This is a genomic window from Scytonema sp. HK-05 (assembly GCF_963872035.1).
Lineage (GTDB): Bacteria > Cyanobacteriota > Cyanobacteriia > Cyanobacteriales > Nostocaceae > Kalymmatonema.
Genome location: NZ_CAWMYC010000090.1, coordinates 1 through 57,671, shown reverse-complemented (window position 1 = coordinate 57,671; position 57,671 = coordinate 1). Strand labels below are relative to the sequence as shown.

Below are 57,671 nucleotides of genomic sequence, written 5' to 3'. Positions count from 1 at the left end.
GTGACTGATGGACAAGAAACGACTTGGAAAGATTATTTTACACGCTTAGCTGATATAGCTGGTTTACCCGCTCCCTTTTCTCTACCAAAAGATGAGCTCAAATTGTTTCTCCAGCTGCGCTATCAAGGACAAAAACTTTTTCGCAAACAAGCTGATATTCTGCCGGAAGTCGTAGATTTTATGACTCGCCCCTATGCTTATTCAATCACCAAAGCACAAAAGCTGTTAAGTTATCAACCGACAGTTGATTTGGAAGAAGGTATGCGACGCACCCAAGAATGGGTGAAAAAAACAGACATCCAAAAATTTATGCAATAGAGTTGTCGCTTCATACCCTGCTTTTAATCCTAGAACATCGATTCACTTATCACAAACCTAACCCCCAGCCCCCTTCCCTATAAAGGAAGGGGGAGCCAAATTCCCCTACCCTCGTAGGGGAGCCACTTGCGTGCGCGGGTTCCCCGCGTTGAGCAAAGTGGCGTGACGGGTTAGGGGGAGAGGTTCTTCCAAGATTACTGAATTGGTGTTCTAAACCCCAAACAACAAAAAGTTACCTGCGTTAAATTCTCAAACAACTCTCACATTTCACGGAATCTCTGCACCATCTTTTATTATGAGCAATCATCAGCCAAGATTAAGCATTGGACTGCCTGTATATAATGGCGAGAAATTTATCAAAGAAGCCATAGATTCACTTTTGGCTCAAACCTTTGAAGATTTCGAGTTAATTATCTCAGATAATGCCTCAACAGACAAGACTGAGGAAATTTGTAGAGCATACGCTGCTAAAGACCAACGCATCCGTTACTACCGTAATCAAAAGAATATCGGTTGCGCCCCTAACTTTAATCGTGTCTTTAAATTGTCTTCGGGCGAATACTTTAAGTGGGTAGCTCATGACGATCTGCACGCTCCCGATTTTCTCACGAAGTGCATTGAGGTACTCGACCAAGACCCTAGCATTATCTTGTGCCACTCTAAAGTATATTTCATAGACGAACACGGTAAATTCTTACAGAACTACGATATCCAACTCAAAACCGATTCACTAAAACCACACGAGCGGTTTCATGAGCTTCTGACTACGCACCTCTGCTATCAATGTTACGGGGTAATCCGCGCAAGCGCCCTTAGGATGACGCCGCCTATGGGTAGTTATGGTGCTGCAGACGCAATTTTCTTGTTAAGACTTGGTCTGCTTGGTCGGTTTTATGAAATCCCCGAATACCTGTTCTTTGCTAGAAGCCATTCACAACAATCATTGAGTATGTTCTTTCCAGATTATCTGTCATGTACTCAGAAGAATACTCAAAAATCAATGCGTACGCTACCTGATTTTCATGCATACGCAGTGTGGTTTGATTCGGCAAATCAGGGAAAACTTTTGTTTCCACATTGGAGAATTTTCTGGGAGTATTTTATTTCAGTGTGGCAGGTGAAGCTGACTTTGTATGAGCGGATATCTTGTTATATAAGTTTTTTGAAGCAGTTCAAAGGAACAGAGTTTTTGTTGCTCAAAGATTTGCTGTTCACTCCTCAAATGAATCGCTTATGGCAAGACTTGCAAAAATCATCTATCCAAAAACAGACTATCAACTCTTTAAATGAATCGGTTGCCGAAATAAAACCTGGATTCTAAAGCTTTTTATCAATTTCCCAACAAAGCGCAAAATTTACCTCTTAGTAACTGCCATATTATGCTGAATCTATCTAAATTCAGTTTCTATTTGCTCGCTACTTTAGCAAGCTTCAGCTTAGCTAGAACCGTAAATGCAGAACCTAGTGCAACACTCACTGTCGTAGTAGATGGGCTACGTCATAAAAACGGTGAAGTTTGCCTGAGAATTTACTCCAGTGAAAAAGGATTTCCTAATAGTAATACCAGTGAAGTACAAAGTGGTTGCACTCAGATAACAGGAAGTTCTGTAAAAAAGCAGTTCTTAGGTTTGAAACCGGGAACTTATGCTGTCGCCGTAGTTGACGACCAAAACGGAGACCACAAACTAAACAAAGACTTTTTAGGTATTCCACAAGAAGGTTTTGGTATTTCCAAAAATCCAACTGTATCAATAACAACGGGTACACCAAAGTTTCGTGACGCCAGTTTTGTGGTGAGGAAAAATACAACCATCAAAATTGTGATGAAATATTCGCTCGACCCTTAAAACAGCAAACAGTTATCAGTGAACAGTTATCAGCTATCTGTATCTAATACTGTTAACTGTTTACTCAACCTTTTGCATAAGTCAATAATTGTCTGTTTTCATCTGCGTTTATCTGCGGTTTCATACCCACGAACGCACGAATTTTTGCAAGAAGTCTACTGACAAGCTCTTCACTTAATAAAAGACTACACTCAATTATGAAAGAGTTGGCGATATTCCTGTCTAAGTCTTTGCTGACCTGGTTGGGTATTCAGGTGTGTTTAGCAGTTGTTTTTTTGTTGTACCTGCGCTTATCCCAGAAAAACTCATTACCAGACGACCAGTTGCCCAAAACTGCGGTAATTCTGTGTTTACGCGGCGCTGATCCGTTTTTGACTAACTGCTTGCGATCGCTCTTGAACCAAAACTACCCATGCTATGATTTAAAGCTGATCGTTGATAGTCAGGAAGATCCGGCTTGGAAAATTGCCACTGATACGATCCACGAGCAAAGAGCAACCAACGTCCAAATCAGCCCTTTGAGGATAGCACGCCAAAATTGTAGTCTTAAATGCAGTTCCCTACTGCAAGCTGTCTCGGAGTTGGATGATTCCTACAAAGTCGTTGCCCTAGTTGATGCCGATACAGTAGTCCATCGCAATTGGCTGCGTGAATTAGTCAGCCCTCTGGCACATCCCAAAGTCGGGGCGACAACGGGGAACCGTTGGTATCTCCCCACAGGTAGATATTGGGGGTCTTTGGTGCGGTATGTAGGCAACGTCTCTACAGTAGTGCAGATGTACCTGTTCCGGATTCCTTGGGGTGGGACTTTGGCGGTGAAAACAGAACTACTTCGCCAAACAGGACTGCTAGATAAGTGGGGGCAAGCCTTCAACGAAGATACCATGATCCGCAAGGTCTTGCAAAAACATGGGATGCAGGTTAAGTTTGTGCCTTCTCTAATAATGCTTAATCGGGAAGAGTGCGAATTACCTAGCTTAAAATACTCGCTGATGCGCCAACTGCTTTGTTCTCGACTTTATCACCCTTTGTGGTTGGCTGTAATTAGTGATGCGATTTCCAGCATACTACAGCCGACTCTCGTCATACTGTTGTTTCTGGCGGCATTGTTGACCGGAGAATGGAATGTTGCGGCTTTGTTGTTTGGCTGCTTTAGCATTTATACGCTGGGATTACTCTTTATGATGCTGGCATTAGAGCAAGGGGTACAGCAAATCATTCGCAAACATGGCGAACCGATGACAAAATTGTCAGCAGGAACAGTCGTGAAAATGCTAATAGCAATTCCCTTGACACAGTGGGTTTATGGGATAGCGATGGTATTATCCCTAGGGATGCGAAGAGTCAACTGGCGCGGCGTCAGCTATCGAATCAAAGGTCCTTGGGGCATTCGTTTAGTCGAATACCGCCCTTATGAATTATTAGATCAACCTGATGATAGTAAGGTTTCTATATAGTTGGTAGTTAGTAATACGTAATTCACACGAAACCTCACCCCTTCCCCTCTCCGAACTTCAGAGAGGGGTGGCGCAGCCGGGGTGAGGTACAAATGCCTTATATCCCCTCCCTACTGCGTTGAGGAAGGGGTATTACGGCGCTTCTGATAAACAAGAGTGCAAAAGTAATATTATGAAAAAAACCACAGATGTAGGCGTAAGCCGTGCCGTAGGCTACACCGATAAACACTGATGATTTATCTGTGTCCCATGAGTGTCCATCTGTGGTTCCAAATATCTTTAAACCCGGATGAGTGCAAGAAGTGTAATGATTAACCGGATTTCAGATGACATCCCAGTCTTTCCAGCAGATGCTCTCCCACACGCAGAGCATTTGCCATAATCGTTAGTGATGGATTCAAAGCAGTACTGGAGGGGAAAAAGCTACCATCAACAACATAAAGATTATTAACATCGTGTGTGCGACAATTGAGGTCAAGCACAGAAGTTTTGGGGTCTTCACCAAAACGGCAAGTCCCACACTGATGTGGAACTTCTCTCAAGGACATTTTGAGGTTAGCAAATAGTGAAAATGCCCCATCTCGCTGACGATTCTCAATTGATTTCAAAACTTGATTCCAGCGTTTGATGAAGCGATTCAATGCTTCTTGATTGTTATTTGTATAGTCGAGAAAGATTTTCTCACCCTCAACACGCACGCGATTATTGGGGTCTGGCAAGTCTTCAGTTATGAGCAACCAACTAACAGAATGATTTGCCACCGCTTCCGAGAATTTACTAGGCATAAAAGGTGGTCCGTTAGCCGCAATTTTATCTTTGTTAAGATTGCCTAGTAATTGTACACTTCCCATTGGGTAAGGAAAATCTTTCTCTCCCCAATAAAAATCATTGATAGCAAGTGTCTTTTGAAAAATTGTCGGATTTTGTTTTGCAGTCAAAGCCATAACCACTGCAAATTTATGCGCCATGTAATTGCGCCCTACAAGATGAGAACTATTGGCTAATCCATTTGGGTGTTGGTCATTGGCTGATTTGAGTAACAAGACTGCTGAGTTGACTGCACCACAAGCGACAACAACAATATCCCCAGAAAATATATGACGCTTACCTGCAATTTCTGCTTCAACTCCAGTCACTTCACGACCAGATGCACTGGTATGCAAACGCAGCACTTTTGCATTGGTCATTAAAGTTAAATTAGGATAGACAAGTGCTGGACGTACACCGTTAATGTCAGCGTCAGCTTTGGCATTAAGAAAACACGGGAAGCTGTCGCAAGTATCACAACGAATACAAGCACTCAAAAAACGATTGACTTCATTTAGCTTGATAGCAAGCGGTTGATAAAATGGATGGCAGCCTTTATCCTTTAGAGCATAGTGGATTTCTTGAATGTAGGGTTCGTGGCTAACTGGTGGAAAGGGATAGTCTTCACTGGTTGGGGGTTCAGTAGGGTCTAAACCACGCTTTCCATGTACTTCGTACAGTTTTTCAGCCTTGGCGTAGTAGGGGGCAAAATCCCGATATTTCAAATGCCATTCAGGAGAAATGCCACCTTTATGAATGATTTTTTCAAAGTCCTGCTCGCGAAATCTGAATAAAGCACCGCCATAAAATTTGGTGTTCCCGCCAACATAATAGTGTGTGAGTGGACGCAATGGTTTGTCGTCTTTTTTGTACCAAACCTCAGAATTTAGGTAGCGTTCTTTTTTATGAACTTGCTTGGAATCCCAATTGGCTTTTTCTTTGGGTAAGAAACTTCCTCGTTCTAGGACTAAAATTTTCTTCCCAGTGGGTGCAAGAAAATTAGCTAAAGTTCCACCACCGGCACCCGTGCCAATTATGATGACATCGTAATGAGCCTCAGCCATGCTTGCTTTGTTTTTTTGTGAGTAGAGAAATGAGATAACTTAGTTTTGTGCAGAATTTTCGTCACGCATTTGATTTTCTGCACAAGTTCGATTCAGTTTGGTCAAACCAATCCAGCGATAAACTGCATCTCCAAACTTGGGAAAAAGTTGGATTTCAGAAAACAGCAGCTTTGTTAAAATTCCATCGAGTATGACTTCTCCCTGGTTTTTCTTGATCGCATTGATGACGGCGATCGCCACATCAGTTGGTCTGTGAACACGCGCTAAACTTGGTGCTGGTAAGCCAAATCTGAGAAACATTCCTGCTAAGGTATATCCCGGACAGACGACAGAAACTCCTACATTGCTATTAGCTAATTCCTGCCGCATCGCATCTGTCCACATAATCATACCGGCTTTACTCGCTGAGTAAATGCTGTTGTAAGGCGCTCCCTTTTTACCAGAACCAGATGAAATATTCACGATGTGACCACTATTGCGGTTTACCATGCTTGATAGTATCAAACGGGATAATTCCATTGGTGCCAGTAAATTGGTCGTCAATATCGATTGAATATCCTCTAAAGTGTAATTTTGAAAAGGTCGATATTTTTCTATTGCAGCATTGTTAATCAAGATATCAATTGGACCTGCAAGTTCATGAATTCGCTGCACTAAAACTGGTAAATCTTCCAATTTGCTGATGTCAAATGGAATACTTATGCCTCTCCCACCAGCAACTTCAACTTCAGCACATATTTGCTCTAAACTTTCCTTGGAACGAGAAACTCCGACTACAGTTGCCTGTTCTCTTGCCAAAGCACGCGCAATAAATACTCCAATACCACCAGATGCACCAGTCAAGACCACTGTCTTACCTGCTATCGTTTCCATAATCAGCCACCTGTATCTTACTTATTATCTAAAAAATGACTCTACTTTTAGGTCAAAAAAAATTTTTGGTAAAAAGCAATTTTTTACCAAACTGTAGTTCACCTGTTGTTAATGAAAAATATAAAAAATAAAGACTCTCTGGTATGAACTTATTGAAACGTGACACAAAGTCTTTGATACTATAAATACTCACTTTTTTATCAATAACTTAATTAATAATTTAGCTTAATTAATAAATAGTTTTGTACATTTCAAACTTTTTTGACACTTTTGCCAATTTATTTTATCTATATTAACAAATATGAATAAATAATTTTGAACCATCCTGAAATTTGATAATTTGGTTGCAGATGAGTCAGTTACCATTTACCGTAAAATATAAAATAGCAATAAATAAACTCAGGTAAAATTCCATTAAAATCAGTAACCTGGATAACAAAAAATGTGATTTTGTAGTTATTCAAAGGGTTGGAAAGCATATATCCAGAGTCATTGATGAGGCTGCTGCTTTCAGACAATATCAGTCAGGTTAGTAAGGATAGAAAACATATCCTGCTTAATTAAGAATCTCTTGCAATGCGTAAATCCTAAATTCAACTGTATCAGTGTTAACAGGTGTGCTTTTGTTTAAGGACACCAATTTTTAGCTCAGGAAAATAGACAAGACTGCACATAAATTATGAACAAGCAACCTCTTCGCATTGCAATTTTTACAAGCTTGTATGCTCCATTCTTAACAGGGGTCTCCGTAGCAGTACACCAACGGGTTCGCTGGTTGTTACAGCAAGGGCATGAAGTTTTTCTCATTCACCCTGAAATCAACGACCAGTACCCCAAACGTGTTAGCAATCGACCCATGCCAGGGCTGGATGAGTTAAAGGCTTTTCCCAATTTTTCCGACTATGCATTCCCAACACAGCCACTGATATTTTATAAGTCTCTTCCTCAACCATTACACTATCGGCATTGGAGCGATACTAAGTTACTGGAGAAGTTTCAGCCCGACATTATAGTGGTTGAAGAAGCAGCGCAAATGAGAGGATTTTACTCGCTTTATTTGCAAGGTTACGGTCGCCCGATTGGAATGGAATACGCAAAGCGAACACGCACTCCAATCATATCTCTGTTCCATACTGATATCGTTGCCTATATCCAATATTACTTAGGAAATCAGTTTTTCAACTTTATTCGTCCCATCATTCCCTTTTTGATTAAGCAGTTCAGTGAAGTTTATGATGTCAATTTGTTTCCTTCCCGAGAACAGCTTGTTAAGTACAAACAGATGAAATCCCAACGCAGCGAATATCTGCCCTTTCAAGGGATTGATTGTCAAAAATTTAATCCTGCAAACATCTCCTACAACCCTATTCCCGATGACCACAGACCGACCCTCCTTTTTGTCGGACGCATTACCGCAGAAAAGAATGTCTTCCAACTCCTAGATGTATATTCAGCAATCGCTGCCAAAATTCCTGACGTCCATTTGGTGATCATTGGCAGTGGTCCCCAAGATGATGAACTCCGTAGGCGTGCTGAAGAGTTTAAATCCGGTGTGACTGTGTGGGGTGAGTCTCACGGAACAGAACTTTTAGGCTGGTACGCTCGTGCAGATGTTTTTGTGAACGCCTCGGTTACCGAAAACTTCTGTACAACCAATACGGAAGCCCTAGCATCTGGAACCCCTGTTGTAGCAGCTTGTGCTGGGGGAAACCCAGAGCAGGTTTTGCCTGGTATCAGTGGCTTTTTAGCTGAACCCAACAACCCAACTGATCTTGCTCACAAAGTGATTTCAATTCTGGAAAATCCTGACCTTAAAGAAGAAATGTCTCTACAGGCTCGCCTCTCGATACTTGAATTTGATTGGTCAGTATGTATGGAAAAAGTTGAAGATAAACTTTACGAGGTTGTTCGAGCATCCAAAAATGTGACGTTCTCTCCCGTTAACCCTGCGGGTATAACGGGAGCTTCTATTTCAGAATAGAGATAGCTGTATGGCTTCTCCCCAGCCTGAAAAAGCTTCGCGCTTCACGGGCTGGGTATCCCCTAAGCCTCCACGCGCAGACAAGATGAGTCCCACCTCGTTTAAGGCTCGGTCTAATACATTGCGAGCGGCATTCTCGTCTCTGTCCATCTGCAACCCGCACTTGTGGCACTCAGGCAACTCCAGAATAAGGATTTGCTCTCGCTCAGTTTTATATTGGTCGGCATTCCCCACCCGTTAACCCTACGGGTATAACGGGCGATCCCTGCCGACATTTAGTTGGAAGCCATACCTGTTTGAGCAATGGGAGTAGGGGTGAGGGTGCTAGTCTGTACTTTTACTCCCACTCTTGCAATTCCTCAGTTGTATTGCGGAGTACAGAATTGAGCTGTTCGCGACGGGTTTCAAAGTTGGCAGCAATGGAGATCAATACAATACCAACAAGCAAGCCAACAACCCATTTGAAAAATGGATAACGCAAGCTGAAAATCACCAGTTGATAGAAACTCGTGATAAAAAAGGTGGCTACACCAACATAGAGAAAAGCCCGCACTCGCAAAGCTAATCCTGCAAAAATGGCGATAAGACTGAAAATTCCCGGTACAAATGCTGTGTCTTGATGAAACACAATAGCCCATCCACAAATCAAACCGCTGCCTAGTAACCGTAACCAGTGGCGACTTGCTTTCATTTCTGGTAGTCTCAACCCAGGGTCAAATTGGGCAACATACAGCAGCGATAAGCCAATTGGTGTGACATACCACAAAGCATCAGTTAGATGTAAACCTGAAAACCAACGAAATAGCGCCCAATCAATCAGCACCACGCTGACATAGGTAAAACGGAATTTCTCTGAAAAGGCGACAAAGGCATAGAACGCAGCTGTAATCAGCAAGCCGACTGGATAAATTTCCGCTCGACTTTCCCACAAATATATTAATGGCAAAATATATGCAGCATTTTGCCAAGGTCTTTTAGACCAGCCCCAACGTTCCCAAGGTAGGATATAGAGAAAGTAGGCAACTACGGAGGCAATAGGCGCTCTCCAAGGAAGTAATGGTCCAGCAAACAAGCGTCCTACTGCTGTATGAATCCAGTAAATTCTCAGCCCAGCTATTTCTAACAAACCAAGGTAAACCCAGGTTTCTGCTTTTGTGATCCCCCCAACCCTTCTTATTAAGGGGGGACTAAGGGGGGATCGTCCTTGAAAAATGGCATAGCGAATCAAAAACACCCCTACTCCCAAACCGACAAGGCGGTTCATAGCAATCGGGGTGAAGGTGGCACAAAGTAATAGACAGCTACTGACAGCCCAGTGAACATGAGCAACAACTTTCAGTTCTTCACTTGTTAAGCGTAAGTAGTCTACTAGCCAAGGCGAGAGAATGCGATATGCATACATTATGCCAGTGCCAAGAACAGACAGAGCAATTAAGCCATCGCCGAATGCTCCTCCTGATACTTGCAATTGGTATAATAAAAGCTCATATGCCGAAATTGATACTCCGACAAGTCCCAGGTAAACTAGGGGTTTGAATTCTTGACGACGTCGCCCGACTCCAATAGCAATTAAAGCTACGGCAAGGGTTGATAAGCCTGTCCAGTTGGCAAAGCTGTGCGATCGCAGCACGGCACCAAAGACACCATACACGAGGGGCAGAATGTGCCAGCGGTTGGGAAGTTGTTGAAGTCGGTGTTTTCTTCGCCACCACTCCCCTAAAAGCTGAGTTATCAACCCTAAAGCGATGTTGGCAATTGCAATCTTGATGATAGAACGTTCGCTAAAACCCAGGACTTCGGCAACCAATAATTCCAAACACCATCCAATACCATAAAACCCCCAATTGGTAGGTTGCTGCCAACTGCGATAAACAATTGCCCCTAGAGTTATTGCCGAGGAAATTAAGTAGAAAAATCCAGGTTGAGCAAGCCCTTGGTAAACAAGCAGCGAGTGAAGACTCAGCAGCAACAACTCAACACTGCATAGTGCGATCGCCCACTTATCGCTTGCTTCTGCATAAATCGCTACTAACTCGTTCTCTCTCCTGCTGAACAAACTACGAACTAGCCATAAGCTCACAGTGCAGGCTGCTCCCGCTACAAACCCCCCCTCTACTGACAATCGCGCTAAACCAGGCACACCTTCCCATAACAGGGCAGCGATGAAACTCAGCCCAAAACCTACAGTAATTGTCGCAGATATCTTGTGTCGCAAATACTGCGTATTGAGCAACATCAAAGCGCTAGCGACAGCCAAACTTATTAATCTACCTCCAGATAGAGGTAAAGTCAGTGACTGAGCAAGTCCTAAGGGGGCGACACTCAACCAACCATTGACAGTGGGACGTGCTACTGCGCTAGCTGGATTTTTCCACCCCAGAATGGCAAGGCACGTGAGAGTCATGGGAGTGATTAACCAAATTAAACCCCAATGCTCACTACCATTACCAGAACCAAACCAGGCTAATTCAGCATTCTTCCATAATAGAGCGTAGCTAAGTACCGCCAGTCCCAAACCCATGTGCCATGCACTGCGTTGCCAAACTCCGTTGCCTAAACAACTAAACAACCACTCTGCAACCGCCACGGCTAACACAATGCTTGCCCAGACTTGTGTATTAAGATTGGGAAGGAAGCGGTCAATGATTGAGCAAAGCGTTAGCACTCCTGTAATCTGAGTCATGTACACCAGAATAAGTCTGGTGGGAAGCCGTCGCTGGCTAACACGACCTAAAGTCATTGTGGACAAGAGTAAATTCAAGGAACGTAACGTGGGATTTATCAAACTCAGCGCAGTGAGCGAAATTCCAAACACCACCGTTAATGTTTCCCCAAAATTAGCTAAATGCACCTTGTCAGCGCGGTAAAGCTTATCTCTCAACACCAGCATGAAAACGACGTAGGGAAATAACGCCACACTCAATAACGCCCACGGTGTATTTTGAGAATAAGTCAGTTGAGTTCCAGTGGCGATCGCCCATTGCTGCAATTGAGAAGGCACTAACAGCCAACCCAGCCAAATTGTCTCCAACCCTATGACGAAAATTGCCGCCACATCCATTGGTGTACCACGCAACTGCAAGCGACGCCCCAAAAACCACAAACCCAAACCACTAACAGCTGTTGCTTGCCAAGGAAAGGGTGCGCCAACCGACACCAGCCAACCAAGGAACAATAAGATACCGCCAAGGAGTTCCCAAGGAAGAGTTGCGGGAGTGGGGGGAGATGAGGGAGACGCGGAGGTAGATTTGGGTTCATGTATATCATTTGACCTCACCCCCCCGTTGACGACTCCCCTCTCCGCTTGCGGAGAGGGGCTGGGGGTGAGGTTCAGCGCCAACCAAGCCACCAGCCAACCGCAAATGCCCATAGCCAAGCCTAATTCTTGAACATCTACCCGGACAATAAACATTGCTCGTACCAGCAGCACCAATAAAGCATAAATAATTACAACCGAAGGCAGACTGATACCCAACTCAGTTTGCCTCTCCTCAACTGGTGCAATTTGCCTTTGTTGGTTACGAGTGTGATAAATAGTAGCAATGGTTGTTCCTACCGTTGCCAGATAAACAGCAATCAAGGGAAATCCTGGGATTTGCCAGCCCCAGTGTAAATACGACAGCCCTAAAATATTGAGTAGAGGCAATCTCCTAGCATGCTTATTGATAGCAAACAGCCGATTGTCGCAGAGTAAAGCAGTAATAGCTGTGAGGGCAATAGAAGCTATTGCAACCACTATCCAGCCCAAAGGATTTTGCCAGAGACTGAAGCTGTCCATTGCCCAAAAGTTCACTGGCACTAACAACAGTGTGACAATGAGCAATGCCCGAGTTGTTAAGCTTAAATTAGACTGTCTGCCAGCCCAAAAACTTATAACCCAGAAACTTAGGGTATAAGCAAGCAAAACCCCATATTGTCCAGAAGGCGGAAACTTTTCCCACTGACTAGCAGCAAGTACCCCAGAGGACACCACTACTAAGAACATTCCTAAAAACAGCAGCCAGCGGACGCTTAATTCTTCCCCCAGCGACTGTAACATCCTAGCTAGGACATTGGGTTTCTTGGCTGCTGGCGTTGCATTACCTTGATCTAGAGACGTTGCATCCGAGAGTTCTACATTGGTGAACGTCTGTTGTGGTTCAGGTATAGCCTGTGGTTGTAACTCCACACGACAAACTAGAAACTCTTGACAGATATGCCTCACTTGGGCATCTGATATTAAACCCAAGCGCAACCATATATCAAGCCCATGCAATAACTCAGGATGGGTAGATGGAAGCCTGACTTCAATTTTGACTGGAGGATCAAAGTTCAATGACATAAGCCCCACGCACAGAGCGCGATAGTTAAATAATCCTCCTGATAAAAATTAGTTTTGCATCATTTGTGACACTTGCTCGGCTGACTGCTGTTAATTTTTATGATTAGTCAATGGGCAATAATCAGGAAGTAGATTTCATGTACTCAACTTTAAGCTGTGTGTCAGTGGGAAACACAGATCCAAGTTTCACATCAACTTGCCCGCCCCGAATCTTCACATCCATTTGCTTACCGTTCCACTTCCAATCCACCTGAGTGTTTGCCATTGGCAATCCCTGAACGCTCATAGGCTGACTGAGCCATGCAGATGGAATGCCCGCACCGATTACCACTGTTGGTTGACTTGCTTGGGTGTCGGTATAAGCTAACATATCTAGCTGAAGCAACAACATCTCAGCAGCAGTCCAGTAGTGGGGCGTGAGATGAGGTGGTTTTACCCAGCCGCGAACACGTTCCCAAAGGTGAAAAGTGTTTTCCTCGCCCTTGCCCTCCCACCATGTGTATAGCCCTGGCGATGCTTGATGCTGCCAAAACCATTGCAATGTTGTCCACACGCGATCGCCTCGGTTGAGAAACAGCCATTGATGTGCCTCAGCAATATCAAAATAGGTCCACAGGGGAGTGGAGCGAAACCCACCTTGGGCATCATGGAGCTTAGTCCACCGTGCTTCTAGCCCTTGAAGAAGCGCATCTTTATGAGAAGCAGCTACCCACGTAGGCCAAAGGCTACTAATGTAAGTCGGTTCGTTTTCCGACTCCGGTGGTTTGAATGCCTTTTCCCAAGCTCGCTGTAACTTTGCCGCTGCATCCCGCCAACGCTTAGCATCAGCAGGTTGTTGGACTCGGTCTGCCAGTGATGCTGCATCAAGTAGCCCCCGGTAGCTCACGGCATTGACAAATAGTAGGGGGCGGTGGTGATCCATGCGACCAACAATCAGACCGTCCCGAACTGGCTCTGCAACTAGGGTAATGTTGGGGTCTTTCTTATATTGCGGCAGAATTGGACCGTTCACGGGGTGGTGAATAGGTTCGGTTGTTGCCATCATCTTTAGTATGAATTCGGCTTTGCGGTGGATATGGGGCCAAAGCCATTTGTCGTATTCCGTCTGATTTAATGGTAGTCTTCAAATTTCCTTGTGCATCATTGATCCAAAACGAAACGCCTCAGCTGCCTACAGCAGGGCTAAAGCTGCCGCCAGGTTCGTGGTAAGCCTTGTCAATCTCAGGACTGCCCGGTGCGGCAAGCACGACGTGTCCCGTGCCACGCGGCCACTGGTCTGTCGGTCGTAGTTGCATCTGACGTAGAACTTGGTGACGACCCGGAGCGTGGTTCTCAACAACCTTTATGACTTTATCAAACTGCAAGCCATTGTTTACGCCCGCACTTAGCGCTAGTGCGCCAGCCAACACTAATGCTAAGGGACGCGCACGAGTCAGCGTACTGAATGCCGCCAACACGATTAACAATGGTACGAAATGTAATGCGTAAAGAAATGTCTCACTGCCGTACACCAAATGTAGCGCCAGCTGTCCAAGGAGTGTGAGTCCCAGAACGATGCGGAGTTTGAGATGCTGTTTAATAGAGAAAAACCCCCATAAGCCCAAGCCTAACAAGGCAGTCCATAACACAACTGCAACAGTACCCCATAGGCTTGCAGAACCTGGGGGTGAGCTTTGGGTAAATATGAGTGGCCAATGGGACGGACTATGTTTATCAACTATATTGATGGTTGGCATAACCATCGTGTGAGAGACAAAAGACTTGATGATTTGCAGCGGACCACCGGAAGTTGCCATGTTTATGTATTTTTCTTCCTCGCGATCGCCCAGAAAAAATACAGCGCTGGGAAAGATACGCTTTTGTACAGCCCATAGCACAACCACGAGACAGAATGCATTGGCTGTAATCTGCAAGGCTCGCTTCCAGGGATGATTGGCAATTGTTGCCAGGATTCCAGCCATCCAATTGGTTGTAGTGACGCTTAATGTCAGCGCGCTGACAACCATGTACCATAACGATGACGGCTTTCGATACTGGGCTATGGCCACCAAGCATAACGCAAGCAGCAGGGAGAGCGAGCCGAAGGAGTAGGTTTCTGGTATGACAAACCAAAACATTGCCGCCGCGCTAGTTGCAGCAAGTATGCTGAATAGGGTTGCATCAAATCGCCGACACCCAAGAAGTCTCAAGAGAACGAAAACTGCGCTTATCCAAAGGGAGGATACGGCAGCAATGACTATCCTGACTGCCGTAATTTCTTCAAGTCCTGCCCGGGACAGTAGATACACAGGTGGAAAGGCTATCAGCGAAAACAGTGGATGTACCTTCGTGCGATAATGGTCACTCCACCGAGAAATCATGTTGAAAAAGACCCGTGTAATATCTGCGTCAAACCACACGTCCATTCCTTCCCAAGTGGTGATTAGGGCGGGGTTGATCAGCTGTGCGCCTTGATAACATACTAAGCCTGCCACAGACGCGAGGACAACCACAAGCAGAATATCAAGCCTGTGTTGACGATTTTGACAAGAAATGGCAGAAATTTTTTTGGTGAGGTTATTTCTAAATTTAGAGAATTTCTCAAACTTATACAAGTGCATAGCAAAAGCAGCAAAATTAATAATATTTTAGGATTAAAAAACAATTCAAAAACATAGATTTTCAATGAACTTTACTCTGGTTTATCATTACGTTAAAGGCAATTCTTTCTAGCTAATCTTAATGAATTTTGAATCTAATTAGCTTATTTTTTTTCCAAATGCGATCGCCGAAATTCCACTTAATAGCAATCCAACTCCTAACCATTGGGAAATCGTTATTTTTTCTTTAAGAATGGTAGCCCCTACTATCATTGTTGCCACAATTGTTAATCCAATAACGATAGGATAGGCAAGAGATAAATTAAATTTACCTAAAACCAAAATATAAAATATTGTACTCAAACCGTATAGGCAAATACCTCCTAGTAAAAAGATATTTAAGGGATTTTGACCTGCCCCTAGTTTTAAAAAAGTTTGAGCCCCAGTATTTAAAGCCACTGTTACTAAAATCAGCAAACTGAAAAAAAGCTGGCTGTTCATGATGTGAATTTTCCTCTGTTATAGTCTAAGCAAAATGAAAGAAAAAGTTTTTATTGCCTTTGGTTCTTAGTACTGCGAAGCGTCAAAGTCCCAAAGTTCGCCTCCTTTTGGATAAGGCGTTTGCACCCATTTTCCTCCTAGTTTTTCCCACCATCTCAGTGGATGGGGAAGGGTCGCCACTTGAATGCTGCAACAACCCGAGAACCATGCTCCTAAAACATCGGTATGTAGACCATCACCAATGACGACGACTTGTTGAGGTTGCAGTTGTAGGCTTGCAATTGCCTTACGAAATGCAGGAGGAAAAGGCTTTTTAGCTGGGTTAATAGCCGGAATATCCAGACGAGCAGACCAATATTTAACTCGATAGCTCCGCTTACCGTTTGAAAGAATAAAAAATTTCAATCCAGCTAACTTTGCCTGTGCAATCCAATCTTCTGCGTCTGGAGATAGGTAGCGGTCATCTTCAGACACAATGGTATTGTCTAAATCCAGAATGACTCCTTTAATGCCGCAGGTTTTGAGCCAGTCAATCTGTATGCTCGCCAGTGTATAAGCTCGTCGTGGCAGTCGATGACGGTTGCCTTGAAAACCTGGTCGGTTGCTTCCTTGGAGCAAAAAGCGCAGGCGATCAGCAACCAGCCTAAAGATTTTGAAAAACTTTGTCTTTATTTTGAACATTTAAAAATTCCAACACAACAGACTTATGGCTGATATTGCGTAAGCGAGATTTACTGTATCAACTGTTGGTGTCTCAGCCAGAGAATCGTAAAGCAACTGATCACCCAACCAATTACAGTGAATAAAATTGGCAAATCTTTTAATAAAATTTCCTCTGGACGCTCACTACGTCCTCCTTGCTCAACTTCGCTGTCTGTGTAACTGGCAATCTGTTGGGGGTCACTCAGCAGCTGATAGCGGAAAATGCCGTACAAGACATAGGGCAACGTCAGTAGCATCCAAGAAGTGGACGCTCCCCGCACAACCGGACCTGAACTCCAAAGAGCATAGCAAACAACGGTGCCAGTGGTCACCACATTTTCCATACGGCTAAGCAGTGGCAAGGAGTAGCGTTTAAGGACAGCACGAGGTTTGGCACCTTTGCTCTGAGCCAACCGCAGTTCTGCCTTGCGTTTCTCAATTGCTAAAAACAACGCCAGCATCGCGGTACAAAGCACAAACCAAGGCGATAAAACAATGTCGGTGGCAGCAGCACCAGCATAAGCTCGCAAAACAAACCCCGTAGCGATCGCCCCTATATCTAAAATCACCATGCGTTTGAGTCGCAAATTATAGGCAACTTGCAACACGGCGTAGGCAATGATAGCCGCACCCAGTGCAGGTGAACGCAACCAGGCGACTGCAACAGAGCCACCTAGCAGCACCAATGCCATCCCAGATGCTACTGGAATACTCACTAATCCAGCGGCGATTGGGCGTTTGCACTTAACAGGATGTTGACGGTCAGATTCTACATCTGCAATGTCGTTAATCAAGTAAAAACTACTAGAAGCACAACAAAATAGTAGAAATGCCAACAAACCGCCGAAAAGCGATTGCAAATTGATGCTAAAGCCAAACAAAGGTGCAGCAAATACGACAAAATTTTTTGTCCATTGCCTAGGTCGTAAAGCAGCTATATAAGGCACTTTCAGTGGTCTAGCTACTAGACCACTGAAAGTGCGTTTTAGAAAAGAGCTTTGTGAGGATTTCATGGCCTTGTTTCTTTATTAGTAAGCACATAACGGTAGAAACACCCTCACGCTGGCTCAATGAATATATATTTAGGTTGCTCCTAATACTAGTATTGATTTTATTACTTTTTTTTTTATTTCAGAAATATCTTTGATTTTTTACTTAAATTTTAAGTATTTTCATAATTACAACGGTTTTCTTTCGCTAGGGCTATGCCGCACAAAACATCTTAAATATCCATCACACAGGCTTTTATAGGCTTTAGCACTACCTACGATTTGTGGTCTAATCATAAGAAGAAGCGCTATAAGATGACTTTACACTTTCTTAATACTGCCTACTAATACAATAGTGACAAGCAAGCCAATAATCCATTTGAAAAATGGATAACGCAAGTGATAGATACTTGTAATAAAAAAGGTGCCTACACCAATATAGAGAAAAGCCCGCATTCGCAAAGTTCATCGTGCAAAAATGGCGATAAGACTGAAAATTACTGGCTCACAGTATGGACATTGCACAGTATACAACCTGAACTCATCCCTTTATTATGCAATGCGGGAAAATACATATCAAAACCAATACGGTTCAGTTAAGGCTTATACCTGGATTTATATGAGTCCTTTGTTACGACCAGTGTTATAATTGTTGTAAGAAATATCGGGATTTTGGCTGATCACCCAAAGGCAAACAGATACTCACGGTTGTACCTGCTAGGGGGTCAGACTGGATAGACAATGTGCCTGTATGTTCCTCTACAATTCGTTTGACAATCGCCAATCCTAGCCCAGTCCCACTTGGTTTGGTGGAATAGAAAGGTTGCGTCAGCTTTGCCAAGACATAGGGTGGAATTGCCGCACCACCATTATGAACATGGATGCACACCTGACTAGTATCGGTATCCAACTTAACAGTACAAGTCACAGTTTCGCCAGGAGCGATCGCCTCGCAAGCATTCCGCACCAAGTTGATCAGCACTTGTTTGAGCTTGTCGCGATCGCCTAAAACAATAACTTCCACAGATGCCGGGTTCAAGATAATTTCTCGCCCCAAGGCTTCTTTTGTAGCCCGCAAGGTATCCAGAGTTGCAGCCGCCAAAGCGTTGATTTCTACAGCAACTCTCTGGGAAACCTGCGGCTTGGCGTAGAGCGAGATTTCATTCAAGAGGTTTGCTAGACGCTGCGCCTCGTCCACTGCCAAGAATAGCCGCTCTTGGGCTGGTTGGGATAAGCTGATTTGCTGGAGGTGATGCAAGCAATCAGTTATTGTAGTCACTGGTTGGCGAATTTCGTTCACCATGCGCGTGGCAAACTCACCAACGGCTGCTAGTCGTTCCTTCTCAATCAGGCGAGCTTGGGCGGCTCGTAGTTCCTGAGTGCGTTTTATTACCTCTGCTTCCAAGATTTCTTGGAATTGCCATTGTTGGTGATAGAGGCGGTGGTTGTCGATCGCGATCGCTGCCCGTTCTGCAAACAACTCCACAATCCGCAATTCCTCATTCGTAAACTGACGCGGTTCTTTATTAAAGGAACAAATAGTGCCGATAATCTCGCCTTGGGGAGTCTGCACAGGCACCCCTAGGTAGCAAAGGTAGCCTTCTGGTGGGGTGCCATGTCCTTGTTGGCGAGTATCTGCAATCACGAGTGTTCGTCTCTGCTGAGCAACAACGTCTGACAGGGTGCCATGCAACGAGTAAACCCGCTCACTCTCGCTCACCTCCAGGCTACTAGCAGCGATTCGCCCCGAGTCTCCCTCACGTAGGGTGACAATCGTCCAGTCTGATGACACCAACTCGCTAACACTGGCGGCGATGTCTTGTAGATAGCTATCAAGAGGAAGATGGGAACGCCCGATGAGAGCTGATAAGATATCAATGCTCCTTTGATGATGCTGCTGACTGTGTAATTGGGAGGTAGTTGGCAATTTCATCAAGAACTCGGTCGCTTGTGTGCCATCCGAATCAGAGAAAATGGCGCTTGTTGAACGTTCAGGTGGCTCCAGGACAGGTAGCGAAATACTCATTACCGTACCTGTTGTCGGATCAGAGTTGATGACTAACTGCCCACTATGGGCAACCATAATCCGTTTGACTATTGCTAGCCCCAGCCCATATCGATTGGGTTTTGTGGAGTAGAACGGTTCTGTCAACTTTGGCAACAGTTCTGGTGAAATTGGTTCACCGCTATTGTGAACCTGAATACTAATCTGACTCGTTGTACTTTCTGCTACGCTTAGGAGCACCACACTGCTTGGAGGACTTGCCTCACAAGCATTCTCCACCATATGTAGCAACGCTTGGTGTAACTTCACTTTGTCGCCTAAGAACAGATGTGCAACTGGCGCAATTTTAAACTCAATCTGACGCTCTATCGCCGCAGGCAACTCTTGGAGGGATGGCAAAATTCCTGTTATAAACGAATTTACCTCGAGTTCTGCCAGTTGCAACATCAAAGGCTTGGCGTAAACCAAAATTTGCTCTAGCAGGTATTCTAAATGACTGGTTGCACCTAAGGCTTGCAATAATTGCATCCTGCCGACTTCCGGCAGTTCAGCTCTTTTAAAATAGTTCAACCCTATTTTGACCGTTGTCAAGGGGTTACGTAACTCATGCACAATCATTGCAGCAAATTCGCCCGTTGCTGCCAGACACTCACTTTCAACTAATTTCGCTTGGGCTGCCCGTAGTGCTTCTGTACGCTTGGCTACCTCAGCCTCCAAAGTTTGATTAAATTGCTGCTGCTGTTGGTAGAGCTGGTAATGAAACAGCGCTGTGGCAGCACGTTCAGCAAAAATTTCGGCTATGCGAATTTCGTCAGTAGTAAACTGGCAGGGCTGGACATTGAACGAGCAAATCGTACCAATCACCTGTCCCTGAAACGTTCGCAGTGGCACACCTAAGTAAGACAGGTAGCCATCCGGCGGTTCACCATACTCAGTAGCAATGCTTGCATCTGCCACAGCCAAAGTACGCCCAGTTTGCACCACCGTATTTGTTAGTGTGCCATGTAGCGAATAAAGCTGATCCATGCCCTCAAATTCTAAGCTACTCGCCATAACTCGCTCAAACCCATCTTGACAGAGGGTGACTGTTGACCAGTCCAAACGCAACAAACGACTGACCCCGCAAGTTATTTCGTGCAGGTAGCTTTTGATTTCACCGGAACGGTAGCTCAAGAAAGATAGTGTCTCCAAGATACCTTCTGCCGTTCTTTCCGGCAGAAGTGTTCCTAATTGGTTATCTTGATGGACTTGGCTCACTTTTGGCTCACTTGACGCGATCGCTATTATGCAGGCACTCCGTGCCATCGCGGAGCAATAGCTTTTACTCCAAGATTGTACAAATATTAACGGTAGTATATTCTGTTTGCTGCGTACGTAATTAAAACTTAATTTTTACCAAGGGGACTGCTGCCTGGGGACTGGGGACTGGCGACAGTTATCAGTTATCAGTTACCAGTTACCAGTTTTCAGTTATCAAGTACCATGCTGGTACTGTTGACTGTTGACTGTTGACTGTTGACTGTTGACTATCCCTAATCCCTAATCCCCAATCCCTAATCCCCTTTACTCGCGCAACACATAACCAACGCCTCGTACGGTTTGAATCAACCGCTTTTCGTTGTTTTCTTCCAGCTTCAAGCGCAGGTAGCGGATATAAACCTCGATAATGTTAGAATCTCCTATAAAGTCATAGCCCCAAACGTGTTCTAAAATCTGGTCGCGGGCGTAGACTTGGCGGGGATGACTCAGTAGGTACTCTAGCAAGTCAAACTCCTTAACCGTGAGTTCGATAGCCCGTTGCCCACGGAATACTTCACGCGTACGGCGATTCAGACTCAAGTCTGCAAACTGCAACACATCTTGGTCATCTTCCTGTTGGCGGCGCAGGTGGGCGCGGACTCTGGCAAGCAGTTCCTCAATACTGAAGGGTTTAACCACGTAGTCATCTGCCCCAGCATTCAACCCAGCAACGCGATCTTGCACCTCATCCCGCGCTGTTAACATAATCACAGGTACTTTGTTTCCGGTTGTTCGCAGACGGCGACAAACTTCTACGCCAGTCAGTCCAGGCAACATCCAGTCTAGAATGACCAAATCTGGTGAAGATTCCCGCGCCAGGGTTAGTCCCGCCATGCCATCATGCGCTACGGTGATACGATATCCCTCACTATTCAGTTCCAGCTCAATGAACCGAGCTAGTTTGATTTCATCTTCAATTAACAGAATATGTGTGGTTATCATAACGACCTGACTATTTTGAGACCGAAGTTCTTCTAGGGAACTTCCGGATGAGCAAGGGGAAGAGATAGGACAAACAGCCTGATACAAAGTTGCATTCGTTTAGAGAAACTAACACGCTGAACTCACATACCCCCATGAAGTGAAAATTAAGGACGACGGGAATTTTTGAACCAACTTTTCCTTGCTTTTAGTTTAAACCAAAGCAAGCGCGTCTCCCGCTCCTGTGCGTCTTTCTGCTTTGACTGCAACTTGGTCTCAGTATCATCTGCGCGTACCTGGTTAAGCAGGTCTTGTAAAATTTCAATGATGCGTTCCGTTTCTGCAGTCGCCGTTTCCAGGGCTTCGCGCTGGGGAATGGTCAGGTTAGTCCCTCGGCGTAACAGGCTTTGGAGATAGCCGTAGACTATGCTCAGGGGAGTGCGTAGATCGTGGGAAACTTGGTTTGTAAACTGCCGTTGTCGAACTCTTGTTGCAAACAAGCTAGTAGATAGTTGATGGCAGGATATGACCAGTTGTTGAACTTCGCGGGGGAGTCGTTGCAGATTTACTGGGACTGGTTGAGTGGTATCGTTGAGGGTTATCCACTTGTTAATTTGCAACAGTGGTAGAAGCGATCGCCTTACAATAACTGCAATCGTAAACGTAAGCAGGGGAAAAAACAGGATGAGGGCGATCGCTAAATTCCTGGTTGCGGCTTGGGAGCGAGATAGCATCTCGGTTATGTCAGCAGCGACATATAGCATAGCTGTTGGTTGGTTCACCATCGGCAGTGCTGTAGCCTTAACTATCAGTTGTTGTCCAGCAACTTTGTAGCGCCTCTTTTGAATAGATGAAGCTTGCAGGGACATCAGCACTGCCTTTTCACTAGCAGGCATTGAACTCAAATTTGGGGATACCAGTACTTCACTGTTTGTCTGCTTCACCCACAGCCACATGGGTAGTGATGACCAATTATCTAGAGTTACTTGTAGCTCATGTTGCCAAGGGATACTCTTACTCTTGGGTACCATCATATTGGTCACTTGAGTTGCTACCAATGAGAGCGTTTGTTGATGATTTTCAATGACCATGCGCTCCATTGTCCAGCTTGTGCAAATGACAACGACCCATATTCCCAGGGCAAAAACACCCATCATCCCCAAAGTTAAACGGAGTACTAAAGAGGACGGAACAAGCCACTCCGACTTAATTTTGATTATCTTGTGTAAAAAGATGCTAATAGCAGTCATGAGAAAAAACGTTTGTCATTTGCACTCGCGTTTGTTGAACCAAAGGTTGGGGAGATGAAAGAGCGTTAACCATTACTCCCCATCTGTTCCTCTACTAGCACCTAACGAGCGGTAACGCTATTTTACGTTTTGAGGCGGGGTTAATGCTGCTATTAATACAGGGCGGATGGTAAAAAGGCTCCTGCCGGTTCGTTATACAGACCGAGACTCATCAACGTTTCGGGCTGGATGACACGCAGACCATGGTTCAAACACCAGCGGAACAGGTCGCCGTTGCGCATCGGAACATAGAAGCCCCCCCCGCCGAACGCCCTTGCCGCCCCGATAAGCGCCTTTAAATCCTCATTGTTCTCACCAACAGCGTGACCGAAGAAGCCAATTTCGCTACCTAACGAGCGGTAACGCTATTTTACGTTTTGAGGCGGGGTTAATGCTGCTATTAATACAGGGCGGATGGTAAAAAGGCTCCTGCCGGTTCGTTATACAGACCGAGACTCATCAACGTTTCGGGCTGGATGACACGCAGACCATGGTTCAAACACCAGCGGAACAGGTCGCCGTTGCGCATCGGAACATAGAAGCCCCCCCCGCCGAACGCCCTTGCCGCCCCGATAAGCGCCTTTAAATCCTCATTGTTCTCACCAACAGCGTGACCGAAGAAGCCAATTTCGCTGGCGTAGCCCGATACGCGTCCATCACACTCGACAAGCGTTGCCGTGCCCCGCCCGACAGCTCCCTTTAGTTCGCCCGCCCGGTCATGACCATGAATGTGATAACAGAGTTGATTACACGCAGCAAGGTCGGACTCAGTCGCCGGACGAACGGTGCGACCGGGTATCGTCAAACCGAGCGGCTGTCCTTGAAGGTTCGCCAGTGGCTCGCGCACATCGAAGCCGAGTTTGGTATACAGGGAAAGCGAGCGGCTGTTATATGCGGCTTGAACGAGTCGCACACCGGCGAACCGTTTTTCGCGCGCCCGCTGTAAAACATGTTCCATCAGGCGGCGACCAACCGACCCGTTTTGCGCGGCGGGGTCTACCGTAGTCGGACCGATACCGGCGATAGTGTCGCCTTCCCACAAACAGTTGCTGCCGATGACGCGCCCGTCCTCAGCCTCAGCCACGACCAAATAAGCTGTCGGGTCTGCTAAAATTTCGGTCAACATTTCCGCCCCGAACTCCGCAGAAGGAAAGTCGGGTAGGAAGCCGTGCTGTTCCGCGATCACACGGATTGCTTGATATACAATGGTGCCACACTTTAGTGCGTCGTCGGGCCGTCCCGCACGCAGCATCACGGAAGATGTTTGTTCAAATACTTTGTCCATGATGAAAAATAAATCAGATCTAACGAGCGCTAACGCCACTGCTAGCTTGCAGTGGTGCGTAGCCAAAGGTGGCATTTGCCATGCGACACCAGATGACCACAGATTTGAAGTTTGCTACATTAACAACATCGGGAATGGGGTAGCGTTGAGTTCCGTTGTACTTTTGTAAGCGCCCCACATTTACGAAACTACCCTGGTTTTTATATGCTTGTGGTGGTTTGCCAGTGGTATCTAGAAGAACGTGCAGATCCGGTCCTTGGTCGCTGGTACTGAAGGCACCATCTAGTTCCAAGTAGCGATGTCCGTTTTCGGTGACGATGCGAGCTGAACCTGTCGTTGGCTTTTCTCCAGCCAGAAATTTGCCAGATGCTACAGCCATAGACTTACCTTGCGCCACAAGGATATTATGGTTGCTAGCACTTGGGGTGTGGCTGAGGCTCCGGGACGCTGTTATTTGAGCTGCTTGTCCTAACACAGGTACAGTGCTAATGATTAACGAAGTCGCGCCTAGTAATACCAATTGATTCAGTTTCATTTTTGTTAGCTCCATTCAATTTGTCGGCTCAATTTCATCTTGCTTCAATCATCCTGGCAGAAGATGATTTTTTCCTGAGAAATAGGTGAATAAAACTGAAGTGAGGCTAAGAGTTTACTTAGAAAGGGTTCGATTTGAGTTCAACTCAGAAAATGAATTTTATCTGAGAAATTGCTAAAAAAAACTCACCAAAAACTCTATAACTTATCAGATAATCTATAGCCGTTGCTCATTTGTGCTGCTTGAACCCACGTCACAATAACAGTGTTCTGTAATTTAGATTCTGTGGAAGCTCAGCATTGATGTTATCTGATTAGGGGTGCAAGCAGTACTATCTTAGTAAAACATTTCATTAATACGAGCGCCAATTCTCTATAGAAAGACTTTGCGTTCCTCCGCGCTTACTCTGCGCTCCTCTGCGTTTCAAAACGCTATGGTTTTACGCAAAGTTGTACTTACCGCACCCTCAAATCCCTAATAATAACCAAATTCTGGTGTTAGAACACAGCACAATTCTGTCGCAGGAAAAAGCCAACACGGGTTGTATATAAAGTTTTATGAAAACAAGAAAAAGAAATATTTTCAGCCGAGTTTCCAGTTCCTTCTACCTGTGGACAGCTATCCTCATCTTTGCAGCTGCCAATGCCGTAACCCGCAAAATTACAGAAATTGGATCACAGCACCTCGTCGATGGCAGAAATCCCATTTCACTGTGCAATGTTTTATTTGTCGGCAACCTCTGTGCTTTAGCGATGATGTTGTTAATTTTTGGCAGAGAATTGAACCAACGCACCTTAAGACAGTTAACCCGTGGAGATTGGATCAGCTTGGGAGTCATAGCTATCCTTTCCGGTGCCCTTGGTCCTGGGCTAATTTTTGGTGCCCTAGACAACACCACCGTGACCAATGTAGTGCTGATTGGTCGGCTGGAACCACCGCTCACCTTAGCTTTGAGCATCTGGCTTCTGGGAGTTAGGGTCAATACTTGGACGATCGCGGGTGCGATCGTGTCTTTTGCTGGTGTTGCTATCACCTCATTTCTGCCTAGCTCTAATCAAGCTGTAGCGCTGATGGGGGGTTTATTCCACCTTGGCAACGGGGAGTTAATGGCAGCCGCTGGCGCTGTGGTTTTGGCTGTTGCTACGGTCATTAGTAAGTTACGATTGCAGCATATCCCCCTAGGCTTTTTTAATATCTTTCGCACGGCTTTAGGAACGGTTGTCTTCTTCTTCCTCGCTCAGTTGCTTTACGGAACACAACACTTTCACGATGCGTTCTCGCCGTATCTTTGGCAATGGATGCTCCTTTACGGAGCTGTGATTGTCGTTACAGGGCAATTGTGCTGGTTTGCAGGTTTGCGCGGCTCAACTTCCGCTCAAATCAGTCTGGCTAACTCCTTTAATCCCATTGCTGCAATTGTGATGGCGTATCTGATTCTAGGGGAAGTACCCACAGCTGCTCAATATATGGGCGGCAGTATTATTTTGATTGGTATTGTCCTAAGTTTAATTGGAAATCTCCGCTCTGGTAGAGCAATGCAAATCTCTGCTCAAATCAGTCCTGCCAAACAGATGGGTTCTGCAAGCGGTTTTATGGGAATCTGAAACGCAATACTGTAGGTTGGGTTTCACAAAAGTTCAACCCAACGCCATCCTGAGTTTTGTTGCTTAACTCAGCCTTCTCAATTTCGAGAATTTCACGCTGGCAAGGAAGTAATATTTATTCACCTCATCAATCGCCAACGTTTAATTTTCACCGCAGCGCCCCTAATCCATCTTTCTGCCGTTGATAACGCTCTTTAAACTGTCGTTGCTGTATACTGTGATCCACAATGGGGTCAGGATACCCAACAGCATGACGTTCTAAGGGTGAAATTTTCCCCGTCACTAAATATTCCGTATCCATAGACCGCAATTCCGGAACCCATTGCCTAATGTACTCGCCCTCAAAGTCAAACTTTTGTGCTTGACTTGCAGGGTTGAAAATTCGCACGGGTTTGGGGTCCATACCGCTAGAAGCACTCCATTGCCAGCCGCCATTGTTGGCAGATAAATCACCGTCAATCAATCTCTGCATGAAGTATTTTTCTCCCTTTCTGGGATCAATCAGCAAGTCTTTGGTTAGAAAATTGGCGACAATCATCCGACAGCGGTTGTGCATCCAGCCAAGTTCATTCATCTGGTGCATTGCTGCATCAACAATTGGGTAGCCAGTTTTCCCCTCGCACCAAGCTTGGAAATGTTCTTCGTTATTATCATAAGGAAAGTTTTTGAAATGGTCGCGGAAAGCACCCTCTGCTAGTTCTGGGAAGTGATACATCGCGTGTTGATAAAACTCCCGCCACGCCAGTTCCTGTTGCCATGCACGAATGCTGGTTTCTGTTTCCTCACTGCGGCTCATTTCTAGGGCTTCCAAAGTTGCTTGCCAAACGGTGCGAACACCAATCACGCCAAATTTTAAAGCAGCACTCAATCTGGATGTACCGTCAATTGCTGGGAAATTTCGCTGTTCTTTGTATTCATTAATTGCACTGGCACAAAATTCCTCTAACCGTTCTTGCGCCGCCGCCTCACCTGGCGCAATGACTAATTCTCCATCCCAATGGAAACCTAAATCTTTGGCTGAGGGTAATTCTATTGCCCCAGAAGCTTTTGCAATTTCTTTTTCGGCTTGTGTCAATCCTTCGGCATTTTCCAGAGTTTCTACTAGGTTAGCCTTCGGTTTACCAATCCAATTCTTCCAAAAGGGGGTGTAGACGGTGTAGGGCTGATTGGAACCAGTACGAATATCCTCTGGTGAGTGTAAGAGCTGATCCCAGTTCTTCTCAAGAAACTGGATACCTTTTTCTTGTAGCGCTTCCATAACAGCGCGATCGCGTTCTTGAGAATACGGTTCCACATCCCAATTCCAAAATACAGCTCTTGCGCCCAGACTCGCTGCCAGTTCTGGAATGGCTGTAGTAGGATTGGCATGGAGAATTAACAACTGGCTACCTGCTTGAGCATATCGCTGTTGTAGTGACTGTAAACTACCAATCATATAAGTCACTCTGACCGGAGCAACATCATCCCGTTCTAGAATATTCGGATCAAGGCAAAACACGCCCACGACCTTTGGACTCTGCTTTCTTGCAGTAGCGAGTCCTGTGTTATCAGAAATGCGTAAATCGCGGCGATGCCAAAACAGAATTAAATCAGACATTCCATCCTTTGGATAGTTCTCTTGTACTAGCTTAGAGTTAACAAAAGTCAAAAGTCAAAACAGAAGCAAAATTTATCACCTTTTAACTTTTGTGTGCGTCTTTCTTTCGGCGTCTTTTTCGGGCACGTTATTTTTCAATTGTCAATTTTTTCGCAAGAAAGTATATAGACTTACTTGATTGAGAGTCAATTTAATGTATGTTAATGTACGCTTATTCGATAGGCATAGCGTATATTAAAGCAGTATTGCACAGCCAACCCCAGGAGAGAACAAAGATGCGAATAGCTCGTGATATCACCGATTTGATTGGTCGGACGCCTCTAGTTCAGCTTAATCGTATTCCTCAATCTGACGGCTGTGTTGCCCAGATTTTGGTCAAACTAGAGGGGCTAAATCCATCAGCTTCAGTCAAAGACCGAATTGGTATCAGCATGATTGAAGCTGCTGAGCAAGCAGGATTAATTCGCCCGAGAAAGTCAGTTTTAGTAGAACCCACTTCTGGCAACACGGGCATTGCTCTGGCGATGGTTGCGGCAGCCAAAGGGTACCGTTTAATCTTAACAATGCCAGATACAATGAGTACGGAACGGCAGTTAATGCTGATGGGGTATGGGGCAGAGGTGGAGTTGACACCAGGAGTTGAAGGTATGTCTGGGTCTATTGCTCGTGCTAAAGAAATTGTTGCTACCACACCAGATACCTATATGCTTCAGCAGTTTCGTAACTGTGCCAATCCCAAAAGCCATCGAGAAACAACAGCTGCTGAAATTTGGGAAGACACCGATGGGCAAGTTGATATCTTAGTTGCTGGCGTTGGTACAGGAGGTACAATTACTGGAGTCGCTGAAGCAATTAAGTCCCGCAAAAGCGAATTTCAGGCGATCGCAGTTGAGCCAGCTAACAGTGCCGTACTCACAGGTGGTAAACCAGGAGAACACAAAATTCAAGGCATTGGAGCTGGGTTTGTTCCTCCCGTGTTGCGTATAGAACTCGTTGATGAAGTCCTTCGGGTGACTGATGAACAGGCGATTGAATACAGCCGCAGATTGGCACGAGAAGAGGGAATTCTCTCAGGTATATCGACTGGTGCTGCTTTGTGGGCTGCGGTTCAAGTTGCTAAGCGTCCGGAGAATGCAGGACGTTTAATCGTGATGGTGCAGCCCAGTTATGGTGAGCGATATTTGAGTACGCCCTTGTTCAAAAACTTAGAGCAAAGTTAAAGAGTTTAGGTTGCTCTTTGTAGGATGGATTGCAATTTTAGTAGGCGATCGCCCGCCACCGCCAAAGTTTCTGGCTTCTTACTAAAACAGAATCGAATAAATTTGCTAGCTTTCTCTGGTTGAGAGAAAAAGCTGGAACCGGGAACCGCTGCAACTCCAATCTCTTTAATAAGATAGAGGACGAAATCTACATCCGTCTTGTAGCCAAAGCGAGAGATGTCAGCGAGTACGTAGTAGGCTCCCTTGGGAATAGAATATGGAATCCCGACTTTATCTAAAATCTCAAGCAGACTGTCTCGCTTCTCCTGATACAGTATTGCCAGTTCCTTGTAGTAACTCTCTGGTAGTTGCATCGCCGCCACTCCTGCTCGTTGCAAAGGTGCGGGTGCGCCTACGGTAAGAAAATCATGAACTCTACGAATTGCGCCAGTTAATTCTGGATTTGCCAAGATGTAGCCAACTCGCCATCCAGTCACACTGTAGGTTTTGGAAAGACTATTGATAGTCACAGTGCGTTCCTCCATACCTGGGAGGGTTGCCATTGCGATGTGCTCAGTTCCATCGTACAGAATATGTTCGTAGATTTCGTCTGTAAAAACTAGCACATCCCACTTTTGGCAAAGTTCGGCAATTAAGGTTAATTCTTCACGGCTGAACACCTTCCCGGTTGGGTTGTGGGGAGTATTAATAATGATGGCTTTGGTGTTGTTATTGAATGCTTGGCGTAGTTCGGCTTCATCAAAAGTCCAATCGGGTGGATGTAGCGATACATAACGCGGAGTTGCACTCGCTATCACCGCATCGGGACCATAGTTTTCGTAATACGGCTCAAACACAATAACTTCATCACCTGGATCTACCGTAGCAAGCATTGTTGCTGCCATTGCTTCGGTGGAACCACAAGTTACAGTAATGTGCCGTTCGGGGTCAATTTCTAAGCCCAGATACCAACGGACTTTTTCAGCAAGAGCGTGACGAAAAGCGCGATCGCCCCAAGTAATGCCATACTGGTTAACATCACCTGCGATCGCTTCATAAGCAGCCTGTTTCAACTCTGGGGGACAGGGAAAATCGGGAAACCCTTGCGCCAAATTTACGGCATTGTGTTGCAATGCCACTCTAGTCATTTCACGAATGACCGACTCTGTAAACTGACTTGCCTTGGACGAAATTTTTTGCTTGTGCCCCTGAGTCACCCCATACCTCCATTAATGTTAAAGTCAACTTCTAACTCAATGTTTGAAGAATTTGCAAATTTTACGGTAAATCGATACAAATAATGTATAATATAATAACAAAAAGCGTGTCATAATTTTTCTAATTATATATACTACCATTTACGCCACAGGCAGTTATTGAGCATTAGAATTCTTACAAGAATCTGCTTTCAGGGTATTTGCAATCACAGACACACACGAGAGAAACGCTACTTATTCATCGGTGTCCATCTGTGTGCATCTGTGGTTTCATTTTCATACAATTGACGAGTGCAACAAACAAGTTTCTAATTCTAATCACAATGAGAGTGAATCAAAACTGAGAACAGTTTGCTTGTGATAAGTGTTCAAATCGACCGATTCTCCGGCAAGGATGAGATTATAAATTTCCTGCATCTCCAAAGTCGTATTTTCTTTGGTTAAAAATCTGAACGCAGAAGCAGCCAGATATTCTGGCTGTTCTTCAAAAGCCAACCACAGACGATTTTCAGCTTCTGCCACCTGACCAGTAGTGTTAGAACCAGCAAAAATGTCCACTACCAAATCACCTGGATCTGTCAGAAAACGGATAAAGAATTCAGGTAGTTTGGCAGGAAACCTGGCAGGGTGCTGCTTAACCGAAACCGCCTTACAACCGTCCAAGTATTGACCGTTGGATTCGGTATTAGAAATTTGTAACAGGTTAGATGGAATAGCTCCACCGTTATCCTTGGCAAAGGCTTTACCAATGTCATGACCAGAAGGTCGTACTTTTGGTTTGTAAAACTTGTCTGGATCTTCCAGCAATTTCTTCATGCGATCGCTGTACGGTGTCAGGACTTTTGTTACATCAGCCTTGGGGTACTCTGTTTTACTAAACCACCAAACAGTATTCACCGAATCTTTAGCCCGTATTTTGCGTTTGTTGACCCACTCAATAGGGCTGGGCAGCTTGGACGGGTTGTACCAATAAAAATCTTCTGCCAGGAAAAAGCCAATGTCATCGCAAAAGCGTATTGGCACTCGATAGTTATATAGGCTGCGGACAGGAACCCCTTTTTCATAAGCTCCACCCAGATCCACAATAAAACTGCCATCGTCACGCAGCTTTTTGTAAACGAGTGTAGCAAACTCGGCAAGCCAGTTCACATACTCGTGCTGCTCTTTGTTGCCGTATTCTTTTTTACGCTGAAGGGCGAAGGGTGGACTGGTAACGACTAGGTTAACACTACTGTCTGGTAATTTTTGTAAGAGTTCACGGGAGTCACCACAGTAGGCAGCTCCTTTACTAGTGAAATAAGCAGGTTTTATGCCTTGTAAGCGCACAATTGGGTTCATCACAAATGATACTTATAGTCTGTAGACGTAAAGTCGTCAATAGAGCAATTTCGGTATATAACCGAAGAAAAAACAATTACTAAAATGAGGAAGTTATTTGCGGACTATCTACGGAAGGCACGGCAGGCTCATGGCATGTCACAGGAGAGGCTGGTAGAACTGGCTGGGCTGCGCGGCGCTTACATTAGCTTAGTGGATCGAGGTGAAAGGAACATATTGATAGATAATATTGAACGGATTGCTACAGCGTTAGATTTAAAATCAGTGGATTTGCTAGGGAGGAACAAGGAGTGCTAAAACCACATCCTGACCTAGAAACGCTGGAGATACTGTTTCCTGCCATACAGCAGTATCAAGAATTAGCATCGAAGCACGGTATTAACGACATTTTTCAGGATAATGGTGGCAAATTATTGCAGGTTCTGCTGATACTTGGTTTGACTGTCCTTCCGGGGCGAGAGGGGAACGACGCCATTGATCAGGATGGAAATGAATACGAATTAAAATCAATCAATATTGAACTCACGAAAGGGTTCTCAACCCACCACCATATGAACCCTATTATTCTTAACAAATATCGTAAGGTAGATTGGATTTTTGCCATTTACAAAAATATTGAAATACAAGCGATTTATCGTCTCAAACCAGCCATTTTAGAGCCGTTTTATACTTTGTGGGAAACCAAGTGGTACAACGATGGAGGGAAGGACATTAACAACCCAAAAATTCCCTTAAAGTATGTCGTCGAGAATGGCGAATTGCTATATGGCACTCCTCCTAGCATCTCTCCCAAAACGAAACCATGATAACATCTAAAGCACTTAGTTTAACCACATTTGATTTTTTAGCTCGTGCCATACTTCTGTAAACTTGTTATCCAATCTGTCAAAACTTTGGGAGAAATGTGTTTACCCCGCTCCTTGATTAATGAATCAGCCATTGCCGTCACCTCTATCACTGTTTTGTGTGCTGTCTCTACCATCTCAGTTAATAACCGCAGTGTTCGGGTGTAGGTAACACCGTATGCCTTGCAGATTTCAACAACTAGCCCATCATCACTAGCACAAATCAGCAATTGATGACGGGCAATGGCAATTGTAGATCGATCCGCGACACTCAAAAGGGGCGTTCTAACGCTAAATTCTAGAAAACTGGCAAACATCTCTTCTGTGGAAAGAGCCAGAGGTGTTAAGTATTGGTTAGCAGCTTGACGAGTTGGGGGTTCCAGTTGATCTGAATCTAGAAGTTCCTGGGCAATGTACAACGGGCTATAGTGCTGTTGTAGCCACCCCCACTCGTTCAGCCAGCGAAAATCAATGAGTGCCGTTGCGTCAAGAATTGTTCCCTTAAGCGACTGCATAAACCTCATTTTCTTGACGACGCACCCGCAGTTTTTCAACAGTTAAGTTGAGAAGTTCTGCTGCTTTCATCTCTGAAATCTTGCCCAATTTTAAGGACTGCCAAATTAGAAATTCATAACGTTCATTTTCTGGATAATCCTCATATGCTAGGGCTGGTGGTAATTCCATTGATTTTTGCAAAGTTGCACCATCATGTTGCTTTTTATAAATTCCACATATTTTGGCTTTCTCTTTAGCAAAATCAATTATTCCCATTTGCGCTAAACGATATAAGACGACTAGGTAACTCACCCGAAAATGACGTTTGAGTTTGACAATATCTTGGGTAAGTGCATACATCCGTTCAAATTCAGCTTGGGGAACTAGTAGATGACTAGCAAAGTAATCAGCTACTTTTTCTCGTGCTTTTTCTTCTTCTTTGGTTCCTTCTTCAATTAGAGTGTTTTGGTACTCTACGCGATGGAAGATAAGGTGTCCAATTTCATGTGCAAGGGTAAACAATTGACGTTCAATGGTGATATTATGGGTATTGACCAAAACAAAAGCACCTTCAATATCACTACAAGCACTAAGACCAAAGAAATCTTTAATGGGAATGGGCTGGCGTAAAACTTTTAAACCGATTTCTTCTACAGACTGAAACAGGTTGGCAATGGGAGCATCTCCCAAGCCAAGGCGATGACGAAACAAAGCAGCTATTGTCTGAATGTGCTTTTCATTACCTTCTACTTGATGGCAAGGTGTACTTTCTGGGGTGTAGCTTGGTAAGCCAACGGCTTGTTCTAGGGCGTTATAAGTTTGCAGCATTCGTAGCACTTGGGCTGCAAACTGGGCATTTTTGTCAAAGGAAACATGAGCGCGGAACCGGAAGTTGGGTAGTCCTTCACCTTGTGAGCGTAGCAAGTCATCGAGTGTTATGCCCAAAGCACTCGCCAGAGCAGAGAGGATTTTGCTGTCTGGTAAAGTTTTGGCGTTCTCGTAGTTATTGATGCTCTGGCGAGTTACCCGAGCTTGTTCTGCAAGTTGCTCTTGAGACAAGCCTAGACTTTTACGGTAGCGGATCAAGTTCGCAGCAATGATCTCTTTCATGGCTGATTCTTTCCTGCGTTAGCGTAGCGGCTCCTAACGGAGCATCGCTAGAGGTCTCAAAAAAATGTCAAACTTGTTGACCTAGTTTTTTCTAATTATACTAGAAAATGTCAAAGGTATTTTACATTCAACAGAAGGAGGTGATAAAGATATGGCAAAGAATACAGGCAAGGGTTATCGCCGTGGTGCTGTGGACAACCGCAGCCAAGCTTACAACCCTGTGACCGAACAATGGGTGAAGCGTGATGCTCAAACCGGACGCTTTATAGACGTGAAGCAAAACGGAGAACCTTTTAAAGGTGTTCGTAAAGAAGACTAATACCAAATTGCGTTCAATCTCCACAATTGAACGCAACTCGGTATAGGTTTTAGGTTTGGTTTATTGAAGGGGTGGTATTACACTCATAGCCCACTCCTTCAGTTTTCTTCATTATCTTAGTCTTCGGCTTGAAAATCCAGAGCATCACCATTTACAAAAAAATGGTCAGTAAATCTAACACAAAAGCAGAAAGCCAAAAGTCCAAGGCTCGCACTGCCGCTAGTTCAAAAAAAACAGTCATTGAACCCAAGATACAGGAAGCTAATAATGCTAAGTCCACTGCTAAGAGAGCTAGATCCAAACAGACCGACGATCCTGCTCTTAAGACACAAGCAACTAAAAAGGTGAAGAGTCCAAACGCAAAAGCCAGTTCAACGACAATCAAGCCAACTAAACAAGCAAACAGTAAGACAAAAGTACTGCCAACTAAAAGAGCTAAGGCTGCTGGTAAATCTAGCTCAACAACAAATAAACGCACTCAAAAAGTAGTCGAGCAGACTGACATAAAACCGACTGAACAGCCTACGTTTTCTGCTGGCAAAGCTAGCTCAACAGGATCTCAAAGTCTCAGTAAATCCAAGGTACAACCAATCCAAAAAGCTAAATTTTCCACTGCAAAGACTAGACAGAAGAAGAAAAAAAGTAGCTTTGAAAATAAATTTATTAGCGAACCGGAAGTTGATAGAAAGTCAGGACGGAAAGCTAACCTTGACCTAAAAGCTAGCACAGTTAAAGCTGCATTTAAGAAGTTTCAATCCCAGATTGTTGACTTAGAGCGGTCAACCACAGAGAAAGGACGTACAAGCCGTGACTACTTGTTTAAGCAAGTTAAAAAACTAGTCAAGAATCACTCGGATTTCCCACCACTGAAGGGTAACTATATTCCGTTTGGCTCATTTGCTAGAAAGACAAAGATTCGCCCCTTAGATGACATCGATATCTTGCTCCTGCTAAACGGAAGGGGAATTAATGTCGAGATTTCCTATCAACAGAAGGCATCCGGCTATGGAGTCAACATGACAGCAGTTTGTCGGGTAAAAATTACAGATGCTCGTTCTCCTCTTCAAGCATTCGCAGATAATAAGGGGTATGTCAACTCAATCAAGATTTTGAATCGGATTAAGCATCATCTTGCTTATGTAACCAATTATCTGAAAGCTGACAAAAATAGACGAATGCAGGCAGTGACTCTAAATCTCAAGTCCCATCCCTGGATCTTTGATATCGTACCAGCAATTCCTATCCACGATTATCGCGATAAGGTTACTCATTTCTTAATTCCAGATGGATATGGCAACTGGATTAGAACTAATCCAAAAATAGATGCTCAAAGCATTACATCAGTAAACACTCAGCATAAAGGCGAACTTTTGCCTGTTCTGCGATTACTGAAGTATTGGAACGAAAGGAAACATAAGCCTAGTCTATCGTCTTACTACTTTGAGACACTCGTAGTTAAGACTTTCCAGTATGCCCCTAGAATAACTAGCTATCCAGCAGCACTTGAATACTTCTTCCAGCATTGCAGTTCCTTCATAATCAGTAGCTGTCCCGATCCAAAGAGGCTTGGTGAAGCATTAGATGCAAACGTTAGCTGGGACACCAAGCAAAAAATTATCACAGCCCTTAGAAATGCTGCAAACCACGCAAGTCATGCAATAATAGCTGAATCTAAAAATGACCAGAAGACCGCTATTTATTGGTGGAAAAAAGTTTTCGGGTCGGAGTTTCCAGATTATGGCTAACAGTAGTAATCAGGTAAAGCACAATCCACGAGCGCTCTGTCAGGTGTACTTCACGTTAGCGAAGCGATGGGCACGGTTTTCCCTCGTCTGTAAACTGGCAGGGTTCCTAGTTGGTGTTCTAACAGTTCTGCTACCGTTAGTGCCAGCGTATGCTCCAGTGCTCGTGTTTATGCTGGCAATGATGGCGGATTGGCTGGCGTGGCGATCAGATACCCACAAGGGTATAGCGGAAGCTTGGCTACGGAAGTTAGACGGACGCGATTCTTTTGACTGGGCAATTTCAGGTGCCGAGCTTTCAGACTTGCTGATGCGGAGTCCGTCGAAGGTTGATAAGCTTGTGATTGCAAAAGCCTTATCTGAAGAGTATTTCGCTAGTAAAGAACCCCCCGGCACAACACGGGCGCTGGAAAATTTGCAGGAATCGGCTTGGTGGAGCAAGCATTTGTCAGAGCGAATGCGGAACTATTACCTTGCGCTTCCTTGCTTATTGGTCGCAAGTGCAGTGCTTGTTCTGCTCATTAGTGTTCAAGCCATTGACAACAAGCAGACTTTGTCAAGTCTTGGACGGATTGTGACATCCGTTCTGACCCTAGTTTTCTCATTAAATCTATTTCGATCAGTCTTGGGCTACCACAATTTCAGCCTCAAGGCAGGGCAGATTGAGAAGTCTACCGAGAATCTTCTCGCAAGCCAAGGTGTCCAAGAATCAGAAGCTATCAAGTTGATGAGCGAATATCAGCTCGCCCGTGCTTCTGCCCCACTTATCCCAACGTGGCTATGGAACAGGATGGAAGGCGAACTGAATGCAACTTGGAAGCAGTATCGTCGGCAATGAGTCGCGGAAACATGTAGCCCGCGAGGATCGGGGGTTCGGGGATCTTTAAGGATTAACATCACTAACAGCAACCGTATTGAGTTATAAGCAACTAGGATATGATTTCGGCTGACGCCACAAGCTCATATTCAATTCCTCGCAATAACATCCCCAGCCACGAGTTTCGATTTCATGATTGCATATCCAATTAAAGATTCGCCGCGCCCTGGCAAACGCCACATCTTGGGATGGATAAATACGGGGGCTAGGACAAAACACTTCTCCACTAATGTGGATTGCGGCAATTTGCCAGTAGTCGCTCCCCTCACCTTCAGGGATGACTTCTAAAAATCCGTCTTTGAAAGGCTCAATGACTCCTATATTCATTCAACATTGACTTTGACTTTATATACAGCCTTTAAGATTTCAAAATTTGAAAATAGCCAATGAGGCTGTTTCTCTCTTTCGTTGAAAGCAGTGGAAGCAGTAGTAACACAAAAGACAGGTAACGCACTGCTTCGTTAACTGTACTCAAAATTAGAACAGCAATTGATATGGTAAACCAACCAAGAGCTACTGTGTAATTTGGACTACCTATCTCTTTAGCTGTGTATATATGGATAACTATATAACTAGCTAATGCAGCTATCTCAGCCCAGCCATAGCCGATCATCCCCAAGTACGGTACCAGCAAAAAGGCACCTCCGGCAAAAAGCGCTATGTGTGCCGCATGAAACCAAGTCACCTCAAGATTTTTTCCACACAGATAGAGGACTGACGAATGCAGATTGAACATGGAATTGGCAAGATAGCCAATTGCAATCAACGGAAAGATTTGCAGCGCTGGAGTCCAATCTTTACCAAAAACGAGCGGCAATACCACAGGAGCTGCTATTGCAAACCCTGCGAGCGGTAAACCAACGGCTAGCGCTTGTAGACGCATTCCTTCCTCAACACTCTTGCGTAGGCGAGTTCTGTCATTTTCTAACTTAGCTAGCGCCGCCATAGCCAAACGCCAAGTGACAGCCTTAGCAAAGGCAAGCATTTCTACAAGGCGAATAGCTAAAGCCACAAAGCCAACAGCTTCAGCCCCAGCGAAACGTCCGACAATCACTGGATTGACTAGCGATCGCAACTGCCAAAGCCAACCCGCAAAGGATAAGCTCAGACCATACGCCACCATTTCCCGAATTAAACTAGGTTTCCAGCACAAGCGCGGGCGAAGACTGGTACTATAGACAGTCAATACAACCATAGTTATTTGCTGCAGCCACAAACCACCGACAGGTGCCCAAGCACCAGCTCCTCGATTTGCAAGGGGTAGCGCTACCACATAGTAACTAATTTGGCTGATTAACTCAATGAAGGCTACACGCTGAAAATTTAAGTCACGGTCTAGTTTAATTGTCAGGGGCAGATTTAACAGAGAAAGAGGTAATGTTAAACCCATGACTGCTATAAGCGGTGCTACTTCTGGAAGCTTAAGCATCTGGGCGATAATATGTTGCCCCAAGACAAGACTGAGTGTAAAGACACCGCTAATACATAGCAACAGGGTAAAGACTTGGTCATAATCCTGTTGGTCTGGGTTGGATGTTTTACGTAGTAAATAGACATCCAAGCCCCATATACCCAACCCGCCGAGGAAGCTGACAATGCCATAAGCGACTCCATAAAGTCCGTACTCGGTCGGTCCAATGACTCTAGTGATGAATAATACACCAATTAAGCTCAGTAAGATACCCAAAGCTTGACGTATGACCATCAAGGCTCCGCCCTTGATGACTTTACTACGCAATCCCACGGCTACTCCAAAAATGAATTAAGTTTTACATTTGCACAAAATTCAGAATTCAGGATCTCCCCACAGAAGAATTCTGGATTCTGAATCCTGAGTTCTGAGTTCTTTATGAATCATGTAGCACGAGCGAACAAGCGTCGGCGTAGGTTACGATTAAAAGACCGTATTCTGTCGTATCCATTAGGTCCAAGCAACCAAAGCAGGGCGATCGCTACACTCAAGCGGATAAACCGCGGACTGAAAAGGAGTTGTGGGTAAAGTGCAGCTGCTTGACGACTAAAATGAAAAGCTTGTTTGTAATCTTGTGTATCTATAGACCTCCAAGCGAGAAAGACATACAATCGACCATAGCTTCGGGGTCGCAGATAGAGAATGTCTGTGGGCAAAGAACGATAGGTTTTCTCAATTAACTGGCGAAAACCTCTGAACATGGATTGGCAATCTTTTGATTTGTTGTTTGGGTGCATACGATATCTCACCAAAGGTTCTTTGACCACGCCATAGTGATAGCGAGTGGCAATACGTATCCACATATCCACATCTTCAATGTAGCTCTCTCGGTCAAATAAGCCCAAGGTGTCGAAACAAGAACGACGAATCATGGGTGAACTTCCACAGCAAACAGAACTGTCACATGATTCCACAACTTCCTTGTAGACATCACCTTCTTTATCATGCTTCATGATTAAGCCTGTAAGCTTGCCATTTTCCTGTATAAAAGCAGTCCATGTATCTACTAGACCCACCAAGGGATTATTGTCTAAGCATTGTGCTTGTTTTTCTAACTTAGTTGGTTCCCAAATATCATCAGCATCTAAAAAGGCAATGTATTCGCCTTTAGACTCAACAATACCCGTGTTTCGTGCCGCTGCTGTTCCTTGATTTTCTTGTGAAATCAGTCTGACTCGCGGGTCTGTGATTTGAGAAGCCCATTCAACAATTCCATCTGAACTGCCATCATTAATAATCAATACTTCAAAATCTGTAAGTGTCTGCTTCTGAACACTCTCCAGAGTTTCTGGGAGATATTTTATGGCATTATATGCCGGAATAATAACAGTAACTTTGGGCATACTTCTGAACTCTTTCATATAATAGATTGACTTTTTCTTCAAACCGTAGAGAACGCACAGAAAAGAAAACTCAGATAACTTTATGAGTCAATCAGAATTGCTATAGTTGTTAGCTTTTAACTGTTAGCTTTTAACCATTACCTATTTCCCATTGCCCATTAGCTGTTGATCTACGTCGCCGCAGGGCTTGGATAAGTGTTTTCACTCTGTCATAGGTTTGATCACCGAATCTTTTCAATAGTGTTAAAGCTATGGTTTGGCGGATGAAGTCCCAAGAAAAAATAAGTTGTGGATGATGACCAATAGCTTGATGATTAAAATGAAGTGCTTGATCGTAATCTTTATTGTTGATAGCTCTCCACGCTAAGTAGAGATTAATCCGACCATATCCTTTCTCTCTTAAAGGCAGTAATTCTGCGGGTACAGACTCAAAAGCTTTCTCGATGATTGTCCGAAAAGCTTCCAAAGTTCCTTGACAATTTGTGGACTTGCTACCAGGATGTTGGCGATAGCGAACCAAGGCTTCTTTGACTACAGCAAAGCGATATTGAGAAGCAAGGCGAATCCACATATCTAAATCTTCAAGAAACGGTAATTCTGGGTTAAATAACCCTACCGTTTCAAAACAAGAGCGACGAATCAAGGGTGTACTATCACAAGGGCATATCGGTTTAAACTGGACAAGTTGCTTCCATACGTCGTCTCCCTCTGCTTCGGAAACAACAACTTTCCCTGTGGACTTGCCTTGCTGATTAATTAAAACTGTCCACGTATCTACTAAACCTACTGATGGGTTTTCTTCCAGGTAACGGACTTGCTTTTGGAGTTTGGTTGGCTCCCAAATATCATCAGCATCCAAAAGTGCGATATATTCTCCAACAGCCGCAGTAATTCCTGTGTTTCGTGCCCCAGATGAACCTTGGTTTTGCTGCGAAATCAGCCGAACTCGCGAGTCTTTTATTTGAGAAACCCACTCTACAGTTCCATCAGAACTTCCATCATCAACAATCAGCACTTCAAAATCTGTAAATGTCTGCTTCAGAACGCTCTCCACAGCTTCTGGGAGATAAGCCATAGCATTGTATGCTGGGATAATGACAGAAACTTTCGGCATATGACACTCCTGTGTTCAATGGGTTGGTAACGGCAATTTTTTCTTGGACTGCAAAATCGTTTCTAAAATCACATCGCGATAACGCAATGCTATGGCATCCCAACTAAAGCGGGTAGCATTCTGTCTGGCACGTACACTCCAGTTACCACTAAGCGCGTCTTTAATGGCATTTGCGTAGATATCCAGTTTGGTGACATCACATAGAATACCACCATCACCGACAATATATCGCCGCATTTCATCATCAGTAGCGACAACTGGCAAACCACTAGCCATTGCTTCTAAATACACAAGCCCAAAAGGTTCGTGAATTGAAGGGAGTGTAAAGGCATCCACACTGCGGTAAACTTCAGGCATTCGCTCAAATGGCAAGGTGCGAACGGCAAACCGCTTTTCTCCCAGCAACTGCTTACCTAGTGACTCAAAGTATAGGCGATCGGGTCCATCCCCACATACCAAAAGACTGACGTCGCTGAGGCGAGACACGGCTTGAATAGCTAATTCAACTCGCTTTTGATTTTTGCAATTCAACGAAGCAACACACAACACCACTGGTTTGGGCAAATCAACATCAAGCTTTCCACCTTCAGGAGTAAATTGCTCAAGATTTACACCATTAGGAATCACACTTATTGGTTGCGTTGGTTGGAAAGTCTGCGCCAACTCGGCGGCGGCTTCATCGAAAACTACGAGATGATCTGGACGAAACCGAAGATTACGCTGCAAGCATTTGCCATTTTTTTGTAATGAACCATCATCTCCTTTCCCCATTAAGCTATTGTGTTCGGTAAAAAGTATCGGAGTTCCTGTCAGCGCTCTTACACAGGCTGCCATTGCCAAGCCTGCATAATCATTATGGGGAAAGATTAGGTCAGCTCGATGAGTTAGCAAGCGGAGTAAGCAAGGGAAGAAACCCGTCAGGTGTTCCACCACAATTTCAGGATTTGTGAAACCACGCACCAAAGGAGCAATCAAAGGGTGGCGCACAGCATGAAAGGCATGGGAACGGGGAATACATGGAATGGGGTAGCTGAAGGGTCCACAAGCAGCGCCACTGAGCAATTCTACTTCAAAGTAGGAACTGAGGCGGCGGCTCAGCTCAATTGCCATAATCTCTGCTCCACCACTCCAGTTAACTCCGGCGCTGGGATGGACTAGAACAATTCGGTACGGTCGTTCACCTCTGGTCCTCAATTGGGTGTTATCGGTGGAGCTAATAATTTGTTGGGTCATCTGTTGGGTCATCCTTAAACTACTCCATAGGCAACGCTCAGAAAGTTCGGGAATCTGTTTAAGCTAGGTTGTAACCGCTTTTGGCTTGAAAAATAAGAGCAATGGTTTTTCAATATATAAATATACAATGCACCCACAAAGGATTGCGATGATGCCAATAATAAATCCCAAAATGTTTAACACTAGCAGGTTTTGAAAAATCTCTAGTTCTAATTTATTTAAAACTTTTGTCATATGGTTGATGAAAAAACCATGTGCCAGATAGATGGAGTAGGATGCATTGCCTAAAAATAAAAGAAAATTGGGTACGTTAATAGTTTTTCTCAGTTCCAATGAAGCACCACCCAGAACAAGCAGTGTACAAGCAATCCCGAATGTCAAAACAGATGAGACTGGTAAAAAATTGTAGAAATAATTTATAGCTGATAAAGTATAAAGAAAAAGCCCCAAATAAATAAACGGCATTCCATTGCTGATTTTTCGGTTCAACAACACATAGGCAGTTAAGCAACCTAAAACAAATTCAAAATTGTAATCCGAGAAAATCAATTGAAGTAGTACATTTTCTTCAGGTAATTTGATGAGACCAATAAAATGGAAAAAGACTCCCAACAACCAAGCAGCAATGATTGGGAAAGAAAATTTAGGTTTCAACCAAATCAACAACCCAAACATGAGGTAAAAGAAAACTTCAAACGTGAGTGTCCAACTCACTCCAAGAAAGCTTGATGAAAGAATTTCTCGGTCTTGGGGAAAGAGTAGAAACGCTTTAATAAACTCCCCAATACCACGATCATTGGTCGCAGAGTTATAAGAAAATATGAAAGATGCAAATATCTTGCTTGTTAAGACGACCCAGTAAAGAGGATAAATACGTGTAAATCGTTTAAATAAAAATGTCCCTAATCTATCTTTATGACCAATATCCTTTTGGTGAATATAAAACATGATAAAACCGCTTAAAACAAAGAAAAAGTCAACTCCTGACCCTCCAAAAGTAAAGATTTTAAACAAAAAATTTTGATTTAAATTTTGGTTATATATGAGGTCTGTATGAGCAAGAACTACGAGTACTGCTGCCACTCCTCGGAAAACCTGAATGAGATTTAGTCTTTTAGCTGACATAAACTTCAAAATCGCAATTTCTTTGATTATTAAAAACGCCTTGCAGGGCTAACCAACACAGCAGCACTTCTTTCTGGAGGGTGTTCGTTCCAATTCCACCCTGCTACTGCCATCAAAGTCATCCAATAAAAAAAGAGAGTGGTATGACTCCAGATGTTTTCCGTAATCATTCCTACAGGTATCGCTAGCAAAATAGCTAACAGGATTTCACACAGATCACGTTGGGCGCTTCCACGAGGTGCCGACAGCATAAGCTGAACAAGACGCACACCCTGAACCACGAGAAATACCAAAAAAGTCACAAGACCAACTATCCCCCCTTCTACTAAAGCCCGGACGTAATCATTGTGAGGCAGCAACCCATTACTGACTAAATGGGTACTCAACCCCAAACCATAACCCAAAATGGGCTGCTGACGCCAAGCATTTAGTAATGAATACCATTGGGAAATTCGCCAGTTGAAACTGTTGTTGTCGCTCCCAGAGAGTAGAATAGCTCGCGATACATCGATATCTGGATTGAGTAAAGGTGTGTTGGCAAGCGAGCTCAAGCGTTCTCGTCCAAACTCGGAACTGGCAAACAGTCCTAGGACAAGCACCACAAATAAGACCCCACCGATGAGGTTGACTGGGCTTAATCTGGGAGCAACCAAAACCACAACGAAGGTAGCAACCATCATCAAGCCAAATAATGCTTTAGTACTTACATAAAAAAAGGCTAATAAGCCTAACAACAACAACCAAAGCAAGCTTTGTCTTGATTGCTTGAGTTTCCACCAGGTTAAACCAATAAACAGTAACAGCAAGGTGACGAACCCATTAGGATGACCAATCGTCCCTCTGATTCGAGAACCTTCAGATGCCAGTGAACCGACATCATAGCTATGAGCTGAGAGAATGGGAGGTAAGAGCGAAGGTATGAATACCTGCATCAACGCTACTACGACTGGTGATATAAGAGCTAAGAACAGCACAGAGATAACCTTCTGAGGAGGGATTCGGTCTTTAAGCTGCATCACCAACAGGTAGACCATCAGCCATGAAAAAAGACGAATCCATTCGCGGATGCTATCTGACAAATACCCAGCACCCAATCCCAAGCCTCCTAAAGGGAGGAGTACCACCCATAAGCCCTGTAGGAGCACCCAGCCAGCAAAGAACCACCAGAAGCGGTCAGTGCGTACGGTTTGCCTTCTCAATAACATAACTGTTACGTAAAGTAAAGTTAAAACATCTAGCCCAAGAGCAAACATCGCTGGTACCTGCTGACCAGAGAAAGGGTCTAGAGAGGTACGCAAGACTAAAAGTCCGAGAACGGCTTGTTCAAACTTGCTAAAGAAGTAAAAAAGAAATGGTATTGCACCCAAAGCTAAGCCCAAGTAAAGAGGTTTGGTACTTCCTATCAGGAACCCTGTTGCTAGACCAACCCCCACACCTGCTAACCCAATCAACAGTCCCAGACGAGAAGAATGACTTGAGCGTTGTTTGGTCAACATTGTTACCTCTGCCTTGAACGGTTGGCAGAATTTTTACCACTACCTCCTACACCAATCAAACGCTTTTGAGATTTGGGTAGTCGAGGCTGATAACCGTGAATAGGATAGCGGAAATACTTCTCCGTCTGATTTGTCATTCCATTCACCACAACTCCCAGGATAGGTATGCGATTGCGTGTTAACTCTGATACACTTCTTGAGAGAATTTCCTTCTCCGTGAAGCCAGGACGCGTAACCAGCATAACTCCATCGCTTTGCTGAGCTAAAGTAGACGCATCAGCACAAGCACTCAAAGGAGGTGTATCTATTATTACTAGATCATAGTTTTCAGCAGCTTCTGCCACCAAAGACTTCATCGCGATTGACTCTAGCAATTGCGAGGGGCGTCCGTACAGTTCGCCACAAGTCAACACATCCAGGTTTTCAATATCTGTTGGCTGCACGGCGTCCAGTAAGGATACATTTCCTTCCAAGACATTGGTAATTCCAGGCTTGGGAGTTAGGTTGAATAACGTGTGTTGTACGGGTCTGCGCAAATCTGCATCAATAATCAATGTCCGCCAAGACAGCATTGCTGCAACAGCGGCAAGGTGTGATGCAACTACAGATTTACCCTCCCCAGAAATAGGGCTGCTGACAACGATCAGCCGCACTTGTTCAGGGCTGCGAAACTCCAAGGTTTTAAACAGTGTGCGGTAAGGCTCAACCAAGCCAATATTATCTAGGAATCGATTGGCTGGCTCAAGAACAAGTGTCTTAGCAGGTAGACGTGGCAAAACTCCCAGCAAGGGTAGCTGCAGCAGTTCCTCAGCTTCGGAAGCATCGCGCAGTGTATTATCCATCATCTCCAGCAGCAACACAACGCCGACGGCTAGCATACTTCCAAAGACGGAAGCAAGCGCTAATATGACTTTCGGTTTCGGCTCAGATGGTGATGATGGTGCTACAGCATTTTCGATGACGCGAATGTTACTGACTTTTTGTGCTTCTGTCAGACGCGCTTCTTCAAGTTTGCTTTGGAGGAACTTCAAAGATGCAGCAGCTTCTTCCCGTTTACGAGTCAGTACAGTTAGCGTTTGCTGTGTAATGGGCAGTTGTGAAAGGCGAGCTTGGAGGTTGGCTTTTTTAACCTGCAAAAGTTTCAGCCTATTATTAACTGCAGACTCTTCGATGCTATTGAGGATAAATTTGGAGTTCAGTTCTTGAGAGAGTTGATCACCTGCGAAATTGTTCGCGGAGCTGGTTTGATCCTTAGGGGAGACGCGAGCCACTTGTTCTGAATACATGGCACGCAAGGCGTCGCGTTCTCCAACCAAGTTCGTCACATTTGGATGCTCGTCTGTAAAGCGCAAACGAGCTTCGATTAACTGATTCTCTACGTCTGATAACTTGGCTCGCAACTTTTTGATTTCGTCGTCTTGTCCGCTGCGAACCGATGAATAGGCTTTGTTCAGGTTTCCGGCGTCGGTAATTTGCCGCAAGGATGCATCACGGGCTTTGATCTCTTGAAGTTGAGCAGACAGAGTACGCTCTTGGTCTTCTACAGTGGCTATACTCTGCACTAAGCTTTTTGTTTGCTCTTCAAGCGAGACAATACCACTGAGTTTTCTGTATTTGTTTTCTGTGGCTTCAGCTAGTCGCAGTTGTTTATCAGCTTCGGGTACCTGTTTTTCCTCCAAAAATTTCTTGACTTTCGTCGCCTCAGAACTGATGGCTTTCGTGTTGTCCTCAACCATCGCCTGAGAAATGGCATTGAGCAGCTTGGCAGCAAGTTGAGGGTCTTTAGATTGATAGCTCAACTCAAGAATATTCGTTGCTGGGACAATTTTGACTTTGAGATTATGACTGAGTTCCGCAGTTGATACGGGGCTTCTTTGTAAATTCCCTTTGATCTCAGGAAAAGCAATAGCAACGGCTTGTTCGAGAACACGTTGCGACTTGATAAGTTCTGCTTGGTCAGCTAACGGACTAATTCCTGGTCCGCTGGAAGAGACTTGGGTCAGATCACGACCTAATTCCGAAACGCTCACCCTTTTGTCGTCCTGCATCAGTCGCGCAGATGCTTCATATTTACTTGGGGTGACTGCAAGGTAGGCGATCGCCCCACCAATGACAGCAACAAATGCAGCGATCGCGGGAAGACTTCGCCGCCTCAGCACTGCTATGACACTTGATATTCCTTTTTCCATCACATATACCCTCTTTGTTTAGTGAGTCATAAGTCATTCAATTTGAACAAATGACTTATGACAAAGAACACTGCAACCTATTTTTTGCCTACAACCTCAGCAAGCCCAGTTTGGCGTTGTTCGGAGATATGTACTGGCTGTGGCGAGTTGAGAAGTTTTGTATAGAGTTTCAGGGTTTCAGAGGTGATGTGATCCCAGCTATAGTTCAGCTGTATATGCCTTTGTGCATTCACAGCCATAACTCTTAGTTCTTGGGGGTGATGAATTGCCCAGTCGAGCGTACTAATACAAGAGTTCAGGTTTCCAGCTTCAAACAGCTTGCCCCGAGCTCCACTAATCAATTGCTTGTGAGGAGGAATATCACTTGCCACGACTGGGATACCTTCCTGCATCGCCTCTAACATTGCTAGAGGGAGTCCCTCTACATCAGAAGGAAGGACAAACAACCCTGCTCCCCGGACAATTTCCCAAAGGCGTTGTCCGCGAAGTTCGCCTGCAAAGATAATATTTGGATTATTTGCCACCTTTTCTAATAGTTCTGAGGTGAATGATTTCGTATCGCTCACACCGCCAGCCAGAACGAGTTTCCATCCAGGTGGGTTCAATGCACTAAAGGCGTCAACCAGCAAGTCGGGGCGCTTTTCTGGTACCAATCTGCCCAGAAACAACATATAGCGTCCTTGCTCAAGACCTAGTTGAGTCCCGTAACCAAAATTCGGGTCTGACTCACCATAGCTTGCTGGAGCATTGGGGATGTAGACAGTCTTTCTGCCGTAAGTTTGCCAAAAGTAGGTTTGGAGCGCATCTGATACGACCATTAACTCGTGGGCGAAACGGACTGCTGCCTTCTCCCCTAATTGAATCACGCGAGTTGAAAAACTGCCCCACTTGGCACGTTGCCAATCTAACCCCTGACACGTCACGACAATTTTTGCAGTGTTGACAAGTCTTGGTAAACAAGTAAATAAAGATGGACCAAGAGCGTGGAAATGAATGATATCGTATTTTGTAGCAGAGGCTGCAATTGCTCCTATTGCCGAGGTAGCAAAAGCATCGACTCCTTTCAAAGGCAAACCTGGTAATGAGATAACTTGCACACCTTGATAGTCATAACGGTCCTGCCAGGAACAGTCAGTGTAAGAGGAGCGGGCATATAAATCAACAGAATGTCCTTGTTCGACTATGCGAGGATAAACTTCTGCACAGTAATGTTCGATGCCACCTTGTTTGGGCGGTAGACCTTTTGCACCAATTACAGCAATTTTCATACGAGTTTCGTTGTGCTGGTTTTGCTCTGGTTAAACTTATATAATTTGTAACTAAATTGTTTTTAGTTACAGAGATTGAAACAAGAACACAGCAGGTGGGAACACAAAAAAGCTCCGTGCCTTTGTTTCAATTTTCATTTTTTTTTAAAAAAGCATGATTGCCTCTCCCCCAAGAACTATGTTTTTTGTATCTACTTTGAGCGTCAGCAACGCTCATACCCGAACAGCGACTGTGCTAGCTCGCTGTTCCCAGCGATTCCACATTTCGCTGTAGACTTGTTGAACGACTGTGCTAGCTGCATAAGGTTTTGCAGCCCGTACGCAAGACTGAGTGGGATAATCTGCTGGATGCAGCAGCACTTTGCGTAAAGCATCTGCTATGCACGCGGGCGATCGTTCGGAACAAACAACCCCACTGTCTTTCGTCAGTAATTTTGGGGTTTCACCACATTCAGTTGTAACTACAGGAGTTCCGCTCCCCAGCGCCTCAAGAACTACCAAAGGTAGACCTTCGTATGCAGAGCTTAGAACAAAAGCATTGCAGACACGATGGATCTGTGCAAGCTTCTCTTGGGTAAGGGCTCCAAGCATTGTTACCCTATGAGAAATCCCCAATTTAGCAGTTTCTGCACAAATTTCTGCCCCTAACTCGCCATCACCCGCTATCAGTAAGTGAACATTAGGCTCGTTTAAAGCAGCAAATGCACGTACCAACAGAATCGGGTCTTTTTGAGGATGTAGCCGACCAGCAAATAAAACAAAACGTGTTTCCTCATCCACACCTAGCCGAGATGCCAGTTCCTTTCTTTTTACTATTCGTTCATCTTCTGTTAACGGATAAAAAATTTCGTTGTCGAAAGAATTTTTAATGTATGCAACACGGTCTTGCAAGCTAGGATAACGTTGCTTATATAACTGTGCTGCATCCGTATTACAAGAAAGAATTTGGCTAAACTGGCCAACTAACAAACCTTCGAGAGCAAAATATGCAGCGGGAAATCTTCGCCAAAGAATGGCTTTTTTGTTACCCGTAGCTTGGATTTGCGTCCGTATATCATTGTGAATAAATAAAGTTTTTTCTCCCTGCCAATTGATGGCGGCTATTGTTGGCTCTATTCTGTGAAAGTGCATAAAGTCAGAGGCAAAGTCACGCCCTAAAAGAGCAGCAGTATATTTGAGTGTTGTTGGTATTAAGTTTCTAACATTGTCATTTTGCAATGTAAATAAAGGTAGAAAACTAATTTCTCTGCCTGCAAATTCTGCTTCTTGCCATTTACCAACAGGCTTTTTTGGATCGACTCCTGTTCCTACGAGTCTTACCTGAAACTCGCTTGGCGCGTACTTAATAAAGGTGTTGATGAGTGTTTGTATACCTCCGATTGTGGCGTTCCAAGGATTGAACTGGTAAAAAATCGTGAGAACAGGTTTACGCATGGCAACTACCCTGCACAATTTGCGTGCAAAAGCTTAAATGTATTTCAATTTTCAAAAACACTCAAAAAAACTTTAAAAATGCCCTCCTACAGATTAAAGATTTTTATGAGTGTACGCATTCCTCCGATAGAAATATTCCGAAGAATGAACTGGTAAAAAAATCGTCAGCATGGGTTTACACATTTTTGACACATTTTTCGGGCTCTGACAATTTCGTACAAACACGGAGAAGCATTTCTACTTATTAAAAAGGCACACAGCTTTTATGTAATTTTTACACAGAAGCTTAATTACACTTATCAAATCGTAGTATTTCTGTAGCCAATTTTCACTCAATCAATGTAATCTTTACAAAAAATTTATAGTTTTAGGTATAAATTTTATCTAGCCAGTAATATTTTTATGATATAAAGGTTTTTTTATACTTGTTACGTGTAAAGAAACTTTACAATCTTTTAAGAAATAAAAATGTAAAAGAGGACGTAAACATCACTGTCTACGCCCAAATAGGGAAAGACGCGTAAAGGCACAGCAATGTTCCCTAACGCGTGCAATCTGCTTTCAAAGAAGGGTTATTGTGTTTATCCCTACTTGGATTTAGCTTCCAAGTTTTCTAAGCGGCTTCTGAGTTCTTGGTTTTGTTGTCTGAGTTGGTCAAGTTCAGAACGTAACTGACGAATAGCACTTTCGGAGCCAATATTGTTTTGCACCTTGGAAATCTCTTCCTCAGCATAGCGGCGTACGCGTCCATCAGGTGTTTGCTCAGCCAAAGCTTGCAAAATCCCAATTGCTTTGGGGGTTTGCATTTGTCCGAGGGCTGTGACTACCGCCAATTGAGTTAAAAAGAACGTATCCTTAGAAATTTCTGTTAATCGCTCTAAAATCCGTTCCACATTAACACTACTTTGACCAACAGAAATCTTCCCTAAAGCGCGAATCGCTCCTAAACGCAAGGGTTGTGGTACACCCTGCTTTGTATATTCTGTCAGGAGATTTAAAGCAGCTTCTGAAGTTTTGAGTTCGGCTAAACCTGCGATCGCACCAATCCGCACCACCTCATTCCAACCCGCCTTTTCTTCCAAGACAGATTTCAGCAGCTTAATAACCTTTTCTTCCTTTGGTTTTTCTTCTGTTGTCGCAGCAGCGATCGCCCCAGCACCGCGAGACGCTGCGGCTTCCACATAGTAGCTGGAATCTCCCACCTCCAGCAGTTCTTTCAACGCCTTATAGCTTTCATGAGTTTTGATTTTTGCGAGTGCTTCCACCACAGCACGCCGCACATAAGAATTCCGATCTTTCAATCCAGCAACTAACTCATCAAAGACTTGATCCAGCTTGATTTCTGCCAGTTGTTTCGCCACTTCAACGCGTACACCCCAGAAGGGATCATTTTTGAGTGCAGCAGACAGGGCTTTTAGAGTTTCCAAACTCCCTTTTTTCGCCAAAGCTTCCGCTGCTAAAATGCGGGAGATGGGGTTGGGATCAAATTCCAACTGGGTTTTCAACTCTGGTACTGGGTACTCTAAAGACACCGTTTTTAGGAAATGATCCCCCACATCAAAGCTAATAAATTGGGGTTTTTCCTCAAGAGGGAAGTAAAAGCTTTGTTCGCGTTCATTCACCCGCACTGTGAAAGTCTTGAGTACTGAGTTGTGAGTGTTGAGTGTCGAATTCTTGCTGAGTTCTGGGTTCTGGGTTGTAGAACTCTCGGATGGCGCGTCTGTAAATTTGTCAGTTGTCAGTTGTGAGTTGTCAGTTGTCAGTTGTGAGTTTTGGATGTACCCAAAACCAATAGGAATTTTTAAATCAAATAAATCACTACTATTTCCTACATTTGCTTGGGTTTGAGTCACTGTTATCTTAGCCAGATTTGAATCTGCATCCCAAGAGTAAGCGACTTTAAAATCTGGATGACCGCCACGATAAACGTACTGGTCGAAGAGGAACAAGAGATTGCGCCCAGTTGCTTTTTCAATCGCCCGCAGCAAATCTACTGTTTCCACGGTTTTGTGGGCATTATCCTGTACAAATGTCTGAATTGCCTTCCAGAACAATTCTTCTCCCAATTGCGCCCGAATCATGTGATAAACACAAGACCCTTTCTCGTAGATGTGGTGGTCATAAAGTTCAATGGCTTCGCGGTAAACGTGCGTGACCATTGGACGCCGGTAGCGACCGCTATCTTCAGCCTGATAACTACGAGCTTGCAGTAAACGATAGTATGCTGCTTCTTGGCCACCATATTCATGTTCTGTCCACATGACTTCGGAGTAAGAAGCCATTCCTTCCTTAATCCAAGCATGGGACCAGTGCTTAATCACCACCAAATCACCAAACCACTGGTGCGCCAGTTCATGGACGACTAAGCTTTCTGTGTTCCGGTTATCTAATGCGGCTTTTTCATCCAGCAAACATCTATCAGTTAACAGTGTAGCAGAAGTGTTTTCCATTCCCCCAAAAATGAAGTCGTCAACACACACTTGGGCGTATTTGGGGTAAGGGTATCGATAGCCATATTTTTCGCTCAAAAACTCTATCATCCGGGGAGTTTTGCCCATACTACGTTTGGCATCTTCCTCGCGACCTTTTTCAACGTAGTATGTGACAGGTATACCGTTCCACTCATCGCGAATTTCGGCAAACTTGCCTACTGCTAAAGTCATCAAGTAGGTGGGATGAACTTGCTGTTGTGACCAGTGGTAGATTTTGTCATCACCTTGTTCTTCTGTCGCAATCAATTCGCCGTTGGAAATCGCGATTAGGGGTTTAGGAACTCGGATGCGAATTTCAGAAGTAGAAAGTTGTCCTGGGTAGTCAAAGCATGGGAACCAGAAGCGAGAATCTTCGTCTTCTCCCTGTGTCCAGACTTGGGAGGGTTTATTAGGGTAGTGTTTATCTGGTTGGATAAAATAAATACCGCGTTGTGGTTTGTCTACTGAGTAAGCAATAGCAATGACAATTCGCTTGTCCACCTGTGTGGGTGGATCGAGGTGGATAGACAACTGTTGTCCGTCGTAGTCAAACTTTTGCGCTTTTCCATCCACCTGCACCGATTGAATGTCTAAGTTGACAGCATCCAAATTCAAACGGTCAAGACCGTTGCTGATTGGTGTCAGTGTTATGCTACAACTGCCGTGGTATCTGTTGTTATCTATGTCCAGGCTGAGGTCCAGAAAAATATGCTCTACCTGTCCAGGACGGTCAGGATTGTAGTGCGGTTTTGCCCCTGGTAATTCAAAAGATTTATACCGACTATTCTCTGTATCAAAATAATACTGCGACATTGATGTTTACTGAATCTTGGTAACCCTGAAAATTCTTTGTTGATGTTATGAGGAAAAACAGCTTCATCGCCTGAAATTCCAGATCAACCCACGATACACCGTGAAATATTTTGTACACTGTTGTCTTTTGACATTAAGTGTCTTTTGACATTGAGTGTCTTACGTCTTAAGCATTTAACATTTCTTAATCAGAACCTGACAATATATATTAAGTTAGAATAACTTGCAACTGTCGAAAGGAATATATTCTTCACAGAAAAAACAAATTGTTTACGGATTTGCTCTTAACCCCTTTGAAGTCATACTAGGAGCGCTGTCATAGCCAGAACGTAATAGATAGAAGTACTAATTTTATCAGTAAATCCCGATAAATTAGTGGAGATGGGTCGTAGATCCAAAAACTCCACTTCGGACGTTTTTACTCACCTCTAGGACAATTTGTTGAGGAAAAGAGGATATTTACAATGCCGGAGAGTAAATCAAAATTTTTAATTCCTGCTGTTGGTACTGCCATAGTAGTGGCGGGAGGAATAGCAGCTTATATGTATTTTAAGGGTGGACCTTCTGGAGATATGTCCAGCGCTCTGGGTGCTGCTAAAATTGTGCCAGATGAGGCAATCGCCGCAACTTACATTTCTACTGATCCAAAAGTTTGGGCAAAGTTGCAGCAGTTTGGCACTCCGGAAGCACAAAAGATAGTTGGACAAGGTTTGGAGAACCTAAATAAAAGCCTGTCAACTGATAACAGCATTTCTTATGAAAAAGATTTAAAACCTTGGGTAGGTGGTGTGATGATTGCCATGCTACCCGCAAATCCAACGAAACCCGCTGCACAGAATGCTCCGCAAGCGTCACAGGAACCTAATATCCTAATGGTGGTGGGGATTAAGGATAAACTGAGCGCCTTGAATTTTGCTAACAAATTGAAGGCACAAAAAGATGTCAAGGTACAGGAAACTGACTACAAAGGCGAAAAGATTATAGAAACAACTGGTAAAAGTGAACCTAGTTATACTGCGGTTTTGAATAACACCCATATTGTCATTGCTCCGTCCAAGCAAGCTGTAGAACATGCAATTGACACTTATAAAGGAGAACCTTCTTTTGCCAGTAAAGAAGGTGCAAACAGCATGCTGACAAGCGGTGTCAATGTAGATAACACCTTGGCACAAATTTATGTCCCTAATTATGGGAACATGGTACAGCAATTAATCGCCGCAAATCCTCGCTCAACCCCAATACCGCCAGAAACCCTGAAGCAGTTGAAGCAGATGAAATCTATGGTAGCGGCTGTAGGAATTGATAATGCGGGTGTGCGGATGAAAGCGGTTGCTAAGTTAGATCCGCAATTGGTCACATACCAGTATCAAAATAGTTCTGCTAAGGTAGTGTCTCAATTCCCTGGTGATACGATCGCTCTTTTAAGCGGAAACGGGATCAGCAGTTGGTGGTCAGGGCTTGTGGCACAATCAAAAGATGCTCCTGAGTTGAAGCTCACAGTTGAACAAGCGCGATCGCAACTCAAATTAGTTAATATTGACCTGGATAAAGAGATTTTCGGGTGGATGGATGGAGAATTCGGTTTTGCAGCTATTCCATCAAATCAAGGCGTATTGGCACAGGTTGGTTTTGGGGGAGCATTGGTTTTTCATACAAGCGATCGCAAAACCGCTGAATCTACCCTCGACAAACTCGATAACCTCGTCAAAGCACAATCAGTGAATGTCGCCAAAAGAAATATCGGCGGGAAAGAAGTCACTGAATGGCTTATTCCTCAACAAGGAGCTTTATTAGCACACGGTTGGCTGGATAATGATTCTGTATTTGTCACTATAGGTGGTCCCATCGCTGAAACACTCGCAGACCGTAAAGGTCAGTCTTTAGATGGTAGCGATAGCTTCAAAACCGTTACTAACAGTTTGCAAAGACCCAACGGTGGATACTTTTACCTAGATATGGACAAAACCGTACCTCTGTTAAATCGTCTCGCCACCGCACAACAACAGCCGATGACTCCTGAAACAAGTGCGATCATGAATTCTATTCGCGGCTTGGGTATCACTGCTACTAGCCCCGACAAAACAACCACCCAAGTGGATATGTTGCTCGCACTCAAGCCGAAAACTGGGAATTAGGAGCAGATACTCCATCCCTCATGCTAGAATTATAAATCTCAACAAAAACAAACTCAGTTTCTTGGAGAAACTGGGTTTGTTTGTTTGATAACCAACTCACTTTTTTTTCTAGACTTCTTGCAAAAGTCACATAAAAATATAGCAATCCTCCGCAGATTTGTGAAAATTGCCTAACCTTTAAATCCCCTCAGATCCCCGACTTCTTTAACAAGTCGGGGATCTTGCTTTTCACGAATCCTGCGCGGATTGCTATAGCAGGGGACGCTTGGACTGGGGACTGGGAAGATGTTCTTACAGAATTTGGGCGGCATTGAATCCCCGTCCATAATCCTCCCAGTCCCTAATCCCTAATCCCCAATTCCCAGTTTAAAAAATATAAAATTCTTGTAGCCTAAAACAAAGCACGGCTCATGTAGTGGATTATGATTCATATCGGCAGGCTTTTTCCTGCTCCCAAAGGTAGATAAATTGTTTGAGCAACTTTACTGATGAACACGGCTGTAAAAAATACTCCGGGATTAGCTTCGCGCTTCGTAAATGGGGTACTGGCAATCAAGCCTTTAGCTAACCTAGCCAAGCATCAAGCAAGGCAAATGATGATTAAACGCGCCCAAAAAATTGGGGTAAATTGGCTCGAAGAAGTCCAGACGCTACAAGCGCGTGATTGGCAAACTGACTTGGCTAAAGTACAAAACCCCCAGTTCACCTACCCAGACTACTACTTGCGCCCATTCCACGCTTACGAAAAAGGTAACCTCTGCTGGGAAGCCGCCCTAGAAGTGGAAGTTGCTGCACAGACTGTTCACGCTACCATATGGCCTGGTGCTGGCGCACAGGGCGATCGCAAACTACGCCAAAGTTACCACGACATTCTCAAACAGCAAATTTCCAAGGAACCACAAGATATCCTAGATTTGGGATGCAGTGTGGGTTTGAGTACTTTTGCCCTACAAAAAGTTTATCCCCACGCCAAAATTACGGGCTTAGACTTATCTCCCTACTTCTTAGCTGTTGCCCAATACCGCACTCAGCAGCGCGATGCTCATATCAACTGGATTCATGCCGCTGCTGAATCCACTGGGCTAAGCGATGCCTCGTTTGATTTAATCTCCATTTTCCTGGTGTGTCACGAACTTCCCCAAGCGCCGACTCGGCAGATTTTTGCCGAAGCGCGGCGTTTACTGCGTCCGGGTGGGCATTTGGCAATAATGGACATGAATCCTAAATCTGAAGCGTATAAAAAAATGCCGCCTTACATTTTGACGCTGCTCAAAAGTACTGAACCGTATTTAGATGAATATTTCACTTTCGATATTGAACAAGCAATCATAGAGGCGGGGTTTAACGCTCCCACCATCACTGCTAACAGCCGCCGCCACCGCACGGTTATAGCTCATGTAGAGATGTAGCATCTACTTTCATTACATCATAAAAGCATACTACGTGTCTACATGGAATTGTTGTGGGCAATTATACCACCGCTGCTGCTTCTGGTTTACTACCATAACCGCCTTGCATCTGTTCCATTGTTGATGCGGCTGCTGTTTTTCTTTATCTTGGGAGCAGTCTCTGGTTTTGTTGCTCTTAACTTAGAATTGGTTTTTGAAACAGTAGCCAATCATGTTGTTGACTGGCAGAGAATGCAGCGTGTCTTTGCAGGTGTGATGCTGCGGCAACTTATAGAAGTCGGTCCAATTGAAGAAGGCTGCAAGCTGCTAGCAGTCTTGCTCCCGACTTACTATCTCCAACGCCGATACCGCTTTCGCCCCACTTCTGTTTTTCTCTTTACCATAGCTGTTGCTCTTGGATTCACTGCCGAGGAAAATTGGGTTTACCTTTTTCATGGCACAGGATCAATTGTTGAGCGAATTATCAGCACGCCAGTTCACGCCATGTTTTCTGCCCCTTGGGGATATGCCCTAGGAATATCTATCGGCTCAAATATCTATTTACATCGATGTCAGCAGCATATTCCTAGGGCTTGGCTAAATGCTGTGATTTGTCATGCTTTAGTGAATGTTTTATCAATAAGTGGTCGCTATCCAATACCACTACGTTTGCTCAGTTACGGTTTGTTTCCGTTTCTGGTATGGATGTTTTGGCGACTAGAACAGTTAGTGCGAAAGTTGCAAGGCAAAGGCGCGATCGCTCTCATCTCTAGTCCTACACCCAAGGAACGTCTCCGACAACAAGCGTTGGTGCTGTTAACCCTGATGTTAGCTGGAAATGCTCTTTTTGGACTGTTTCTTTTAGCCAAAAGCCTGAGCTTCCTCAGTCCGTCTCAGCTTTTATACCCTGATGTCATATCATTTACACTTAGCCGCTTATTGCTATATCTCAGCCTTGGACTTTTGGCATGGGTGATCTATCGCTCTTTGCGACGTTGGGCACAGCGTCGATATTTTTAAGTGACATACTCCTACCCTGAATCAAAGATTACAGGGTAGGCTTCCAACAGCCCGA

Annotated in this window: 45 protein-coding genes (1 of these 45 running past the window's edge); 15 read left to right on the top strand and 30 right to left on the bottom strand. The window is 44.4% G+C overall.

Translation table 11 applies throughout. The annotated features are described in order from the left end of the window. From AACT52_RS11390 to AACT52_RS11375, 4 genes are all read left to right on the top strand, one after another. Positions 1-318, top strand: partial view of an NAD-dependent epimerase/dehydratase family protein gene (locus AACT52_RS11390; protein WP_073630921.1) — the 3' end only. 687 nt of this gene lie to the left of the window's left edge; only the last 318 of its 1,005 coding nucleotides appear in the window; its start codon lies off the left edge, out of view; the stop codon is at positions 316-318. Positions 319-613: 295 nt separating this feature from the next. Continuing rightward, positions 614-1,639 carry a glycosyltransferase family 2 protein gene (locus AACT52_RS11385; RefSeq protein ID WP_073630919.1) on the top strand — a complete coding sequence of 342 codons (1,026 nt, stop codon included), beginning with the start codon at positions 614-616 and terminating at the stop codon, positions 1,637-1,639. A gap of 58 nt (positions 1,640-1,697) precedes the next feature. Continuing rightward, entirely contained in the window at positions 1,698-2,165 is a 468-nt protein-coding gene (locus AACT52_RS11380; RefSeq protein WP_198940907.1) for a DUF2141 domain-containing protein, read from the top strand. Between the two features lie 197 nt (positions 2,166-2,362). Further along, positions 2,363-3,622 carry a glycosyltransferase gene (locus tag AACT52_RS11375; protein WP_073630915.1) on the top strand — a complete coding sequence of 420 codons (1,260 nt, stop codon included), beginning with the start codon at positions 2,363-2,365 and terminating at the stop codon, positions 3,620-3,622. A 311-nt stretch (positions 3,623-3,933) separates the two neighbouring features. On the opposite strand, the gene AACT52_RS11370 is transcribed toward AACT52_RS11375, so the two are convergent. Together AACT52_RS11370 and AACT52_RS11365 are read right to left on the bottom strand one after the other, a co-directional pair. Next, positions 3,934-5,493, bottom strand: a complete 1,560-nt coding sequence (locus AACT52_RS11370; RefSeq protein ID WP_073630913.1) for a GMC oxidoreductase — start codon at positions 5,491-5,493, stop codon at positions 3,934-3,936. Between the two features lie 39 nt (positions 5,494-5,532). Then, positions 5,533-6,366 (bottom strand): SDR family NAD(P)-dependent oxidoreductase, encoded by an 834-nt coding sequence (locus AACT52_RS11365; RefSeq protein WP_073630911.1) that lies wholly within the window; start codon positions 6,364-6,366, stop codon positions 5,533-5,535. Between the two features lie 679 nt (positions 6,367-7,045). Between AACT52_RS11365 and AACT52_RS11360 the strand changes: the two genes are divergently transcribed. Continuing rightward, the gene (locus AACT52_RS11360; RefSeq protein WP_073630909.1) at positions 7,046-8,347 is read left to right on the top strand and encodes a glycosyltransferase; all 1,302 of its coding nucleotides are present in this window, start codon (positions 7,046-7,048) and stop codon (positions 8,345-8,347) included. Here AACT52_RS11360 and AACT52_RS11355 read toward each other — a convergent pair. The 12 genes from AACT52_RS11355 to AACT52_RS11300 all read right to left on the bottom strand — a co-directional run bounded on the left by AACT52_RS11355 (position 8,339) and on the right by AACT52_RS11300 (position 24,773). Continuing rightward, the gene (locus AACT52_RS11355) at positions 8,339-8,581 is read right to left on the bottom strand and encodes a transposase (protein WP_198940906.1); all 243 of its coding nucleotides are present in this window, start codon (positions 8,579-8,581) and stop codon (positions 8,339-8,341) included. The two genes, AACT52_RS11360 and AACT52_RS11355, sit on opposite strands and share 9 nt — an antisense overlap. 103 nt (positions 8,582-8,684) lie before the next feature. Further along, positions 8,685-12,668, bottom strand: a complete 3,984-nt coding sequence (locus AACT52_RS11350) for a DUF2157 domain-containing protein (protein ID WP_073630907.1) — start codon at positions 12,666-12,668, stop codon at positions 8,685-8,687. A gap of 121 nt (positions 12,669-12,789) precedes the next feature. Continuing rightward, positions 12,790-13,713: a hypothetical protein gene (locus AACT52_RS11345; RefSeq protein ID WP_143172770.1), complete on the bottom strand. Its 924-nt coding sequence runs from the start codon at positions 13,711-13,713 to the stop codon at positions 12,790-12,792. A 118-nt stretch (positions 13,714-13,831) separates the two neighbouring features. After that, positions 13,832-15,268 carry a DUF6080 domain-containing protein gene (locus AACT52_RS11340; RefSeq protein ID WP_073630903.1) on the bottom strand — a complete coding sequence of 479 codons (1,437 nt, stop codon included), beginning with the start codon at positions 15,266-15,268 and terminating at the stop codon, positions 13,832-13,834. A gap of 138 nt (positions 15,269-15,406) precedes the next feature. Beyond that, complete coding sequence (locus tag AACT52_RS11335; RefSeq protein WP_073630901.1) at positions 15,407-15,748, bottom strand: SMR family transporter; 342 nt, start codon at positions 15,746-15,748, stop codon at positions 15,407-15,409. 66 nt (positions 15,749-15,814) lie between these two features. Continuing rightward, complete coding sequence (locus AACT52_RS11330) at positions 15,815-16,429, bottom strand: YqeG family HAD IIIA-type phosphatase (RefSeq protein WP_083630252.1); 615 nt, start codon at positions 16,427-16,429, stop codon at positions 15,815-15,817. Positions 16,430-16,479: 50 nt separating this feature from the next. After that, positions 16,480-17,463 carry a decaprenyl-phosphate phosphoribosyltransferase gene (locus AACT52_RS11325; protein WP_073630899.1) on the bottom strand — a complete coding sequence of 328 codons (984 nt, stop codon included), beginning with the start codon at positions 17,461-17,463 and terminating at the stop codon, positions 16,480-16,482. A gap of 619 nt (positions 17,464-18,082) precedes the next feature. Then, the gene (locus AACT52_RS11320; protein WP_233153918.1) at positions 18,083-20,749 is read right to left on the bottom strand and encodes an ATP-binding protein; all 2,667 of its coding nucleotides are present in this window, start codon (positions 20,747-20,749) and stop codon (positions 18,083-18,085) included. 258 nt (positions 20,750-21,007) lie between these two features. Next, positions 21,008-21,682, bottom strand: a complete 675-nt coding sequence (locus AACT52_RS11315; RefSeq protein ID WP_083630259.1) for a response regulator transcription factor — start codon at positions 21,680-21,682, stop codon at positions 21,008-21,010. 149 nt (positions 21,683-21,831) lie between these two features. Beyond that, on the bottom strand, positions 21,832-22,914 hold the full coding sequence (locus AACT52_RS11310; RefSeq protein WP_073630895.1) for a histidine kinase dimerization/phospho-acceptor domain-containing protein: 1,083 nt from the start codon (positions 22,912-22,914) through the stop codon (positions 21,832-21,834). 439 nt (positions 22,915-23,353) lie between these two features. Continuing rightward, positions 23,354-24,238 carry a GNAT family N-acetyltransferase gene (locus AACT52_RS11305; protein ID WP_073631021.1) on the bottom strand — a complete coding sequence of 295 codons (885 nt, stop codon included), beginning with the start codon at positions 24,236-24,238 and terminating at the stop codon, positions 23,354-23,356. A 19-nt stretch (positions 24,239-24,257) separates the two neighbouring features. Then, positions 24,258-24,773 (bottom strand): DM13 domain-containing protein, encoded by a 516-nt coding sequence (locus AACT52_RS11300; protein ID WP_073631019.1) that lies wholly within the window; start codon positions 24,771-24,773, stop codon positions 24,258-24,260. A gap of 557 nt (positions 24,774-25,330) precedes the next feature. Between AACT52_RS11300 and AACT52_RS11295 the strand changes: the two genes are divergently transcribed. Then, positions 25,331-26,377 (top strand): DMT family transporter, encoded by a 1,047-nt coding sequence (locus AACT52_RS11295; RefSeq protein WP_073630893.1) that lies wholly within the window; start codon positions 25,331-25,333, stop codon positions 26,375-26,377. 148 nt (positions 26,378-26,525) lie between these two features. On the opposite strand, the gene AACT52_RS11290 is transcribed toward AACT52_RS11295, so the two are convergent. Further along, positions 26,526-27,974, bottom strand: a complete 1,449-nt coding sequence (locus AACT52_RS11290) for a cryptochrome/photolyase family protein (RefSeq protein WP_073630891.1) — start codon at positions 27,972-27,974, stop codon at positions 26,526-26,528. Positions 27,975-28,249: 275 nt separating this feature from the next. On the opposite strand from AACT52_RS11290, the gene cysK reads away from it, so the two are divergent. After that, entirely contained in the window at positions 28,250-29,194 is a 945-nt protein-coding gene (gene cysK / locus AACT52_RS11285; protein ID WP_073630889.1) for a cysteine synthase A, read from the top strand. 5 nt (positions 29,195-29,199) lie between these two features. On the opposite strand, the gene AACT52_RS11280 is transcribed toward cysK, so the two are convergent. Together AACT52_RS11280 and AACT52_RS11275 are read right to left on the bottom strand one after the other, a co-directional pair. Continuing rightward, positions 29,200-30,390, bottom strand: a complete 1,191-nt coding sequence (locus tag AACT52_RS11280; protein ID WP_073630887.1) for a pyridoxal phosphate-dependent aminotransferase — start codon at positions 30,388-30,390, stop codon at positions 29,200-29,202. A 318-nt stretch (positions 30,391-30,708) separates the two neighbouring features. Beyond that, positions 30,709-31,728: a DNA-methyltransferase gene (locus tag AACT52_RS11275; protein ID WP_073630885.1), complete on the bottom strand. Its 1,020-nt coding sequence runs from the start codon at positions 31,726-31,728 to the stop codon at positions 30,709-30,711. A gap of 84 nt (positions 31,729-31,812) precedes the next feature. Between AACT52_RS11275 and AACT52_RS11270 the strand changes: the two genes are divergently transcribed. Together AACT52_RS11270 and AACT52_RS11265 are read left to right on the top strand one after the other, a co-directional pair. Continuing rightward, positions 31,813-32,025, top strand: coding sequence for a helix-turn-helix domain-containing protein (locus AACT52_RS11270; protein ID WP_073630883.1), 213 nt, complete (start codon positions 31,813-31,815; stop codon positions 32,023-32,025). Further along, a complete protein-coding gene (locus AACT52_RS11265) occupies positions 32,019-32,534 on the top strand; it encodes a restriction endonuclease (protein WP_073630881.1) in 516 nt (171 codons plus the stop codon). The genes AACT52_RS11270 and AACT52_RS11265 overlap by 7 nt, the downstream gene beginning before the upstream one ends. A 38-nt stretch (positions 32,535-32,572) precedes the next feature. Here the strand turns inward: AACT52_RS11265 and AACT52_RS11260 are convergent, their stop codons facing one another. Together AACT52_RS11260 and AACT52_RS11255 are read right to left on the bottom strand one after the other, a co-directional pair. After that, a complete protein-coding gene (locus AACT52_RS11260) occupies positions 32,573-33,088 on the bottom strand; it encodes a hypothetical protein (RefSeq protein WP_073630879.1) in 516 nt (171 codons plus the stop codon). Beyond that, positions 33,075-34,178, bottom strand: coding sequence for an XRE family transcriptional regulator (locus tag AACT52_RS11255; protein ID WP_073630877.1), 1,104 nt, complete (start codon positions 34,176-34,178; stop codon positions 33,075-33,077). Before AACT52_RS11255 ends, AACT52_RS11260 begins: the two co-directional genes overlap by 14 nt. Before the next feature lie 151 nt (positions 34,179-34,329). Here AACT52_RS11255 and AACT52_RS11250 point away from each other — a divergent pair, with 151 nt between their 5' ends. From AACT52_RS11250 to AACT52_RS11240, 3 genes are all read left to right on the top strand, one after another. Then, the gene (locus AACT52_RS11250) at positions 34,330-34,497 is read left to right on the top strand and encodes a hypothetical protein (RefSeq protein WP_198940905.1); all 168 of its coding nucleotides are present in this window, start codon (positions 34,330-34,332) and stop codon (positions 34,495-34,497) included. A 161-nt stretch (positions 34,498-34,658) separates the two neighbouring features. Continuing rightward, positions 34,659-36,242: a hypothetical protein gene (locus tag AACT52_RS11245; protein WP_198940904.1), complete on the top strand. Its 1,584-nt coding sequence runs from the start codon at positions 34,659-34,661 to the stop codon at positions 36,240-36,242. Continuing rightward, complete coding sequence (locus AACT52_RS11240) at positions 36,235-37,077, top strand: hypothetical protein (RefSeq protein WP_073630875.1); 843 nt, start codon at positions 36,235-36,237, stop codon at positions 37,075-37,077. The genes AACT52_RS11245 and AACT52_RS11240 overlap by 8 nt, the downstream gene beginning before the upstream one ends. A gap of 81 nt (positions 37,078-37,158) precedes the next feature. Here AACT52_RS11240 and AACT52_RS11235 read toward each other — a convergent pair whose 3' ends face one another. The 11 genes from AACT52_RS11235 to AACT52_RS11185 form a co-directional block, all read right to left on the bottom strand. Beyond that, positions 37,159-37,443 (bottom strand): hypothetical protein, encoded by a 285-nt coding sequence (locus AACT52_RS11235; protein WP_073630873.1) that lies wholly within the window; start codon positions 37,441-37,443, stop codon positions 37,159-37,161. A gap of 31 nt (positions 37,444-37,474) precedes the next feature. Continuing rightward, positions 37,475-38,860, bottom strand: coding sequence for an oligosaccharide flippase family protein (locus tag AACT52_RS11230; RefSeq protein WP_073630871.1), 1,386 nt, complete (start codon positions 38,858-38,860; stop codon positions 37,475-37,477). A 110-nt stretch (positions 38,861-38,970) separates the two neighbouring features. Continuing rightward, positions 38,971-39,930, bottom strand: coding sequence for a glycosyltransferase family 2 protein (locus tag AACT52_RS11225; protein WP_073630869.1), 960 nt, complete (start codon positions 39,928-39,930; stop codon positions 38,971-38,973). A 130-nt stretch (positions 39,931-40,060) separates the two neighbouring features. After that, positions 40,061-41,044 carry a glycosyltransferase family 2 protein gene (locus tag AACT52_RS11220; protein WP_073630867.1) on the bottom strand — a complete coding sequence of 328 codons (984 nt, stop codon included), beginning with the start codon at positions 41,042-41,044 and terminating at the stop codon, positions 40,061-40,063. 15 nt (positions 41,045-41,059) lie between these two features. Then, the gene (locus AACT52_RS11215; protein ID WP_233153917.1) at positions 41,060-42,289 is read right to left on the bottom strand and encodes a glycosyltransferase; all 1,230 of its coding nucleotides are present in this window, start codon (positions 42,287-42,289) and stop codon (positions 41,060-41,062) included. A 51-nt stretch (positions 42,290-42,340) separates the two neighbouring features. After that, a complete protein-coding gene (locus AACT52_RS11210; RefSeq protein ID WP_073630865.1) occupies positions 42,341-43,402 on the bottom strand; it encodes an acyltransferase family protein in 1,062 nt (353 codons plus the stop codon). A 29-nt stretch (positions 43,403-43,431) separates the two neighbouring features. Continuing rightward, positions 43,432-44,898: an O-antigen ligase family protein gene (locus AACT52_RS11205; protein ID WP_073630863.1), complete on the bottom strand. Its 1,467-nt coding sequence runs from the start codon at positions 44,896-44,898 to the stop codon at positions 43,432-43,434. A 2-nt stretch (positions 44,899-44,900) separates the two neighbouring features. Continuing rightward, on the bottom strand, positions 44,901-47,087 hold the full coding sequence (locus AACT52_RS11200) for a GumC family protein (RefSeq protein ID WP_073630861.1): 2,187 nt from the start codon (positions 47,085-47,087) through the stop codon (positions 44,901-44,903). A 77-nt stretch (positions 47,088-47,164) separates the two neighbouring features. Further along, a complete protein-coding gene (locus AACT52_RS11195; protein WP_073630859.1) occupies positions 47,165-48,355 on the bottom strand; it encodes a glycosyltransferase family 4 protein in 1,191 nt (396 codons plus the stop codon). Between the two features lie 213 nt (positions 48,356-48,568). Next, entirely contained in the window at positions 48,569-49,789 is a 1,221-nt protein-coding gene (locus AACT52_RS11190) for a glycosyltransferase (RefSeq protein WP_073630857.1), read from the bottom strand. Positions 49,790-50,376: 587 nt separating this feature from the next. Next, complete coding sequence (locus AACT52_RS11185; protein ID WP_073630855.1) at positions 50,377-53,073, bottom strand: M1 family metallopeptidase; 2,697 nt, start codon at positions 53,071-53,073, stop codon at positions 50,377-50,379. Between the two features lie 464 nt (positions 53,074-53,537). On the opposite strand from AACT52_RS11185, the gene AACT52_RS11180 reads away from it, so the two are divergent. From AACT52_RS11180 to AACT52_RS11170, 3 genes are all read left to right on the top strand, one after another. After that, positions 53,538-55,208, top strand: a complete 1,671-nt coding sequence (locus tag AACT52_RS11180; RefSeq protein WP_073630853.1) for a DUF3352 domain-containing protein — start codon at positions 53,538-53,540, stop codon at positions 55,206-55,208. Positions 55,209-55,696: 488 nt separating this feature from the next. Beyond that, positions 55,697-56,617: a class I SAM-dependent methyltransferase gene (locus tag AACT52_RS11175; RefSeq protein WP_073630851.1), complete on the top strand. Its 921-nt coding sequence runs from the start codon at positions 55,697-55,699 to the stop codon at positions 56,615-56,617. Positions 56,618-56,659: 42 nt separating this feature from the next. Further along, positions 56,660-57,616 carry a PrsW family intramembrane metalloprotease gene (locus AACT52_RS11170; RefSeq protein WP_073630849.1) on the top strand — a complete coding sequence of 319 codons (957 nt, stop codon included), beginning with the start codon at positions 56,660-56,662 and terminating at the stop codon, positions 57,614-57,616. Positions 57,617-57,671: the final 55 nt, after the last annotated feature.

Excerpts from the sequence above, each read along its gene's own strand:
- AACT52_RS11385 (WP_073630919.1), top strand. The coding sequence starts at position 614 with ATGAGCAATCATCAGCCAAGATTAAGCATTGGACTGCCTGTATATAAT.
- AACT52_RS11380 (WP_198940907.1), top strand. The coding sequence starts at position 1,698 with ATGCTGAATCTATCTAAATTCAGTTTCTATTTGCTCGCTACTTTAGCA.
- AACT52_RS11375 (WP_073630915.1), top strand. The coding sequence starts at position 2,363 with ATGAAAGAGTTGGCGATATTCCTGTCTAAGTCTTTGCTGACCTGGTTG.
- AACT52_RS11370 (WP_073630913.1), bottom strand. The coding sequence starts at position 5,493 with ATGGCTGAGGCTCATTACGATGTCATCATAATTGGCACGGGTGCCGGT.
- AACT52_RS11365 (WP_073630911.1), bottom strand. The coding sequence starts at position 6,366 with ATGGAAACGATAGCAGGTAAGACAGTGGTCTTGACTGGTGCATCTGGT.
- AACT52_RS11360 (WP_073630909.1), top strand. The coding sequence starts at position 7,046 with ATGAACAAGCAACCTCTTCGCATTGCAATTTTTACAAGCTTGTATGCT.
- AACT52_RS11350 (WP_073630907.1), bottom strand. The coding sequence starts at position 12,668 with ATGTCATTGAACTTTGATCCTCCAGTCAAAATTGAAGTCAGGCTTCCA.
- AACT52_RS11345 (WP_143172770.1), bottom strand. The coding sequence starts at position 13,713 with ATGATGGCAACAACCGAACCTATTCACCACCCCGTGAACGGTCCAATT.
- AACT52_RS11340 (WP_073630903.1), bottom strand. The coding sequence starts at position 15,268 with ATGCACTTGTATAAGTTTGAGAAATTCTCTAAATTTAGAAATAACCTC.
- AACT52_RS11335 (WP_073630901.1), bottom strand. The coding sequence starts at position 15,748 with ATGAACAGCCAGCTTTTTTTCAGTTTGCTGATTTTAGTAACAGTGGCT.
- AACT52_RS11330 (WP_083630252.1), bottom strand. The coding sequence starts at position 16,429 with ATGTTCAAAATAAAGACAAAGTTTTTCAAAATCTTTAGGCTGGTTGCT.
- AACT52_RS11325 (WP_073630899.1), bottom strand. The coding sequence starts at position 17,463 with ATGAAATCCTCACAAAGCTCTTTTCTAAAACGCACTTTCAGTGGTCTA.
- AACT52_RS11320 (WP_233153918.1), bottom strand. The coding sequence starts at position 20,749 with ATGGCACGGAGTGCCTGCATAATAGCGATCGCGTCAAGTGAGCCAAAA.
- AACT52_RS11310 (WP_073630895.1), bottom strand. The coding sequence starts at position 22,914 with ATGACTGCTATTAGCATCTTTTTACACAAGATAATCAAAATTAAGTCG.
- AACT52_RS11305 (WP_073631021.1), bottom strand. The coding sequence starts at position 24,238 with ATGGACAAAGTATTTGAACAAACATCTTCCGTGATGCTGCGTGCGGGA.
- AACT52_RS11300 (WP_073631019.1), bottom strand. The coding sequence starts at position 24,773 with ATGAAACTGAATCAATTGGTATTACTAGGCGCGACTTCGTTAATCATT.
- AACT52_RS11295 (WP_073630893.1), top strand. The coding sequence starts at position 25,331 with ATGAAAACAAGAAAAAGAAATATTTTCAGCCGAGTTTCCAGTTCCTTC.
- AACT52_RS11290 (WP_073630891.1), bottom strand. The coding sequence starts at position 27,974 with ATGTCTGATTTAATTCTGTTTTGGCATCGCCGCGATTTACGCATTTCT.
- cysK (WP_073630889.1), top strand. The coding sequence starts at position 28,250 with ATGCGAATAGCTCGTGATATCACCGATTTGATTGGTCGGACGCCTCTA.
- AACT52_RS11275 (WP_073630885.1), bottom strand. The coding sequence starts at position 31,728 with ATGAACCCAATTGTGCGCTTACAAGGCATAAAACCTGCTTATTTCACT.
- AACT52_RS11270 (WP_073630883.1), top strand. The coding sequence starts at position 31,813 with ATGAGGAAGTTATTTGCGGACTATCTACGGAAGGCACGGCAGGCTCAT.
- AACT52_RS11260 (WP_073630879.1), bottom strand. The coding sequence starts at position 33,088 with ATGCAGTCGCTTAAGGGAACAATTCTTGACGCAACGGCACTCATTGAT.
- AACT52_RS11255 (WP_073630877.1), bottom strand. The coding sequence starts at position 34,178 with ATGAAAGAGATCATTGCTGCGAACTTGATCCGCTACCGTAAAAGTCTA.
- AACT52_RS11250 (WP_198940905.1), top strand. The coding sequence starts at position 34,330 with ATGGCAAAGAATACAGGCAAGGGTTATCGCCGTGGTGCTGTGGACAAC.
- AACT52_RS11245 (WP_198940904.1), top strand. The coding sequence starts at position 34,659 with ATGGTCAGTAAATCTAACACAAAAGCAGAAAGCCAAAAGTCCAAGGCT.
- AACT52_RS11240 (WP_073630875.1), top strand. The coding sequence starts at position 36,235 with ATGGCTAACAGTAGTAATCAGGTAAAGCACAATCCACGAGCGCTCTGT.
- AACT52_RS11235 (WP_073630873.1), bottom strand. The coding sequence starts at position 37,443 with ATGAATATAGGAGTCATTGAGCCTTTCAAAGACGGATTTTTAGAAGTC.
- AACT52_RS11225 (WP_073630869.1), bottom strand. The coding sequence starts at position 39,930 with ATGCCCAAAGTTACTGTTATTATTCCGGCATATAATGCCATAAAATAT.
- AACT52_RS11220 (WP_073630867.1), bottom strand. The coding sequence starts at position 41,044 with ATGCCGAAAGTTTCTGTCATTATCCCAGCATACAATGCTATGGCTTAT.
- AACT52_RS11215 (WP_233153917.1), bottom strand. The coding sequence starts at position 42,289 with ATGACCCAACAGATGACCCAACAAATTATTAGCTCCACCGATAACACC.
- AACT52_RS11210 (WP_073630865.1), bottom strand. The coding sequence starts at position 43,402 with ATGTCAGCTAAAAGACTAAATCTCATTCAGGTTTTCCGAGGAGTGGCA.
- AACT52_RS11205 (WP_073630863.1), bottom strand. The coding sequence starts at position 44,898 with ATGTTGACCAAACAACGCTCAAGTCATTCTTCTCGTCTGGGACTGTTG.
- AACT52_RS11200 (WP_073630861.1), bottom strand. The coding sequence starts at position 47,087 with ATGGAAAAAGGAATATCAAGTGTCATAGCAGTGCTGAGGCGGCGAAGT.
- AACT52_RS11195 (WP_073630859.1), bottom strand. The coding sequence starts at position 48,355 with ATGAAAATTGCTGTAATTGGTGCAAAAGGTCTACCGCCCAAACAAGGT.
- AACT52_RS11190 (WP_073630857.1), bottom strand. The coding sequence starts at position 49,789 with ATGCGTAAACCTGTTCTCACGATTTTTTACCAGTTCAATCCTTGGAAC.
- AACT52_RS11185 (WP_073630855.1), bottom strand. The coding sequence starts at position 53,073 with ATGTCGCAGTATTATTTTGATACAGAGAATAGTCGGTATAAATCTTTT.
- AACT52_RS11180 (WP_073630853.1), top strand. The coding sequence starts at position 53,538 with ATGCCGGAGAGTAAATCAAAATTTTTAATTCCTGCTGTTGGTACTGCC.
- AACT52_RS11175 (WP_073630851.1), top strand. The coding sequence starts at position 55,697 with ATGAACACGGCTGTAAAAAATACTCCGGGATTAGCTTCGCGCTTCGTA.
- AACT52_RS11170 (WP_073630849.1), top strand. The coding sequence starts at position 56,660 with ATGGAATTGTTGTGGGCAATTATACCACCGCTGCTGCTTCTGGTTTAC.